The organism is Nonomuraea aridisoli (genome assembly GCF_003236395.1).
GTDB classification, from domain to species: Bacteria; Actinomycetota; Actinomycetes; order Streptosporangiales; family Streptosporangiaceae; genus Nonomuraea; species Nonomuraea aridisoli.
This window is the reverse complement of sequence record NZ_POUD01000003.1, coordinates 56,854-105,436: the sequence shown is the minus strand read 5'-3', so window position 1 is coordinate 105,436 and position 48,583 is coordinate 56,854. Positions and strand designations below refer to the sequence as shown.

At 70.8% G+C, this 48,583-nt stretch carries 56 protein-coding genes and 2 pseudogenes (1 of these 58 cut by a window edge); 34 read left to right on the top strand and 24 right to left on the bottom strand.

Annotated elements, in window-relative coordinates; translation table 11 throughout:
• From C1J01_RS01680 to C1J01_RS01665, 4 genes are all read right to left on the bottom strand, one after another.
• Positions 1-1,109 (bottom strand): N-acetylglucosamine-6-phosphate deacetylase (locus tag C1J01_RS01680; RefSeq protein WP_111175251.1); only part of this gene is annotated, 1,109 nt, incomplete at its 3' end.
• A complete protein-coding gene (locus C1J01_RS01675) occupies positions 1,106-2,350 on the bottom strand; it encodes a neutral/alkaline non-lysosomal ceramidase N-terminal domain-containing protein (RefSeq protein ID WP_181448521.1) in 1,245 nt (414 codons plus the stop codon). The genes C1J01_RS01675 and C1J01_RS01680, both read right to left, overlap by 4 nt.
• Positions 2,347-3,126 (bottom strand): sugar isomerase domain-containing protein, encoded by a 780-nt coding sequence (locus C1J01_RS01670; RefSeq protein WP_220039688.1) that lies wholly within the window; start codon positions 3,124-3,126, stop codon positions 2,347-2,349. The genes C1J01_RS01675 and C1J01_RS01670 overlap by 4 nt, the downstream gene beginning before the upstream one ends.
• Before the next feature lie 63 nt (positions 3,127-3,189).
• The gene (locus C1J01_RS01665) at positions 3,190-4,179 is read right to left on the bottom strand and encodes a LacI family DNA-binding transcriptional regulator (RefSeq protein ID WP_111175248.1); all 990 of its coding nucleotides are present in this window, start codon (positions 4,177-4,179) and stop codon (positions 3,190-3,192) included.
• 99 nt (positions 4,180-4,278) lie between these two features.
• Between C1J01_RS01665 and C1J01_RS01660 the strand changes: the two genes are divergently transcribed.
• Genes C1J01_RS01660 through C1J01_RS01645 form a run of 4 tightly spaced genes read left to right on the top strand, consistent with a single transcriptional unit; the run spans position 4,279 to position 8,769 of the window.
• Positions 4,279-5,487 (top strand): AGE family epimerase/isomerase, encoded by a 1,209-nt coding sequence (locus tag C1J01_RS01660; protein ID WP_181448520.1) that lies wholly within the window; start codon positions 4,279-4,281, stop codon positions 5,485-5,487.
• On the top strand, positions 5,484-6,248 hold the full coding sequence (locus C1J01_RS01655) for a 6-phosphogluconolactonase (RefSeq protein ID WP_111175246.1): 765 nt from the start codon (positions 5,484-5,486) through the stop codon (positions 6,246-6,248). The genes C1J01_RS01660 and C1J01_RS01655 overlap by 4 nt, the downstream gene beginning before the upstream one ends.
• Positions 6,245-7,453, top strand: a complete 1,209-nt coding sequence (gene manD, locus C1J01_RS01650) for a D-mannonate dehydratase ManD (protein ID WP_111175245.1) — start codon at positions 6,245-6,247, stop codon at positions 7,451-7,453. The genes C1J01_RS01655 and manD overlap by 4 nt, the downstream gene beginning before the upstream one ends.
• The gene (locus C1J01_RS01645; protein WP_220039687.1) at positions 7,450-8,769 is read left to right on the top strand and encodes a mannitol dehydrogenase family protein; all 1,320 of its coding nucleotides are present in this window, start codon (positions 7,450-7,452) and stop codon (positions 8,767-8,769) included. The genes manD and C1J01_RS01645 overlap by 4 nt, the downstream gene beginning before the upstream one ends.
• Here the strand turns inward: C1J01_RS01645 and C1J01_RS49515 are convergent.
• The 4 genes from C1J01_RS49515 to C1J01_RS01635 all read right to left on the bottom strand — a co-directional run bounded on the left by C1J01_RS49515 (position 8,764) and on the right by C1J01_RS01635 (position 11,057).
• Positions 8,764-8,916, bottom strand: coding sequence for a hypothetical protein (locus tag C1J01_RS49515; protein ID WP_181448519.1), 153 nt, complete (start codon positions 8,914-8,916; stop codon positions 8,764-8,766). The genes C1J01_RS01645 and C1J01_RS49515 overlap by 6 nt on opposite strands.
• Before the next feature lie 112 nt (positions 8,917-9,028).
• Positions 9,029-9,163, bottom strand: coding sequence for a hypothetical protein (locus C1J01_RS52945; RefSeq protein ID WP_268958554.1), 135 nt, complete (start codon positions 9,161-9,163; stop codon positions 9,029-9,031).
• 93 nt (positions 9,164-9,256) lie between these two features.
• Complete coding sequence (locus C1J01_RS01640; RefSeq protein WP_235854175.1) at positions 9,257-10,285, bottom strand: TerC family protein; 1,029 nt, start codon at positions 10,283-10,285, stop codon at positions 9,257-9,259.
• 313 nt (positions 10,286-10,598) lie between these two features.
• Positions 10,599-11,057, bottom strand: a complete 459-nt coding sequence (locus C1J01_RS01635) for an Lrp/AsnC family transcriptional regulator (protein ID WP_111175242.1) — start codon at positions 11,055-11,057, stop codon at positions 10,599-10,601.
• A gap of 111 nt (positions 11,058-11,168) precedes the next feature.
• Here C1J01_RS01635 and C1J01_RS01630 point away from each other — a divergent pair, with 111 nt between their 5' ends.
• Complete coding sequence (locus C1J01_RS01630; protein WP_111175241.1) at positions 11,169-11,654, top strand: DUF2000 domain-containing protein; 486 nt, start codon at positions 11,169-11,171, stop codon at positions 11,652-11,654.
• Between the two features lie 4 nt (positions 11,655-11,658).
• Here C1J01_RS01630 and C1J01_RS51830 read toward each other — a convergent pair whose 3' ends face one another.
• From C1J01_RS51830 to C1J01_RS51060, 3 genes are all read right to left on the bottom strand, one after another.
• Positions 11,659-11,832 (bottom strand): hypothetical protein, encoded by a 174-nt coding sequence (locus tag C1J01_RS51830; protein ID WP_235854174.1) that lies wholly within the window; start codon positions 11,830-11,832, stop codon positions 11,659-11,661.
• Positions 11,829-12,098, bottom strand: a complete 270-nt coding sequence (locus C1J01_RS51825; RefSeq protein ID WP_235854173.1) for a VOC family protein — start codon at positions 12,096-12,098, stop codon at positions 11,829-11,831. Before C1J01_RS51825 ends, C1J01_RS51830 begins: the two co-directional genes overlap by 4 nt.
• 105 nt (positions 12,099-12,203) lie before the next feature.
• Positions 12,204-12,587 (bottom strand): helix-turn-helix domain-containing protein, encoded by a 384-nt coding sequence (locus tag C1J01_RS51060; RefSeq protein WP_220039686.1) that lies wholly within the window; start codon positions 12,585-12,587, stop codon positions 12,204-12,206.
• A gap of 753 nt (positions 12,588-13,340) precedes the next feature.
• Here C1J01_RS51060 and C1J01_RS01615 point away from each other — a divergent pair.
• On the top strand, positions 13,341-13,985 hold the full coding sequence (locus tag C1J01_RS01615) for an alpha/beta hydrolase (protein WP_220039685.1): 645 nt from the start codon (positions 13,341-13,343) through the stop codon (positions 13,983-13,985).
• A 16-nt stretch (positions 13,986-14,001) separates the two neighbouring features.
• Here the strand turns inward: C1J01_RS01615 and C1J01_RS01610 are convergent, their stop codons facing one another.
• On the bottom strand, positions 14,002-16,029 hold the full coding sequence (locus tag C1J01_RS01610; RefSeq protein ID WP_146615435.1) for a SpoIIE family protein phosphatase: 2,028 nt from the start codon (positions 16,027-16,029) through the stop codon (positions 14,002-14,004).
• A gap of 537 nt (positions 16,030-16,566) precedes the next feature.
• Between C1J01_RS01610 and C1J01_RS01605 the strand changes: the two genes are divergently transcribed.
• The gene (locus tag C1J01_RS01605) at positions 16,567-17,187 is read left to right on the top strand and encodes an HNH endonuclease family protein (RefSeq protein WP_235854172.1); all 621 of its coding nucleotides are present in this window, start codon (positions 16,567-16,569) and stop codon (positions 17,185-17,187) included.
• Positions 17,188-17,211: 24 nt separating this feature from the next.
• Here C1J01_RS01605 and C1J01_RS01600 read toward each other — a convergent pair whose 3' ends face one another.
• A complete protein-coding gene (locus C1J01_RS01600; RefSeq protein WP_181448518.1) occupies positions 17,212-17,439 on the bottom strand; it encodes a hypothetical protein in 228 nt (75 codons plus the stop codon).
• A gap of 32 nt (positions 17,440-17,471) precedes the next feature.
• On the opposite strand from C1J01_RS01600, the gene C1J01_RS01595 reads away from it, so the two are divergent.
• The gene (locus C1J01_RS01595) at positions 17,472-17,609 is read left to right on the top strand and encodes a hypothetical protein (protein WP_220039684.1); all 138 of its coding nucleotides are present in this window, start codon (positions 17,472-17,474) and stop codon (positions 17,607-17,609) included.
• 351 nt (positions 17,610-17,960) lie between these two features.
• A complete protein-coding gene (locus tag C1J01_RS01590; RefSeq protein ID WP_111175238.1) occupies positions 17,961-18,641 on the top strand; it encodes a molybdopterin cofactor-binding domain-containing protein in 681 nt (226 codons plus the stop codon).
• Here the strand turns inward: C1J01_RS01590 and C1J01_RS01585 are convergent.
• The 3 genes from C1J01_RS01585 to C1J01_RS01575 all read right to left on the bottom strand — a co-directional run bounded on the left by C1J01_RS01585 (position 18,568) and on the right by C1J01_RS01575 (position 20,025).
• A complete protein-coding gene (locus C1J01_RS01585; RefSeq protein WP_111175237.1) occupies positions 18,568-18,936 on the bottom strand; it encodes an Atu4866 domain-containing protein in 369 nt (122 codons plus the stop codon). The two genes, C1J01_RS01590 and C1J01_RS01585, sit on opposite strands and share 74 nt — an antisense overlap.
• The gene (locus C1J01_RS01580; protein WP_111175236.1) at positions 18,933-19,775 is read right to left on the bottom strand and encodes a helix-turn-helix transcriptional regulator; all 843 of its coding nucleotides are present in this window, start codon (positions 19,773-19,775) and stop codon (positions 18,933-18,935) included. The genes C1J01_RS01585 and C1J01_RS01580 overlap by 4 nt, the downstream gene beginning before the upstream one ends.
• Positions 19,776-19,875: 100 nt before the next feature.
• Positions 19,876-20,025 carry a hypothetical protein gene (locus C1J01_RS01575; protein ID WP_220039683.1) on the bottom strand — a complete coding sequence of 50 codons (150 nt, stop codon included), beginning with the start codon at positions 20,023-20,025 and terminating at the stop codon, positions 19,876-19,878.
• Here C1J01_RS01575 and C1J01_RS53635 point away from each other — a divergent pair.
• The 4 genes and pseudogenes from C1J01_RS53635 to C1J01_RS01560 all read left to right on the top strand — a co-directional run.
• Positions 19,983-20,144 (top strand): annotated as a pseudogene (locus C1J01_RS53635) (amidohydrolase family protein); the annotation flags it as partial. The gene C1J01_RS01575 and the pseudogene C1J01_RS53635 sit on opposite strands and share 43 nt — an antisense overlap.
• Before the next feature lie 37 nt (positions 20,145-20,181).
• Complete coding sequence (locus C1J01_RS51820) at positions 20,182-20,385, top strand: hypothetical protein (protein WP_235854171.1); 204 nt, start codon at positions 20,182-20,184, stop codon at positions 20,383-20,385.
• 26 nt (positions 20,386-20,411) lie between these two features.
• Positions 20,412-20,816 (top strand): RidA family protein, encoded by a 405-nt coding sequence (locus C1J01_RS01565; RefSeq protein WP_111175235.1) that lies wholly within the window; start codon positions 20,412-20,414, stop codon positions 20,814-20,816.
• Between the two features lie 80 nt (positions 20,817-20,896).
• Positions 20,897-21,271, top strand: coding sequence for an SDR family NAD(P)-dependent oxidoreductase (locus tag C1J01_RS01560; RefSeq protein ID WP_235854170.1), 375 nt, complete (start codon positions 20,897-20,899; stop codon positions 21,269-21,271).
• A gap of 20 nt (positions 21,272-21,291) precedes the next feature.
• Here C1J01_RS01560 and C1J01_RS01555 read toward each other — a convergent pair whose 3' ends face one another.
• Entirely contained in the window at positions 21,292-22,140 is an 849-nt protein-coding gene (locus C1J01_RS01555; protein WP_111175234.1) for a helix-turn-helix domain-containing protein, read from the bottom strand.
• Between the two features lie 121 nt (positions 22,141-22,261).
• Between C1J01_RS01555 and C1J01_RS01550 the strand changes: the two genes are divergently transcribed.
• The 3 genes from C1J01_RS01550 to C1J01_RS01540 all read left to right on the top strand — a co-directional run bounded on the left by C1J01_RS01550 (position 22,262) and on the right by C1J01_RS01540 (position 24,357).
• Positions 22,262-23,170 carry an alpha/beta hydrolase gene (locus C1J01_RS01550; RefSeq protein ID WP_111175233.1) on the top strand — a complete coding sequence of 303 codons (909 nt, stop codon included), beginning with the start codon at positions 22,262-22,264 and terminating at the stop codon, positions 23,168-23,170.
• Between the two features lie 62 nt (positions 23,171-23,232).
• Positions 23,233-23,937, top strand: coding sequence for an SDR family oxidoreductase (locus C1J01_RS01545; RefSeq protein WP_111175232.1), 705 nt, complete (start codon positions 23,233-23,235; stop codon positions 23,935-23,937).
• Between the two features lie 72 nt (positions 23,938-24,009).
• The gene (locus C1J01_RS01540) at positions 24,010-24,357 is read left to right on the top strand and encodes a MerR family transcriptional regulator (protein WP_438943084.1); all 348 of its coding nucleotides are present in this window, start codon (positions 24,010-24,012) and stop codon (positions 24,355-24,357) included.
• Here C1J01_RS01540 and C1J01_RS01535 read toward each other — a convergent pair.
• Positions 24,329-24,748 (bottom strand): winged helix-turn-helix transcriptional regulator, encoded by a 420-nt coding sequence (locus C1J01_RS01535; RefSeq protein WP_111175231.1) that lies wholly within the window; start codon positions 24,746-24,748, stop codon positions 24,329-24,331. The two genes, C1J01_RS01540 and C1J01_RS01535, sit on opposite strands and share 29 nt — an antisense overlap.
• A gap of 97 nt (positions 24,749-24,845) precedes the next feature.
• Between C1J01_RS01535 and C1J01_RS01530 the strand changes: the two genes are divergently transcribed.
• The 3 genes from C1J01_RS01530 to C1J01_RS01520 all read left to right on the top strand — a co-directional run bounded on the left by C1J01_RS01530 (position 24,846) and on the right by C1J01_RS01520 (position 27,342).
• Complete coding sequence (locus C1J01_RS01530) at positions 24,846-25,253, top strand: RidA family protein (RefSeq protein ID WP_111175230.1); 408 nt, start codon at positions 24,846-24,848, stop codon at positions 25,251-25,253.
• 167 nt (positions 25,254-25,420) lie between these two features.
• On the top strand, positions 25,421-26,632 hold the full coding sequence (locus C1J01_RS01525; RefSeq protein WP_220039681.1) for an MFS transporter: 1,212 nt from the start codon (positions 25,421-25,423) through the stop codon (positions 26,630-26,632).
• 50 nt (positions 26,633-26,682) lie between these two features.
• Positions 26,683-27,342: a CGNR zinc finger domain-containing protein gene (locus C1J01_RS01520; protein WP_111175229.1), complete on the top strand. Its 660-nt coding sequence runs from the start codon at positions 26,683-26,685 to the stop codon at positions 27,340-27,342.
• A gap of 169 nt (positions 27,343-27,511) precedes the next feature.
• Here the strand turns inward: C1J01_RS01520 and C1J01_RS01515 are convergent, their stop codons facing one another.
• A complete protein-coding gene (locus tag C1J01_RS01515) occupies positions 27,512-28,567 on the bottom strand; it encodes a hypothetical protein (protein ID WP_146615434.1) in 1,056 nt (351 codons plus the stop codon).
• A gap of 124 nt (positions 28,568-28,691) precedes the next feature.
• Here C1J01_RS01515 and C1J01_RS01510 point away from each other — a divergent pair, with 124 nt between their 5' ends.
• Positions 28,692-31,166: a transglycosylase domain-containing protein gene (locus C1J01_RS01510; RefSeq protein WP_146615433.1), complete on the top strand. Its 2,475-nt coding sequence runs from the start codon at positions 28,692-28,694 to the stop codon at positions 31,164-31,166.
• An 88-nt stretch (positions 31,167-31,254) separates the two neighbouring features.
• A complete protein-coding gene (locus C1J01_RS48955) occupies positions 31,255-31,476 on the top strand; it encodes a hypothetical protein (RefSeq protein ID WP_146615432.1) in 222 nt (73 codons plus the stop codon).
• Between the two features lie 59 nt (positions 31,477-31,535).
• On the opposite strand, the gene C1J01_RS01505 is transcribed toward C1J01_RS48955, so the two are convergent.
• Together C1J01_RS01505 and C1J01_RS01500 are read right to left on the bottom strand one after the other, a co-directional pair.
• Positions 31,536-31,907, bottom strand: a complete 372-nt coding sequence (locus C1J01_RS01505) for a TraR/DksA family transcriptional regulator (RefSeq protein ID WP_111175226.1) — start codon at positions 31,905-31,907, stop codon at positions 31,536-31,538.
• A 79-nt stretch (positions 31,908-31,986) separates the two neighbouring features.
• Positions 31,987-32,460 carry a hemerythrin domain-containing protein gene (locus C1J01_RS01500; RefSeq protein ID WP_111175225.1) on the bottom strand — a complete coding sequence of 158 codons (474 nt, stop codon included), beginning with the start codon at positions 32,458-32,460 and terminating at the stop codon, positions 31,987-31,989.
• Positions 32,461-32,641: 181 nt separating this feature from the next.
• On the opposite strand from C1J01_RS01500, the gene C1J01_RS01495 reads away from it, so the two are divergent.
• Positions 32,642-33,076: a cupin domain-containing protein gene (locus tag C1J01_RS01495; protein ID WP_111175224.1), complete on the top strand. Its 435-nt coding sequence runs from the start codon at positions 32,642-32,644 to the stop codon at positions 33,074-33,076.
• Between the two features lie 64 nt (positions 33,077-33,140).
• On the opposite strand, the gene C1J01_RS01490 is transcribed toward C1J01_RS01495, so the two are convergent.
• From C1J01_RS01490 to C1J01_RS01480, 3 genes are all read right to left on the bottom strand, one after another.
• Positions 33,141-34,358, bottom strand: coding sequence for a low temperature requirement protein A (locus C1J01_RS01490; protein WP_111175223.1), 1,218 nt, complete (start codon positions 34,356-34,358; stop codon positions 33,141-33,143).
• A 196-nt stretch (positions 34,359-34,554) separates the two neighbouring features.
• Entirely contained in the window at positions 34,555-34,782 is a 228-nt protein-coding gene (locus C1J01_RS01485) for a hypothetical protein (RefSeq protein WP_111175222.1), read from the bottom strand.
• Positions 34,783-34,835: 53 nt separating this feature from the next.
• A complete protein-coding gene (locus C1J01_RS01480; RefSeq protein WP_111175221.1) occupies positions 34,836-35,591 on the bottom strand; it encodes an SDR family oxidoreductase in 756 nt (251 codons plus the stop codon).
• Positions 35,592-35,874: 283 nt separating this feature from the next.
• Between C1J01_RS01480 and C1J01_RS01475 the strand changes: the two genes are divergently transcribed.
• From C1J01_RS01475 to C1J01_RS53630, 12 genes and pseudogenes are all read left to right on the top strand, one after another.
• Positions 35,875-36,459: a CHRD domain-containing protein gene (locus C1J01_RS01475; protein WP_111175220.1), complete on the top strand. Its 585-nt coding sequence runs from the start codon at positions 35,875-35,877 to the stop codon at positions 36,457-36,459.
• A 194-nt stretch (positions 36,460-36,653) separates the two neighbouring features.
• Complete coding sequence (locus C1J01_RS01470) at positions 36,654-37,163, top strand: 2Fe-2S iron-sulfur cluster-binding protein (protein ID WP_111175219.1); 510 nt, start codon at positions 36,654-36,656, stop codon at positions 37,161-37,163.
• Positions 37,160-38,146 (top strand): FAD binding domain-containing protein, encoded by a 987-nt coding sequence (locus C1J01_RS01465; RefSeq protein ID WP_111175218.1) that lies wholly within the window; start codon positions 37,160-37,162, stop codon positions 38,144-38,146. Before C1J01_RS01470 ends, C1J01_RS01465 begins: the two co-directional genes overlap by 4 nt.
• On the top strand, positions 38,143-40,395 hold the full coding sequence (locus C1J01_RS01460; RefSeq protein ID WP_235854169.1) for a xanthine dehydrogenase family protein molybdopterin-binding subunit: 2,253 nt from the start codon (positions 38,143-38,145) through the stop codon (positions 40,393-40,395). The genes C1J01_RS01465 and C1J01_RS01460 overlap by 4 nt, the downstream gene beginning before the upstream one ends.
• 139 nt (positions 40,396-40,534) lie before the next feature.
• A complete protein-coding gene (locus C1J01_RS01455) occupies positions 40,535-41,644 on the top strand; it encodes a DUF7986 domain-containing protein (RefSeq protein WP_111175216.1) in 1,110 nt (369 codons plus the stop codon).
• Between the two features lie 163 nt (positions 41,645-41,807).
• Positions 41,808-44,405: a rifamycin-inactivating phosphotransferase gene (rph, locus tag C1J01_RS01450; protein ID WP_235854182.1), complete on the top strand. Its 2,598-nt coding sequence runs from the start codon at positions 41,808-41,810 to the stop codon at positions 44,403-44,405.
• Between the two features lie 520 nt (positions 44,406-44,925).
• On the top strand, positions 44,926-45,255 hold the full coding sequence (locus C1J01_RS01445) for a PadR family transcriptional regulator (RefSeq protein ID WP_111175214.1): 330 nt from the start codon (positions 44,926-44,928) through the stop codon (positions 45,253-45,255).
• A gap of 2 nt (positions 45,256-45,257) precedes the next feature.
• Positions 45,258-45,674, top strand: a complete 417-nt coding sequence (locus C1J01_RS01440) for a DUF1048 domain-containing protein (RefSeq protein ID WP_111175213.1) — start codon at positions 45,258-45,260, stop codon at positions 45,672-45,674.
• Positions 45,671-46,477 (top strand): ABC transporter ATP-binding protein, encoded by an 807-nt coding sequence (locus C1J01_RS01435; protein WP_111175212.1) that lies wholly within the window; start codon positions 45,671-45,673, stop codon positions 46,475-46,477. Before C1J01_RS01440 ends, C1J01_RS01435 begins: the two co-directional genes overlap by 4 nt.
• Positions 46,478-46,486: 9 nt before the next feature.
• Positions 46,487-47,248, top strand: a complete 762-nt coding sequence (locus C1J01_RS01430) for an ABC transporter permease (RefSeq protein ID WP_111175211.1) — start codon at positions 46,487-46,489, stop codon at positions 47,246-47,248.
• A gap of 12 nt (positions 47,249-47,260) precedes the next feature.
• The gene (locus tag C1J01_RS01425) at positions 47,261-48,460 is read left to right on the top strand and encodes a cytochrome P450 (RefSeq protein WP_111175210.1); all 1,200 of its coding nucleotides are present in this window, start codon (positions 47,261-47,263) and stop codon (positions 48,458-48,460) included.
• Between the two features lie 69 nt (positions 48,461-48,529).
• A pseudogene (locus tag C1J01_RS53630) lies at positions 48,530-48,583 on the top strand (hypothetical protein); its annotated part runs 60 nt beyond the window's last position; the annotation flags it as partial.

Here is a 48,583-nt window from a genome sequence, read left to right as displayed (position 1 = left end):
GGGGTGCCGTTCACGTACGTGTGCAGGACCGACAGGGCGGGGGTGGTGACGATCAGGTCGGCGGGGGCGCCGGGCGCGAGACGGCCGCGATCGATCCCGAGCAGCCGCGCCGGGTTCGCGGTGGCGAGAACGACCGCCGTGCCGAGCCCGACCTCGGTACGGGCGACCGCCCAGGCCAGGCACTCGATCAGCGAGCTGCCCGACCCGGCGAGCAGCTCACCGCCGGGCAGTGTCACCCGGCCGTCCTCGCGCACCGTGATCCGCCCGCCGACGGGCGTCGTGTAGTCGCCCGGCGCGCACCCGGCCAGCGCCACGGAGTCGCTGACCAGGAGCGCCCGGCCGGCTCCCTTGGCGCGCAGCATCACGGTGAACGTGTCGGCGGGCAGGTGGTGCCCGTCCGCGATGAACGTCGCGGCGAGCCGGTCCTCGGCGAGCTGCGTCCAGATGTAGTTGGGATGCCGGCGGATCACCGCGTGCGCGCCGTTGCCCAGGTGGGTGGAGAGCCGCGCCCCGGCCCGTACGGCGGCCTCGATGTCGGCGGGCGAGGCGGCGGTGTGCCCGATGGCCGCGACGACGCCGCGCCGGGAGAGCTCGGCGATGTAGCCGGCGGCGCCGGCCCGTTCGGGCGCCAGGGTGACGATCTTCACCAGGCCGCCGCTCGCCTCCTGCCACCGCCCGAACTCGGCGATGTCGGGATCGCGGAGGTGGCCGGCGTCGTGCGCGCCTCTCGGCCCGTCGTCGGCCGCCAGGTAGGGCCCCTCCACGTGCACGCCGGGGACGGCGTGCCGGACCAGCGGGTCGGCCTCCCGCGCCGCCGCGATCACGCGCAGGTTCCGCAGGATCTTGTCCTCGGGCGCCGTGATGATCGTGGGGCACACCGTCGTGGTGCCGCGCCGCCACAGCTCCCGTACGAGCTCCGCCACGTCGCCGGTCGACAGGTCGTCGGCGTTGAAGTCGTGCCCGCCGTACCCGTTGACCTGGATGTCCACCAGCCCCGGGAGGACGAGCACGTCGGGCGCGTCACGGACCTCGGTGACCGCGGCGATCCGCGGGCCGTCCAGCTCGACGCGCACGGGACGCCCGTCGGCGAGCCTGCCCTCGATCGTCATCCGGCCTCCCCGGCGAGCGTCAGGGCGGCGGCCATGACCCGCCGGCCGGCGTCGGGGGTGAACGCGGCCCGCAGCCCGTAGGCGCGATGGGCCTCACGGATCTCGTAGCCGCCCTCGGCGTAGTGGGTCTCGGGGTAGGGCAGGTAGCCGGGCACCCCGCCGGTGTATCCGGCGACGAGCAGCCCGGGATCGCCGAGCGCCTCCCGCAGCTCCACGGCGAACTCGACGAACGGCTCGCAGGGCAGGAAGACCAGCGGCACGCCGCCCCACCGGTGCACGGCGACCCGAACCTCGACGGCCGCCGGGCCGGGGTCGGCGAGCTGGGCGAGCGCCCACCGCGTCCACAACCCGTCGGGCTCGTCGGCGAGCGCGCGCAGCTCGGCGGGCGTGAGCGGGTCGCCCAGCGGCAGCTCGACGCGGGTGGCGGCGACCGACACCGGGCCCTCGGCCGGTTCGGTGGCGGTGGCGAGCGCGGCCTCGCCCACCAGGGTGCCGAAGCGTTCCGCGGCCTCGAACGTCCGGCCCGGCCGCGGCTCGGCGCCGCGCAGGCTGTCGACCGCGGTGTGCCCGGTGTTGAGCTGGCCGCAGCAGCCCTGCAGGAACAGGGCCACGCCGCCGATCCTCGACTCCAGGTGCCGCCGCGCGTAGCCGGGCCAGTCCGCGGTGATCCGCAGGTTGTCGGGGCCGAGGGTCACCGGGTGGCAGGCGTGCGAGAACACGGTGGCGATCGGCTCGCCGTCCAGGCGTTCCAGCCGGACGACGGGGACCGCGGGGTCGGTGAGGGTCCCGCCGCGCCGGTTGTGGGCGACGCCGTGGAGCGTGCCGTGGCCGCGGCGGAGCACGGCGGGCGTCAGCGCGGCGATCGCCGCCTCGCCGGCGCCGGCGATCCGGGAGCAGGCGTCCTCGACGTAAGAGGGGTCGGCGACGCCGCCGATGCCGCCGCTCGTCACCGCGGGCCCGGCGTGCGTGTGGGTGACCGCCACCGCCACGGCCTCCTCGGGGACGCCGGTGCGCTCGTGCAGGTCTCGGGCGATCCGCCGGGTGGTGTCCGGGTCGAGCGCGATGAGGTCGGCGCAGATCACGACGGACGTGGCCGCGCCGTCGGAGACCGCCACGGCGGTGGCCAGCAGCGGGTCGTGCACCGCGGTGGAGGCGGAGGCGCGGGCGGCGTAGCCGGCGAGGGAGCCGCCGACCGGCGGCGTGATGTCGGCGACCGCGGCTCCGGCGAGCAACCGGTTCACAACCATCGGACCCGCCCACGGAAACGGTCGAGGAACAGCCCGTTGCGCTCGTCGCCGCCCGGCGCGTTCCCGCTGCGCCAGATCTCGGGGACCGTGCCGCGCGCGGCCAGCTCGTCGATCGCCGCGGCCATGACGCAGTTGAGCGTGTACGCGTTGGCGAAGGTCGAGATCGCGCCGACCCGCTCGGGAACCCCCTCGATGTCGAGTACGGCGTCTCCGATCGGCACCTTGGTGTCGATGTGGAGGTCGACGAGGTCGTGCAGGTTCTGCTTGGTGGGGTGCCGGGCCGGGTGGCCGGGCGCGGTGCGGTCGGCGTGTTCTCTGGAGGAGACGCCGATCACGGTGACGCCGCGCTCGCGGGCGGTCAGCGCGGCGTCGATGAGCGCCGCGTTGATGCCGTAGGCGTTGACCAGGATGAGCAGGTCGCCGTCGCCGAGCCGGTTGTCCTCGATGACGATCCGGCCGTAGCCGGGGGTGCGTTCGATGGCCATCGAACGCAGCGCGCCGCCGGACAGCAGCGTGCCCTCGTCGAGGATCGCGCTGACGTTGACCAGGCCGCCGGCGCGGAAGAAGACCTCCTGCGCGGCGAGGTTCGAGTGGCCGCCGGGACCGTAGACGTAGATCAGCCGGTCGGTCCCGTGCCGGGTGATGTGGTCGGCGATGAGGGTGGCCGCCGCCCCGACGGCGTCGGCCTCCTCGGTTTCGATCCGGCCGATCAGGCCGACGACCTGCTCGGCGTACGTCCGCATGAGCGACGTGTGCCGTCCGTTTCGCACCTGCAGGCTCCTCGTGACCGATGAAAGCGATTGCAGGCATTTAAGACCATGGCCGTATCCCGGTCAAGAGCCGGATCGCGGCCCCGTGGAGTCGCGCGCGACGAAGACGCCGGGCAGCCTGACGTGCTCGGGGGCGCCGCCGGGCGCCTCGATCTGCCTGGTCAGGACCTGCACCGCGGTCTCGCCGAGGTCGTCCATCGGCGCGGTCACCGTGGTCAGGCTCGGCGTCACGGTCTTGGCGAGCAGCACGTCGTCGCAGCCGACGACGCTGCGCTCCCCCGGCACGGCGACGCCGCGACCGGCCAGCTCGGCGAGCACCCCGCACGCGGTGAGGTCGTCGAAGGCGAAGGCGGCGGTGGCGGCGGTCTCCAGCAGCGCGGCGCCGGCCTGCCTGCCGCCCTTGAACGTCGCCCGGAACGGCCCGAGCTCGGTGAGCTCGACCCCGCGCCCGCGCGCCCACCTGCGGATCGCCTGCGAGCGCCGGGCCGCGGCCCACGACGCGCTCGGGCCCGCGAGCAGCGCGAACGAGCGGTGGCCGTGCTTGTAGAGGTGGTCGCCCGCGTCGAACAGCGCGCTGGTGTTGTCGCAGATCACCGAGGACAGGTCGCGCAGCGGGCGGTTGAGCAGCACGCACGGCAGGCCCCTCGCGGCCTCGCGCAGCGCCGCCGACGACGAGCGCGGCGAGGCCACGATCACGCCGTCGACCCTGCTGCGCAGCCGGGCGACGTGGGCCACCTCGGCCGCCGCGCTCTCCTCGGCGTCGACCAGCATGAGCGCGCTGCCCATCCGCTCCGCCGTGCGCTGCACCGCGCGGACGAGCAGCGGGAAGAACGGGTTGGTGATGTCGGAGACGATCAGCCCGATCGTCTCGGCCCGGCCCGTGACGAGGCCGCGCGCGGCCGAGCTGGGCTGGTAGCCGAGCTCGCGGGCGGCGGCCATGATCTGCTCCCTGACCGGCTCGCTCACCAGCTCGGGGCGGTTGAAGGCGCGCGAGACGGTCGCCGCGGAGACGCCGCACCGCTGGGCGATGGAGTAGATCGTCGGCTTGCTCACACCGCGCTCCTCGGCTTTGTGCTCTCCCGGCTTGACCCCAGCACTCTAGCGAAGCCAGAATCCATGCAATCGCTTTCATTCCCCCGACGGAAGGACGGCATGGGTTCCGAGCAGCCCGAGCAGATCGCCCGCAGGCAACTGGAAGACGTCATCCTCCCCTTCTGGCTCGAGAACGGCATCGACACCGAGCAGGGCGGGTTCTTCACCTGCTTCGACAACCGCGGCCGGCGGCGGCTGTCGACGGACAAGTTCACCTGGTCGCAGGGCCGGTTCGTCTGGCTGCTCGCCCGCGCCGCCCGCCTCGCCGGGCGCGGCCTGCTCGCACTGGACCCGCACCCGCTCGTACGGCACGCCGAACGCGGCGCGTCCTTCCTGCTGGAGCACGCCGTCGGGCCCGACGGCCGGTGCGCGTACGTCCTGGACGAGAAGGGCGGGCCGCTGGCCGGGGAGCGCAGCGTCTTCGCCGACGCCTTCGTGGCCATGGGGCTGGCCGAGCTGACGGCGCACACCGGCGCGCCCGACCACCTGGCCACGATCGACCTGATCGTCCAGCGGATCGCGGACGACGTGGCGGCGGGCGATCCCCCGACCCCGCCGTACCCGCTGCCGCCCGGCTGCTCCGGGTTCGGCGCCCGCATGATCGTGCTCAACGCCCGGCTCGACCAGGTACGCGCGCACCTGGCGGCCTCCGGGCGGACGCCCCACCTGGAGGAGTTGCGCGCCGCGCGCGCGGCCATGCTCGCGCACCGGGAGGCGAGCGGCCTGTTCACCGAGACGTTCGTCGCCGATCCCGGCATGCGCGACACGATCCTGGCCCGCCACCGCACCCCCGGTCACGCGCTGGAGGGCACCTGGATGGCGCTGGAGGCGGGTGAGCTGCTGGGCGAGACCGGCGACGACGGCGACCTGGTCGCCGGGGTGTCCGCCCTGTGCGCGGCCGGGTGGGACGACGAGCACGGCGGGCTGTTCCGCTACGCCGGCGTCTCCGGCCGCCCGTACGGCGGACCGTACGAGGAGCTGGTCAGGCGGACCTGGTCGACCAAGCTGTGGTGGGTGCACACGGAGGCCGCCTACGCCACCCGGCTGGCCGCCGTGCGCTACGGCGACGCGGAGGCGGCCGGCTGGTTCGACCGGATCTGGGCGTACACGCTGCGCACGTTCCCCGGCGGGGCGGACGGCGAGGAGTGGGTCCAGATCAGGGACCGGACCGGCGCCCCGCTGGACGAGGTGGTCGCCCTGCCGGTGAAGGACCCGTACCACATCTCCAGGAACCTCATGCAGATCATCGAGCTCGGAGACCAGCGATGAACGTCGATCCCGTGATCACGCGGGTCGCCGGACGCCTCGACGTCCGGATATTTGCCGACAGGGCGGCGTCGGGCGCCGCCGCGGCGCGGGCCGCCGCCGCCGCGTTGCGCGCGGCGCTCGCCACGCGCGGCGAGGCCAGGGTGGTCTTCGCCGCCGCGCCCTCCCAGCGGGAGATGCTGGCCGGCCTGCGCGCCGCCGAGGGCGTCGACTGGTCGAGAGTGGTCGCCTTCCACATGGACGAGTACATCGGCCTGCCCGTGGACGCGCCCCAGCGGTTCGGCCGCTTCCTGCACGACGAGCTGTGGGACGCCGTACGGCCCGGCGCCGTCCACGTGATCGACCCCGGCGACGACCCGGAGGCGGAGAGCGCGCGTTACGCCGAGCTGCTCGGCCGCGGCCCGATCGACCTGGTCTGCCTGGGCATCGGCGACAACGGCCACCTGGCGTTCAACGATCCGCCGGTGGCCGACTTCGCCGACCCCCTCGCGGTCAAGGTCGTGGAGCTGGACGACGCCTGCCGGCGGCAGCAGGTCAGCGACGGGTGCTTCGCCGCGCTCGCCGACGTGCCCGAGCGGGCGATCACCCTGACCGTGCCCGCCCTGATGGCCGGGCGTACGCTTGTCGCCACCGTGCCCGGCCCGAACAAGAAGGCCGCGCTCGCCGCCGCGCTCGACGGGCCGATCGCGGAGAGCTGCCCCGCCTCGATCCTGCGCACCCACCCGGACTGCACGCTCTTCGCCGATCTGGAGGCCTACCAGTGAAGATCACCGACGCCAAGGTCATCGTCACCAGCCCGGGCAGGAACTTCGTCACCCTGAAGATCACCACCTCGGACGGCGTCACCGGCATCGGCGACGCCACGCTCAACGGCAGGGAGCTCGCGGTCGCGTCCTACCTGCGCGACCACGTCTGCCCGCTGCTCATCGGCCGCGACCCGGCGCGCATCGAGGACACCTGGCAGTACCTCTACCGCGGCGCGTACTGGCGGCGCGGACCCGTCACGATGACCGCGATCGCGGCCGTCGACACCGCGCTGTGGGACATCAAGGGCAAGGTCGCCGGCCTGCCGGTCTACCAGCTGCTCGGCGGGCGCTCCCGCGACGGCGTCACGGTGTACGGCCACGCCAACGGCGAGACGATCCCCGAGGTGCTCGACGAGGTCGCGCGCTACGTCGATCTCGGCTACCGCGCCGTCCGCGTGCAGTGCGGCGTGCCCGGTCTCGACGCGACCTACGGCGTCGGCAAGGACAAGATGTTCTACGAGCCCGCCGAGACGAACCGGCCGAGCGAGGCCACCTGGTCGACCGAGCGCTACCTGCGCGTCGTGCCCGAGCTGTTCGCCGCCGTACGCGACCGGTTCGGCTACGACCTGCACGTCCTGCACGACATCCACCACCGGCTCACCCCGATCGAGGCCGGGCGGCTGGGCTCGATGCTGGAGGAGTACGCGCCGTTCTGGCTGGAGGATCCGGTGCCGGCCGAGCTGCAGGAGGGGTTCCGGTTGATCAGGCAGCACACCAGGGCGCCGATCGCGGTCGGCGAGGTGTTCAACTCGATCTGGGACTGCGAGCAGCTGATCCGCGAGCAGCTCATCGACTACATCCGGGCCACGGTCGTGCACGCGGGCGGGATCACCCACCTGCGGCGGATCTTCGACCTGGCCGCGCTCCACCACGTGCGCACCGGCTCCCACGGCGCCACCGACCTGTCCCCCGTGTGCATGTCGGCCGCGCTCCACCTCGACATCGCCGTCCCGAACTTCGGCATCCAGGAGTACATGCGGCACACCGAGGCCACCGACGAGGTCTTCCCGCACGGCTACCACTACGCCGACGGCTACCTCCACCCGAGCGAGGAGCCCGGCCTCGGCGTCGACATCGACGAGAAGCTCGCCGCCCGTTACCCGTACGAGCCGGCGTACCTGCCGGTCAACCGCCTGATGGACGGGAGCATGCACCATTGGTGAGACTCAGCCGCGCGATCCTGGCCAGGGTCGCGCCCGAGGCGCGACCGCTCGCCGAGCCGCGCGTCACCGGCGTCGTGCACCTCGGCATCGGCGCCTTCCACCGCGCCCACCAGGCGGTCTACACCGAGCGCGCCATGGCCGCGACCGGTGACGACCGCTGGGGCATCTGCGGGGCCAGCCAGCGCAGCACCGACGTGGCCGACCGGCTGCGCCCCCAGGACTGCCTGTACGGCGTGCGGGCCGGGGACGAGGCCCGCGTCGTCGGGTCGGTGCGCGAGGTGCTCACCCCCGGCGACGACCTCGCCGTACGGCTGGCCGCGCCGGAGACGGCGGTCGTCACGCTGACCATCACGGAGCGGGCGTACCGCCGCGGCCCGGGGCCCGGCGCGATCGGGAGGCTCGTCACCGGGCTGCGCGCCCGCGCCGCCGCCGACGCGGGCCCGCTCACCGTCATCTCCTGCGACAACCTGCCCGGCAACGGCGCGACGCTCGCCGGGCTCGTGGCGGAGCTGTGCGAGCCGCCGCTGCTCGACTGGGTCGAACGGAACGTCACGTTCCCCGCGTCCATGGTGGACCGGATCGTGCCCGCGACCACGCAGGCCGACCTGGACGACATGGCCGCCCGGCTCGGCGTGACCGACCTCGGCGCGGTGGTCACCGAGCCGTTCACGCAGTGGGTGATCGAGGACTGCTTCGCCGGCGACCGGCCGGCCTGGGACCGGGCGGGCGCGCTCCTGGTGTCCGACGTCCGGCCGTACGAACGCATGAAGCTCCGCCTGCTCAACGGCAGCCATTCCGCCATCGCCTACCTGTCGGGCGCGACGTACGTGTCGGAGGCCGTCGGCGATCCGGCGTTCACCGGGTTCCTGCGCCGGCTGATGGACGAGGACCTCTCCCCCACCCTGGACGGCCTCGACGGGTTCGACCTCGCGGGATACAAGGAGTCGTTGCTGGCCAGGTTCGCCAACCCCGGCCTGCGGCACCGCGTCGCGCAGATCGCGGTGGACGGCTCGCAGAAACTGCCGCAACGCCTGCTCGACCCGGCCCGCGAACGGCTGGCCGCCGGGCACGAGCCCCGTTGGATCGCGCTGGCGGTGGCCGGCTGGATGCGCCACGTCACCACGGCCCCCGAGCTCGACGACCCCCTCGCCGACCGCCTGCGCGGCGACGGGCCGTCCTCGGCCGCGGCGACCGTGGACCGCCTGCTGGCCATCGAGGAGATCTTCACCCCCGACCTGCGCGAGAACGAGACGTTCCGCGCCCTCCTCACCGACTCCCTGCGACGCCTCACCACCCCGGGCGGCGACCTGTCATAGATCGCCGCACCACGCGGGCATGTCGTAGCAGACGTGGATGTGGCTGGTGACCGGGTCGATGACGCCGGGGAGGCCGATCACGCACACCTGCACCTGTGACAGGCCGACCTGTGCGGCCCGGGTGAGGTGTTCCACGATCGTGTGCACCGCTTCGGCGGGATCCGCCGCGACCTCGGTGGGACCGTCGTCTCCGCCAGCACCCGCCCGGTGATGTCGGCGAGAACGGCGGTCGTCGTGTCGAGGTGGACCTTCATCGCGATCACATGGCCGTACGACGGGTTGAGCCCTCGCTCACCTGCGCCCGGGTGAGGGTTCCCGACGAGGCCAGCAGTTCCAGCGCGGCTCGATCGTTCAGCTCACGTAACAGCCGGGGACGCCCGGGATTCGCGTTCATGTGATGAATCCTGACCCCTGGCGCCTCGCCCGTGAAGCCGGACGGCGGGGGCTCGCCGCCGGGCGGGGGCCACGGCGGCGAGCCTTTCCGCCGCTACTCGGCGGGCTCGGGCTGGGACACGGGCGGCGTGACGTTCTGGCGGGCGTCGCGCCTGGCCTTGAGCAGGCTGAGCACCGTCGTGACGGCCAGCACGGTGACGATGACGCCCAACGAGACCCAGTTGTTGATCTCGGGGACCCAGGTGACGTGCTCGCCGCCGTTGATGAACGGCAGCTCGTTCTCGTGCAGGGCGTGCAGCACGAGTTTCACGCCGATGAAGCCGAGGATGACCGCCAGGCCGTAGGACAGGTAGACGAGCTTCTCCACCAGTCCGCCGAGCAGGAAGTACAGCTGTCTCAGCCCCATCAGCGCGAACGCGTTGGCCGCGAAGACCAGGTACGCGTCCTGGGTGATGCCGAAGATGGCGGGGATCGAGTCGACCGCGAAGACCAGGTCCGCGCCGCCGATGGCGATCATGACGATGAACATGGGGGTGAGCCAGCGGCGGCCGTCCCGTTTGATGGTCAGCTTGGAGCCGTGGTACTCGTCGGTGACCGGGAACAGCTTGCGCACCAGCCGCACGACGCCGCCGTTGGGGTCGTACTCGTCGTCCTCCTTGTGGTTGAAGGCCAGCTTCCACGCGGTGTAGATGAGGATGCCGCCGAAGAGCCAGAACACCCAGCTGAAGCGCTGTACGGCCTGCGCGCCCACGCCGATGAAGATCCCGCGCATGACCAGCGCCATCAGGATGCCGATGAGCAGCACGCGGTGCTGGTGGATCACGGGCACGGCGAAGTTCGCCATGATCAGCATGAAGATGAAGAGGTTGTCGACGCTCAGCGAGTACTCGGTGATGTAACCGGTGATGTACGAGGCCGCCTGGTCGTCACCGCCGAAGACCCAGACGCCGGCGCCGAACGCGATGGCGCATCCGATGTAGAAGGCGATCCACCGCGCGGACTCGGCGATCGTGACCTTGTGGGGCTTCCTGTTGACGACGACGAGGTCGACGAGGATGAGCCCGAGCAGGGTGGCGATGGTGGCGACCCAGAGCCACCCGGGCACGGACATAGGTGGGGGCATGAACGCTCCTCCGACTAAGGCGTTGACACGTCTGTCGGAGGTCTTCTCCGCCCGCACTCTCACGGACCGACCGCGCCGGGCCCCGAGGCGGGTCCGTGATGACGACGCGGCCGCGAAGGAGTACTCCCCTCCACTTCGCTGCGATCGTACATACAGAATGCTGTATCCCAAAGCCCTAATTCCCGTGGCTTGGCTCCGGGGAGGCGACGGACATCGGCCGGCCGCCATCAGGCATGTCTGTGTGCGCCACCATTCTGCCCCGTCGGGGCGGCGGTCCGGGCGGCCGCCCGTGTGAGAACCGCCACTGGCCGGTTCAGGGCAGGACCGGGGCGATGCGGTTGTTGCGGAGGTGCTCGTAGACGATCGAGGTGCGGACGTCGGCGACCTCGGGCCGCTCGGTGAGCCTGTCGATGACGAACGCGTACAGGCTCGCGTTGTCGGGCACCGCGACGTGCACGATGAAGTCCTCGGTCCCGGTGGTCACGTAGACGCCGAGCGTGTCCGGCAGCGTGCTCACCCAGTTGCGGAAGCCCTCGATGTTGCGCCGGGACGGGGGGCGTACGCGGATGGCGATGAGGGCCTGGACCGGCCGGCCGATGGAGGGCAGGTCCACGTCGAGGATGGCCCCGCGGATGACGCCCCGACGGCGCAGGGCGCGGGTGCGGTCGAGTGCGGTGGTCGGGGAGACGCCGACCGCCTCGGCGACGTCACGGTTGGTCTTCCGTGCATCCGACTGCAGTTCTGCCAGGATCGCCGTATCAAGTTCGTCCATACTCGGTCATACCTCGCCCTGTCCGTATTAAATACGGATTGCTTGTTCATAGATTGAATGAACGCATAGTCTATCGAGATAGCTCCGTATGGACGAGTAGAGGAATCAAGAATGTCCGATCCGAACACCGCACCGGCAGCCGTCGGCTTCGCACCCGAGGAGATCGACCCCACCGCCTCGACCCGAGCGGCACGCCTCAAATGGGTCGTCGTGATCAACGACGAGCTGCCCGCGGGCCGCGCCGTCAACGCGGCCGTCTGCGTCGCGGCGGCGACCTCGGACGCGGTGACCGGCCTCCTCGGCGACGACGCGATCGACGCGGACGGCAACGCGCACCCGGGCCTGCCCTGGGCGGGCTGCTCCATCCTGAGCGCCGACGCCGCCACGTTGCGCACGATCCGCGCCAAGGCCGCCTCCGCCGGCACCTGCTTCGTGGCCGACATGCCGGCCGCCGCCCAGCACACCCGCGTCTACGCCGAATACCTCGACACGGTGAAGGAGACCGCCGCCGAGGACGTGGAGTACTACGCCGTCAGCATCGTCGGGCCCCGCAACCGCGTCGACAAGATCGTGGGCAAGCTGCCGCTGATGCGGTGAGAGCTCACCGGCCGGGAAGACGCTCGGTCACCTCCTGCAGGACGAAGCCGTTGCCGTCGGGGTCGCTGAACGAGGCGAAGGAGCCGTACGAGCGCCGCCCGGGGTAGAGGCCCGGCACCCGCTTCTCGGTCCCCGCGTGGTGGAAGACGCCGCCCTCGTCGTGGAAGATCTCGCTCACCTCGACACCGCGGCCCACCAGGTCGGCCCTGGCCTCCTCGATGTCGTCCACGATGAGGTGCAGGCGGAGCCCGGCTCGGCCGTGCTGATCCCGGCGCCGACGATGATCGAGCACTGGGAGCCCGGCGGGGTGAAGTGCACGACCCGGAAGCCGGTGCCGTCCGCGTAGTCGAGGTCCTCCCGGAAGCCGATCCTCGTGTAGAAGTCCTTGGCCCTGTCGACGTCCGCGACCGGCAGGACGATCACCTCAAGCTTGTCGTCCACCATGTCCGCTCCTCGGCGTTGTCGGATGCCGGGCGGCATCCGGCTTCCACGATCGCCGCCGAGGCGGCGGCTCGCCCCAGGGAGACACCCTGGGCCGAGCCCCGGGGGTCACTGGTCGCGCAGCGCCGCGGCGAGCTCGCGGCGTGATCCGATGCCCAGCTTGATGAAGACCTTGCGCAGATGCCATTCGACCGTTCGCGGGCTGAGGAACAGCACGGCGCCGATCTCGGGATTGGTCCGGCCCGCCATGGCCAGGCGGGCGATCTGCGCCTCCTGCGCGGTGAGCTCCTGGCGCGCGTCCGGAGTGCGTCTGCGGACGGTCTCGCCGGTGGCGGCCAGCTCCCGGCCCGCCCGTTCGGCGAAGCCCTCGGCGCCCATGGCGGTGAACGCGTCGTGGGCGGCGCGCAGCTCGGCGCGGGCGTCGGCACGGCGGTTCTCCCGGCGCAGCCACTCGCCGTAGAGCAGGCGGGCCCGGGCTAGTTGCACCCGCATCCGGGTGGCGGACAACCGTTCGACGGCCTCGCGGTAGCGCTCCTCGGCCTGTTCCGCCGGTCCTGCCAGCGCGTCGGCGACGGCCTGCGCGCCGAGGGCCCAGTCCGTGCCTGGCCAGCAGGAGCCCGGCCGTGGAGTCGCCGGCCGGGACGGCCCGGGCCGCCTCCGCCGCCCGCGGCAGGTCGTCTCCGCCGAGCCGGCCGCTGTGCACGGCCGCGCCGAGCGCCGACAGATACGTCACCCGCGCCGCGTCGGGGTCGAGTGTCTCGAGCCGGCGGGCGGCCGCGAGCAGCGGCGGGCCCGCCGTGCGTCCGGGGTTGAGCGCGAAGGCGACCTGGGCCCGCAGGCGCTCGACGTCGGCCCGCTGCAGCACGTCGAGCGGGCCCAGCTCGGCGGCGGCCAGGAGGTCGGGCACCAGGGCGGGGGCGCCGGCGGCGAACCGGGCGTGCGCGGCGGCCAGCGCCAGCGCCGCCCGTCGTCCCGGGTCCGCGGTCAGCTCGGTGGCGCGTTCGAGGAAGGCCGCCGCCGCTCGGCCGCCGCGCGCCAGCGCCCGATCGGCCGAGCGCTCGAGTTCGTTCGCGACGTCCTCGTCCGGTCCGACCGCGGCGTGCGCGCGGTGCCAGGCGCGACGGTCGGGGTCCTGGCGCGGGTCGGTCACCTCGGCGAGCGCGCGGTGCACCTCGCGCAGCTCGGGCCGCCTCGGCCGACCGCCACGCGGCCGAGCGCACCAGCGGATGCCGGAACCGCACGCGCGTGCCGATCTCGACGAGCCCGACGGCCTCCGCGGGCGCGACGGCGTCCGGCTCCACCCCCAGCCGCTCGATCGCAGCCGACATCGTGGCCGCCCTCTGGCCCGAGCGCTGCAAGGCCCTCGTCTCGGTGAGCGGCTATCTGATCACCGACCTGGAGGCCAGCAGGGAGCCGCTGCCGCCGGCGGCCGAGCACGCCTGGTGGTACCAGTACTACTTCGCCACCGAAAGGGGCCGGCTCGGCCTCGAACGGCACCGCGACGCGTTCGTCCGGCTCCTGTGGAAGAACGTCTCGCCGACGTGGGACTTCGACGACGCGACGTTCGAGCGCACCGCGGCGGCGTTCACCAACCCCGACTGGGTGCCCATCGTCATCCACAACTACCGCTGGCGGCTGAGTCTGGCGAAGGGCGAGCCCCGCTACGACGCCGTCGAGCGGCGGCTGGCCGCGGCGCCGCGGATCGCCGTTCCCACGATCACCCTCGACGCCGAGCTCGATCCGTTCACCCCCGCCGGCGGCGGCGCCTCCTACCGCGACCGTTTCACGGGGGCGTACGAGCACAGGACGCTCCAGGGAGTCGGCCACAACGTCCCGCAGGAGGCTCCGGAGGCGTTCGCCAGGGCCGTCATCGACGCCGACCGCTTGTGACCGCGCCCGGGCCCCGTCAGCGGGTCCGGGCCACCAGCAGGGCGATGTCGTCCTCGGCGGGGGTGTCGCCCACGATCGAGTCGATCAGCGAGGCGCACAGGTCGTCCAGCGGCTGTGGGGCGCGGGCGAGCGCGGCCCCGAGCCGCCGCATGCCCGCCTCCAGGTCGCTCCCGCGGGTCTCGATCAGGCCGTCGGTGTAGAGGGCCAGCACGGTGCCCCGGTCCAGCTTCAGCTCCAGGGACTCGAAGGAACCCAGTCCGACGCCGATCGGGGTGCCGCTGGGCAGGCTGGGAAAGCTCACCTCGCCCGACGGGTGCAGGAGCGCGGGCGGCGGGTGCCCGGCGGCGGCCATGACGCAGCTGCGGGTGGCCGGGTCGTAGAGCACGTACAGGCAGGTGGCGCCCATGCAGTCGGTCGGCGAGTCGCACTCGTCCTCGTCCTCGTCCTCGGCCAGCCGGACGACGTGGCGGTCGAGGTGCGCCAGCAGCTCGTGCGGGGGCAGCCCCTCGTACGTCAGCATGCGCACGGCCGTCCGCATGCGGCCCATGCTGGCGGCGGCGTAGATGCCGTGCCCGGTCACGTCGCCCACGACCAGCACGATCCGGCCGTCAGGCATCGGGATCGTGTCGAACCAGTCGCCGCCGACCCCCTCGTACAGGTCGGAGGGCAGGTAGCGGGAGGCCACGTCGACCGCGCCGCCCCCGGTCAGCCGGCGCGGCAGCAGGTTGCGCTGCAGGGCGAGCGCGGCGTTGCGCTCGCGGGTGTACTGGCGGGCGTTGTCCAGCCGCAGCGCCGCCCTGGCGACCAGCTCCTCGGCGAGCACCAGGTCGTCCCTGCCGAACGGCACCAGGTTGACGTGACGGTAGAACACCGTGACGCCCAGGATGTCGCCGTGTGCCTTGATCGGGACGACGAGCAGCGAGTGCATGCCCGTCGTGCGGATCACCGCGGCCCGGGCGGGGTCCTCGTCCAGCCACGTGCCGGGCGAGGTGTCGAGCCTGGCCTCGAAATGCGGCTCGCCCGAGGCCAGGACCTTCGAGTACGGCGACGACGGTGACACGAACACCGCCTCGTCCAGCGCGAAGACGGACTCCGGGGTCCCTTCGTGCACCGACGCCACCCCGGCCCGGCGGAAGACGGGGATCCCCGTCTGCGTGGTGGCCGGTCGCTGCAGCGGCTCGGTGTCGGGCAGCACCGCCTCGCCCAGGTCCACGGCGACGAAGTCGGCCAGCACCGGCACGGCCAGGTCCGCCAGCTCCTGCGCGGTCTTGCGCACGTCGAGCGTGCTGCCGATCCTGAGGCTGGCCTCGCGCAGCAGGGCCAGGCGGTCGTGGGCGCGGCTGTTGCTGAGGTCGAGCACCAGCGTGCACACGCCCAGCGGCCGGCCGTCCACACCTTCCAGCCGGTACATGGAGGACGACAGCGGACGTTCCTCGCTCTGGTCGGCCGCGGTCCAGCGCGACTCGCGGTCGATGACGGGCTCGCCGTCGGCGAGCACCCTGCGCATGACGTCCTGGAGACCCCCGGTGTCCACCCCCGGGACGGGGTCGGCCAGCGAGCGGCCGATGCGGTAGTAGGGCCAGCCCTCGCTGAGCTTCTCGGCCTCGGCGTTGTGCCAGACGCAGCGCAGGTCGCGGTCCCAGATGGCCATCGCCACGGGGAAGTGGTCGATGAGCGACTCCAGCAGCGAGCCCGTCCTGCCGGACAGGTCCTCGGCGGCCGGCGTGGCCGACAGCAGCCACGCGTCCCGCGTGGTCTCCAGCCGGGCGCCCTCGACGCGGACGAGCAGCCGGCTGCCGTCGCGGTGCCGCAGCTCCGCCAGGCCGTGCCAGCGCTCCTGGTCACCGAGCCGGCCCGTCCACAGGCGGGTGTCGCCGGGCAGCAGCAGCACCCGCCCCGACCGGCCCAGGATGTCGGCGGCGGCGTAACCGGTGAGCTCCTCCGCGGATCGCGTCCACCCGATCACGGTGCCCTCGAGGTCGATCACGACGATCGCCGGGGGGCTCTTCGTCGCCGAGCCCAGGATGGTGCCCATTGCGGCCATGACCTCCACCCATCTCGTGTGCGAATGACCCCAATTTCGCCAGCATAGTCACGCATGACCTGCGATGACGCTTCCTAGACCGAGCCTTTGTGCCCAGGCTGCTCAACCGGCCGGCGCCCGACCGAGGGCAAACGTTCATGTGGTGATGTATCCCATTTCGTCCCATCGGCACCCCTGGCAATGATCGTTGACGGGTTCCGCACCCTCACGATGGGAGCCCGACACCGATGCGACGTCTCATCCCCCCTGGGCGCGCGAGTCGGAGAACCTCGAGAAGGTCGACGGCCACACCGGCGGCGCCGAGGCCTTCACCGGGTCGACGTCGGGGCGCGGACCGCCCTCGGCCCTCCTGCACCGGCTTTCGGGTGGCACTTTTTCCCGACATTTACGCCTTACAAGAGGTAAACGTGATCTTCACTAGATCGCCAGAAAGCTCGGCGAACATCCCCTTTGGCCGTTTCCTCGCCCCGACCAGGATCACCCCTCCCTGGCCGAGGACACCGGCCAGAAAGGGACTCGCAGGCCATGCGCCGAGTCGTGTCTGTCCTCTCCGCCACCCTCTCCGCCTTCGCCCTCGCCGCGATCACCACCGCCGGGCCGGCCTCCGCCGCCCCGCCCGGCATCCCCTCGGCGAGCACCGCCGCCTCGCGGCTGGCCGCCCTGACCGTCGCCGCCGAGTCGCACGCCTCCACCTACAACCGCGACCTGTTCCCGCACTGGATCACCATCACCGGCGCCTGTGACACGCGCGAGCAGGTGCTCAAGCGGGACGGCAGCAACGTCGTGACCAACTCCTCCTGCGCCGCCACCTCCGGCCGCTGGCACTCCCCGTACGACGGCGCCACCTGGACCGCCGCCTCCGACGTCGACATCGACCACATGGTGCCGCTCGCCGAGGCCTGGGCCTCCGGCGCGTGGAACTGGTCCACCTCCCGCCGGCAGTCCTTCGCCAACGACCTCAACGGCCCGCAGCTGTGGGCCGTCACCGACAACGTCAACCAGTCCAAGGGCGACCAGGACCCCGCCCAGTGGAAGCCTCCCGTGACGTCCTTCCGCTGCACCTACGCCCGCGCGTGGATCCAGGTCAAGTACACCTGGGGCCTCACCGTGGACAGCGCCGAGAAGTCGGCGCTGAACAGCATGCTCGGCTCCTGCTGACCGACGACCGAGCCGCCCTGCCCGTCACCGCACCGGCAGGGCGGCCCCCTTGCGCACCTGGCTGAGCCGAAGCAGGCTCATGCCGAACATCAGCACGCCCAACGGCACGTGCAGCACCGTCAGGTGCGCGATGCCGAGGGCGATCTGCGCCAGCGTGAGCCCCATGAACACGGCCGCGTACCGGATGGGCGCGGGCGAGCCGCCGCCCGGGCGCCACACCAGGACCGCGGTGACCAGGTGCAACACCGCCACGGTGAAGACCCCGTACGCCGCGGCGCTGTGCAGTGTCCGTCCGGCGGGACGGCGTCACCGTGATGGTGGTGGCGTTCGACGTCGCGGACGACCGGATCAAGCACGTCTGGGCGGTTCGCAACCCCGACAAACTCCGGCCCTGGGCATCGCCGGGCACGAACCCCTCGTAGCGGACGGCTCAGGCGGGTGATGCCGGGCAGTTTCTCCTCCATCTCGCGCAGCCCCGCCTCGACGTCGACGTCACCGGACGCGCTGTGATCGCCGGGCGGCTCGGTCATGACGAAGAATCGGTAACCGCCCAGCGGCGGGAAGAACATGGTCCTGGGGCCGTTGGCGCCCTCATCGGGAAACGCCGGTGGAGCGTCGGCCCGCCATAACTCGTGATAGCTCGAGGTGAACAGCTGGACGGTGGTCGGCTCGACCTGATCGTCAGAGACGAACACCGCCTGCCCTTTCTGGTCGTGGCCCGACACGCCTGATGCCAACGATCGGACTCCGTTCTTTCAGCAGGTCGCTCTGAGGTGCGTTTCGGCGGCGGCCGGATCGGCGTCGGGGACGGTCACCTGTTCGACACCGAGCGGCGCGCGCGGCGGATCAGCTTCCGCGAGGTGATGCGCCGCCACGGCGAGCCGATCGAGGTCACCGTCCAGCCGCCGGAGCAGACGCCGATGCGCTACTCGGTCGGCGCCTTCTTCGTCGAGGTCCACGTCCACCCCGGCGTCGGGCGGGTCACCGTACGCCGGGTCGTCGGGGTCTTCGACCCCGGCCGGGTGCTCAACCCCAAGACCGCGCGCAGCCAGGCAATCGGCGGGGCCATCTGGTGCATGGGGATCGCGCTCACCGAGCACGCCCTGGTCGATCCTCATCTGGGGCGGATCGTCACGCCGAACCTGTCGGGCTACCTGCTGCCGGCCAACGCCGACGTGCCGGACATGGACTTCTCCATCATCGACCGTCCGGACCCCTCCAGCGACGCGCTGGGGGCGCGCGGATTCGGCGAGGTGCCCTCGACCCGGCTGACCGCGGCCATCGGGAACGCCGTCCACCACGCCATCGGCCGGCGCATCCGCGACCTGCCGATCACCCAGGACAAGATCCTCGCGGCGCTGTCCGGGCGGCCCGGGTTAGTCAGCGCTCGCGGTAGAAGATCATGCCGCCGTGGTGCAGCGTGTCGGCGTCGACGAAGACGCCGTCGGCGGTGAAACCGGTGTCGTCCACGTAGTCGATCTTGTTGCCGGTGACGGTGTACCGGCCGGTGTAGGCGCTCTGGCGGGAGCCGCGCGCCTCGTCGTAGCGGCCGTCGGCGGTCAGCTCCTGGCGGATGTGGCCGTCGGCGGTGACCCACATGCCCACGTACGGGTGGGCGGTCCGGCTGGTGGGCGTCATGGAAGGCTCCTGAACGGTGATGGCGGTACGGGGTGCCTCCTGCTGGGCGGCGCAGGCGGCGAGGACGAGGGCTGAAGCGGCGGCCAGCGTGGCCGAGAGGACGGCCCTCATCCCTGCCGCTCTTCCGCGGTGCGGGCGGCGGGGAGCCGGTAGCTGCCCAGCATGGCCAGGGCGTCGGCCGAGGGGCTGCCCGGCTCGGCCTGGTAGACGAGCAGTTGCTGGCCGGGGCTGGAGTTGACGGTCAGCGACTGGTAGCTCAGCTCCAGGTCACCGACGAGATGGTGGTGGAAGCGCTTGATCTCCGTGGTCTTGCCGCGCACGTCGTGGCGCGCCCACAGGCGGGCGAAGTCCGCGCTCTTCAGCGACAGCTCGCCGACCAGGGCGCGCAGGGCGGGGTCGTCCAGATCATCGCCGGCGGTGGCGCGCAGCGCGGCCACGCAGTTCTCGGCGGTGAGCTCCCAGTCGCGGTAGAAGGTCCGGGCCGCGGGCAGCAGGAAGACCGAGGTGATCACGTTCGTCTCCTCGCCCATCCAGTCGAACAACGCCTCGCCCAGGGGGTTGGCGGCCAGCTGGTTGAGATAGCGGTCGAAGATGAGCGCCGGGGTGGTGTGCCAGCCGTCCATGAGGCGGATCAGGCCGGCGTCGGCGTACTCCGTGCGCGTGGCCCGTCGGCGCGGCTGCACCGGGCCGGCCAGCGTACGGAGGTGGTCGGTGGCGTCCGCGCTCAGGCGGAGCGCCCCGGCGAGGGCTTCGACGACCTGCGGCGAGGGGTGCTTGTCACGACCCTGCTCCAGCCGGATGTAGTAGTCGGTGGACACGCCGGCCAGCATGGCCACCTCTTCGCGGCGCAGCCCAGGTGTGCGGCGCTGACCCGTGGGCAGCCCGTGGTCCGCGGGGTCGGCCGCGGCGCGGCGTGCGCGGAGGAATTCCCCGAGCCTGTTGGCGGTCATGAGTAAGTCCTTCCGGTTTCGACAGGACCTGATGACTCAACCGTACGAACGGCCGACACCGGCCGGGTAGCCCTGGCACTCCCACCCTCGTCCCGACGCGTCAGGTGGCCGGCTGCTCCGCCTGGAGGCCATCGAGGATCTTGGTGGCGATGTCGGCGAACCGGTCGAGCTCTTCGGGGGTGAGACGGTCGACGAACAGGCGCCGCCCTGGAACAGGGCGACTTCTCCCCGCCCGACGAATGGCCGACACCGGCCAAGGGCACGCCGGAGCTCCTCACCGTCCGCGACGTGCTGCGCTTCGCCACCGTCAACGGCGCCGAGCATCTCGGGCTCGGCGGCAGGACCGGCACGCTCACCCCCGGCAAGGAGGCCGACATCGTGTCTCCTCGACGCCACCGCGCTCAACGTGACCCCGCTCAACAGCGTGCCGGGGGCGGTCGTCGCGCTGATGGACCGCGGCAACGTCGAGACGGTGATCGTCGCCGGCAAGGTCCGCAAATGCAAGGGACGGCTGCTCGACGTGAATCTGGACCGGCTGCGCCGGGAACTTGAAGCCTCACGCGACCACCTCTTCCGGGCGGCGAACGTTCCTCAAGACCTCTTCGCCTGAAGTTGACCACCGATCAGGAGATTTCCATGGCTGTCACGCTCATCAACCCCGAGGGACACGTCCGCGTCCCGATCTACCACCACGTCGCGGTGGCGACGGGAAGCGAACAGGTCCACATCGCCGGACAGGTCGCCTGGGACGAGAACGGCGAACTCGTGGCGCCGGGTGACCTCGCCGGACAGGTCGCCCAGGTCTACCGCAACGTCGCCAAAGCGCTCGACGCGGCAGGGGCGACGTTCCACGACGTCGTCCGTTTCACCTGGTACGCCGCCGGGTGGAAGCGGGAGATGTACGACGCCTTCAATGCGGGCATCGAGCAGGCCGCCCGCGAGTTCGACCTCGCCACGCCGCCGCTCGCGCTGATCGGGGTCGACATCCTCTTCGAGCCCGGCATCCTCGTGGAGGCCGAGGTCACCGCGATCATCGATTGAACGCCGAGGGAGCCGTCTCGGCGGCCCTCCGGCCGGGTCAGGCCGGGACGGGTCGCCGGGCGAGGGCGTTCTCGGCGCAGGTGAGGAAGGTCGCCGCGACGGGATCGTGGTCGTCGGCGCGGGTCGCGAACGTGCTGGGCCTGCCGATGCTCAGCGCCTACGCCGCGAGCAAGGCGGCGGTGCGTTCGATGGTGCGCAGCCTCGCCCGCGAGCTGCTGCCGCGCGGCATCCGGGTCAACGCCGTCAGCCCCGGCCCGATCGACTCGGGCATCCTGGAGAAGTCGATGCCGAAGGAGGCGGCGGAGCAGACGAAGGCGCAGATGGCGGCGGAGAGCCCGATGCGGCGGCTGGGCACGACCGGCGAGATCGCGAAGGCGGTCGCGTTCCCGCTCTTCGACGCCACCTACACCAACGGCGCCGAGCTGGCCGTCGACGGGGGCGGCTCGCAGCTCTGACCCACGCGCGGGAGAGCCGGCTAGCGGTCCGCGGTGGCGGCCCAGGAGGCGAGGATGCGCAGGCCGTCGTGGGAGGGTGAGCCGGGCTCGGCGGTCAAGGTGACGAGCTGCTGGTCGGGGTCGGGCGCGAAGGTGAGGGTGGACCAGTCGAGGGTGAGGTCGCCGGCGACCGGGTGGCGCAGCACCTTCGTGCCCATCTCCCGGACCGCGACGGTGTGGGAGCCCCACCAGCGGCGGAAGTCCTCGTCCTGCACCGACAGCTCGCCCACCAGCTCCATCAGCCGCGGATCCCTCGGATCGCGGGCGGCCTCCATGCGGAGTTGCGCCACCCCGGCCTGGGCCATGTACTCCCATTCCGGGTACAGCGCCCGCAGGGCCGGGTCGGTGAATACCAGCCGTACGAAATTGCGTTTCTTCTCCGGGATCCGCGAGAAATCGGTGAACAGCGCGGCGGCCATGGGATTCCACGCGAGAATGTCGGTGCGCCGACCCAGGACCACGGCCGGGGTGGTGGTGAGGTCGTCCAGCAGCCGCCGCAGCTGCGGCTGGACCTTCTGGGCGACCCGCCGGCGCGGCCGCGCGGCGTCCTTGCCGGACAGCTCGAACATGTAGGCGCGTTCGTCGTCGCTGAGCCGCAGGACCCGCGCGATCGTGTCGAGCACCGGCTCAGAGGCCCGGCGACGCCCCTGCTCCAGGCGGGTGTAGTAGTCGGTGCTGATCGACGCGAGCATGGCCACCTCCTCGCGGCGCAGGCCCTTGACCCGGCGCCTGCCGCCGGCGTCGGGCAGCCCGACCGTTTCGGGGCTCAGCTCCGTCCGCCGTGCTTTGAGGAAATCGCCCAACTCGCTGGGGTGCGCGTTGTTGCTCATATGCCCCAGTATCCCCCGGACGAGCTTCCGCGAGGGGGCCCTGTCTGTCCCAGGACAATGGTGTCGGAGGACGAAAGTCTCCCCTTTTTCCAGCGTGCGGCACGTGCGAGCGTCGGATGCCATGAAGACGAACGTCACCTTCCCCAGCAACGGCCTGGCCATCGCCGGGATCCTGTTCACTCCGGACGACCACACCGGCGATCGGCTGCCGGCCGTCGTGGTCTCCCACCCGGGAGGCGGGGTGAAGGAGCAGACCGCGAGCGTCTACGCCGAGCGGCTGGCCCGTGCCGGTTTCGCCGCGCTCGTGTTCGACGCCGCGTACCAGGGAGAGAGCGAGGGAGAGCCGCGCGGTCTGGAGAACCCCTTCCAGCGCGCCGAGGACGTCAAGTCCGCGGTGACGTACCTGACCGTGCGCGACGACATCGACCCGGCCCGCATCGGCGCTCTCGGCATCTGCGCCTCCGGCGGGTACGTCCCGTACGCGGCGCAGACCGACCACCGCATCAGGTCCGTGGCCACCGTCAGCGCCGTGGACCTGGGCGGGGTGTTCCGTGACGGGCTCGGCCGCACGCAGGGGCCGGAGGTTCTCCAGGCCATGCTCGAGCAGGCCGGCGCCCTGCGCACGGCGGAGGCCCGCGGCGAGACCCCGCACCTGGTGCCCTGGATCCCCGAGAGCACGGAAGGCGTGCTGAACACCCAGCTCCGGGAGACGCAGGAGTACTACCTCACCCCGCGTGGGCGGCATCCCCGTGCGGACAACGCCTGGTTGCTGCGCGGCATCGACCTGATCGCCCAGTACGACTCGTACGCGTTGATCCGGCTCATCGCTCCCCGGCCGCTGTTGATGATCATCGGCTCGGAGGCGGAGACCGCGTACTTCAGCCGGGAGGCGGTCGAGAAGGCCGGTGAGCCGAGCGAGTTGTTCGTCATCGACGGCGCCACGCACGTGGACCTGTACGACAAGGACGAATACGTCACCCCGGCCGTCGCCCGGCTCGCGGCCTTCTTCGGCGAGCACCTGGCGGGCTGATCGGACTGTGCCCCACGTCACACTTGCCTCTGACGTTAGCGTCAGGTTTTAGCTTGACGGGCATGAGGATTCAGAACCAGATCGCCCTGGTGACCGGGGCCAACCGTGGGATCGGCCGGAGCCTGGTGGCGGAGTTGCAGCGCCGGGGAGTGGCGAAGGTCTACGCGACCGCCCGCCGTCCCGAGACCGTCGACCTGCCGGGCGCCGTCCCGCTCCGACTTGACGTCACGGACGACGCGTCGGTCGCCGAGGCCGCCGCGGAGGCCCAGGACGTGACCCTGCTGATCAACAACGCGGGCGTGTCGACACTCGCCAAGCTCGTCGACGGCCCCGAGTCCGACATCCGGCTGGAGATGGAGACCAATTACTTCGGCACCTTGCGGATGGTGCGCGCCTTCGTGCCGATCCTCAAGGCGAACGGGGGCGGGGCCGTCCTCAACGTGTTGTCGGTGCTGGCGTGGAGGGCGTACGAGCACTCCAACGGCTACGCGGCGTCCAAGGCCGCGGCGTGGGCGCTCACCAACGGGATCCGGCTGGAGCTCGCCGGGCAGGGCACGCAGGTCACCGGGCTCGCCATGGGCAGCGTCGACACCGACATGATGGCCTGGGCCGACATCGAGAAGACGGATCCGGCGCAGATCGCACGGATGGCGGTGGACGGCATCGAGGCGGGCGCCATGGAGGTGCTCGGCGACGAGCCGACGCGGCAGTGGAAGGCGCGCCTCGGCGAGGACCCGGCGCTCCTGTACCCGCAGCTGCGGCGCTGATCCGCTGTAGACTCGAATCTGACGTTGACGTCAGAGGCAGGCGATGGCGCCCCGCTGCGGGAGGACTCGACAGTGCTGAAGATCGGCCGACTCGCGGAGCTGTCCGGAGTGAGCGTGCGCGCGTTGCGCTACTACGAGGAGCAGGGGCTGCTGGAGTCCGAGCGGACACCGGCCGGCCAGCGGGTCTACCAGGAGTCGGCCGTCGAGCGGGTCCGCTTCTACCAGCAGCTCTACGCAGCGGGGCTGACCAGCCGCCACATCGCCCGGTTGCTGCCGTGCATCGACTCGGGTCACACGGACGCCGACCAGCGCAGGATGCTCCGCGAGCAGCGCGACCGCATCCAGGCGAAGATGGACGAGCTGGCGTCCGTGCTCCGTCGTCTCGACGAGCTCATCGACCTGACCCGTACACACCCCTGACGTCCGGAACACTCCCACCGTCGAACCGGTGGCGCGAGGCCTCGATGTGGCCGAGGTACTGCTGCGTCCAGCCGCACATCAGGTCGACGGTGGCGCGCAGGGCGCGGCCGGGCTCGGTCAGCGTGTACTCCACCCGCGGCGGCACCGTGGCGTGCACCTTCCGCTCGACGAGGCCGTTGCGTTCCATCATCCGGAGATTCTGGGTGAGCATCTTGTGGCTGATGCCCTCGAGCCCCTTGCGCAGTTCGCTGAACCGCAGGGTGCGGTCGCCCAGCGTCTCGATGATCAGGAGCGCCCACTTGTTGGCGACGTCCGAGAAGATCTCCCGCGCCAGGGAGTCGGCGCGGGAGATGTCGGCGTCCTCGGCCGTACCGCTGAACTGGGTGGTCACTTGGAGGTTCCTCCGTCACCAGAAAGTGCGTTCTTCCACGTCAGCGCTCACTCTCCTACGGTTTCCGAGTAACCGCAAGAAACCGTAGGAGACCCCCATGGCCATCACCCTGATCAACCCCGACGGCCTCCCCCAGGTGGACGTCTACCGGCAGGTCGCCGTCGCGAGCGGCAGCAGGCTCGTCTTCGTCGCCGGTCAGGTCGCCTGGGACGCCGACGGCGTCACCGTCGGCGCCGGCGATCTCGCCGCCCAGGTGGAGCAGTGCTACCTCAACGTCGCCACGGCCCTGGCGGGGGCGGGAGCCACCTTCGACGACGTCGTACGTCTGACCGTCTACGTCGTCGACTGGACCCCGGACAAGATGACCGCGTTCCTCGACGGCATCGCCCGAGCGGCGACCCGCCTGGGCACCACGCCGGTGCCGCCCGCGACACTCATCGGCGTCGCCGCGTTGCACGCCCCCGAGCACCTGATCGAGGTGGAGGCGACCGCCGTCACCGGCTGAGCGAGCACCGGCCCTCTTCGACCGCTAGCCATAGCTACCATCTAAACCTTATTGACCGGTAGCACAAGTGCGGCTACGTTCGTGCCACCGAGGGAATTCCACGACGGCGGGCGTGACGGAGCTACTCGCATCACGCTCTACGGTGGTGGCTCAGCCGAGGAGGCAGCGTGCGAGATCGGTTCGGAGGCAAGTCGGCGATCGTCGCTCTGATCGCCATGACCCTGGCGGTGTTCCTCTACGTGACCACGGAGGCGCTGCCGATCGGCCTGCTCCCCTTGATCGCGACGGATCTGGGAGTCGGCGCGTCGGCGGTCGGGCTACTGGTCACCGGGTACGGCCTGGTCATCGTGGTGGTGACCGTGCCCCTCACGCGGCTGACCCGCAGGCTGCCCCGGCGGCCGCTGCTGTGCGTCCTGTTGGCCGTCTTCGTCGTGGCGACCTGCCTGTCAGCGGTGGCCTGGGACTACTGGCTGCTCATGGCCGCCCGGATGGTGACCGCGCTGAGCCAGGCGCTGTTCTGGGCCGTCGTGACGCCGGCCGCCGCCGGCCTGTTCCGGGCCGAGGTGCGCGGGCGGGCCCTGTCGATCCTGTACGCCGGCGCCTCCACCGCCACGCTGGCCGGCATCCCGGCCGGCACCTGGCTCGGCCGGCTGACCGACTGGCGGGTGGCGTTCGCGGTGCTCAGCGGCCTGGGTCTGCTCGCCCTCGTCACGGTGGCCGCCGTACTGCCCGGCACACCGGCGGGGCAGGGCGCGGCCGACCGGGGCAGCGCACCCGACCGCGGCCGCTATCTGTCGATCGTGGCCACCACGGCGATGGCGGTCACCGGCGCGTTCACGGCGTTCACCTACATCAGCCCGTTCCTGACCGGCGTCAGCGGCTTCGCCGAGTCGTCGATCGGCCCGCTCCTGCTGGCACGCGGGATCGCGGGCCTGGCCGGCGTGTTCGTGGTCGGCTACCTCATCGACCGCCACGGCTGGCTCACCATGACGGGCCTCGTAGGTCTGCAGGCGCTCGCGCTCGCCGGGCAGTACGCGTTCGGCGCCTCCCAGGTCGCGACCGTCGTCATGATCTCGCTGTCCGGCTTCACGCTGGCGGGCCTGACCGCGGCTCTCGGTTCGCGGGTGCTCGTGTACGCGCCGGGCGAGTCCGTCATGGCGAGCGCCGGCACGTCCACGGCGTTCAATACGGGCATCACGGCGGGCGCGCTCTTCGGCGGCGTGCTGCTGACCGGCCCGGGCGTGCACAGCACGGCACTCGCCGGGGCGCTGCTCAGCCTGGCGGCGTTCGCCGTCGCGCTGGCCGAACCGCTCCTCTCCAGCCGTCGGAACGTCGCGTCGGCGACCACCTCGGAGCCCTTGACCGAGCACGTCATGTGACCCATTGCTCGGCAACCCCCGTCAACGCGTTAGGTGGTAGCGTCCCGGATATGCCACTCGACGTGTCCCGGCTGCCGCTGGTCGGCGGGCACCCCGCCCTCGACCTGGTCAACACGCTCGAACGAGGAGCACCGCCCGGCGGCGACCCGCCCCACGACTTCCTGTCCGGCTCCTCCGCCCTGCTGCGCTGGACGCTCAGAGTCGGCCTGATGAGCGACGCGGAGGCCGAGCGAGTCGATCGGGCATGGCGCGACGATCCCGCGGCCGCCCACGCGGGTCTGACCGCCGTACGAGAGATCCGCGAGCAGTTGCATCTCGCGCTGCTCGCGGCCGTCCATCCCACCGACGGCGACCCGATCGCCGCGGGCGCCGCGCTCGTCGCACTGCACGAACGCTGGTCCGGGGCGGCCGCCCGAGCGACGCTGGTGCTCGACAGAGGCGACCCGCCGCGGATTCGGCTCACCTACGGCACCGTGCCCGCCATGCTGATCCCCGACCGGATCGCCGAAGCCGCACTCGACGTGCTGCGGACGGCCGACCTGACCCGGGTGCGCCGCTGCCCCGTGGCCGAAGGCGGCTGCGGGTGGTTGTTCCTCGACCAGAGCCGCAACGGCTCCCGCCGCTGGTGCCGCATGGCCGACTGCGGCACCACGGCCAAGGCCCGCCGCCTCACCGAACGCCGCCGCGCCGCCCGAACGGCCACCCCGTAAATTTTCCCGATCCAGGATCACCGGCCGACCGCACACAGCCACGAAACATCGCCGTATCGACGATCACACAGGACGATCATGACGCTCGTGGCAGAGCAGGTACGCGGTACGGAGAAGTCGTGGCGATCGCGCCTCCACGTAGGCGACGAAGCGCGCGGCCTCGTTCCTCTCAAGGAAGGTTGCGGAAGACCCCTGAGGCTCTGCCGATCCTCCCGGTGGCCAGGAGCGGACCGCCTGGGACGGCGGACAACGACGTGAGCTGGCCACCGGCCGGAATTTTCGTCCAGTGGCCGACGAGGTCGCGATGGGCGAGGGCGGAGTCAAGCCCGTTGACATCGGTGGAGCCGACGAACCAGTGGCCACCCCTGCCGTCGGGAACGGGCGGGATCTCACGGGGCAGGCGCCCGGCCTTCACGGAGGTGTCCTCGGTCTGCCAGCCGGAACCGGTCCAGAAGAGCAGGAACGACGACATCCCGATCTCCCCGGTGATCCAGACGCCCGACGGATCGGCGGTGATGGCGCTCAGCCGAGCATGGAGCGGGCCGGGCGGGACGTCGGCGAACGGGGGCGGGGCCTTCGGCAGGTGCGCGCTCAGGTCGACTCGGGTCCAGGTCCTGCCGTCGAAGTGATGCACCGAGGGACCGTCGTCGTCGAGGGCCCAGACGTCGGAGGCCGAACGGGCGCTGACGTGGCGGGTGCGGAAGGAGACGCGCGACATCGACCAGGTCGTGCCGTCGTGGTGCCACACCTCGCGGTCACCCAGGAGCCACACGTCGTCACCGGCGGCGGCGAGGGTCCAGGCCGTGGCGGGTATCTTCCGTACGGTCGTCCACGCACGCCCGTCCCAGCGCAGGACGGAGCCACCGGCCAGGGCCCACACACGGGACGGGCCGGACGCGGCGACCGGGCCGACGTCTCCCCGCTCTACGGGGAAGTCGCTCTTCTTCCAGCGGTCGCCGTCCCAGTGGAATGCCGTGGGGCGGTGCGGGCCGTCGGCCACCGGCACCCAGGCGGCGATGCCGAGGATCTTCCAGCCGAAGGCCCAGGCGTCGTGCTCACCGGTGGCGATCACCTGCCCGTACGTGACCGACGGCTGGTCGGCCACCAGTTTCCACCGGTCGTTCCCGTCCGCCCAGGGAGCGGCCCACCACAACCACAGGCCGGCGACGACCACGACCGCGCCGGCCGTCCACCAGAGCCACGAGCCGGCAGCAACCAGAGACATGATCCGCAGCGTACGAAAGCCGCCGGAACAACACCTGAGTATCCGTACTCAGCCGGACCTGAGCGGTTTTGACACCTTTCACGGATAACCGCTATCTATGGGCTAACCGTAAGGGGAGGGTGGAGTGCAGGACGCAGGGATGCCCGCCGAAGAGCCGTCGCACGGGGGCCACCGGCGCGCTCGGCCGCGGATTCGTAGCCCGCTGAGCGAGCCGGACCGTAACGGCGCCGGAGAAAGCCCGCGCGGGCGGCGGCGCCGCGCCGCGTCCGACGACGCCCAGGCGAAGCGCCCGCAGCCAGGTCGCGACCGGTTACGGAGATCCGGCGACCGGGGACGAGACGGCGGGGGTGACGACGGCCCCAGGGACCCTCAGGGGCGGTCGGACGAGGGCGGGGAGCGCCCGCGCCGTACCGGCTGGAAACGGTTCGTCCCCAGCTGGAAGGTCGTGGTGCTCGCCTGCACGGTGCTGGCGACGGGGCTGTTCGGCATGATCATGGTGGCGTACGCCAGCGTGTCGTTGCCCGAGGAGACCCAGGCCCACGCGGTCGAGCAAGGCAGCATCATCTACTACCGGGACGGCAAGACCGAGCTCGCCCGGCTCGGCACCAAACGCGAGATCGTCCCGCTCTCCAAGATCCCGCTGCACGTCCAGGACGCCTTCATCGCCGCGGAGAACCGCACGTTCCGCACCGACCCGGGCATCTCGGTGTCCGGCATCGGGCGGGCGGTGTGGAGCACCGTGACCGGCCGGCAGGTGCAGGGCGGTTCGACGATCACCCAGGAGATGGTGCGCGGCTACTACGACGGCCTCAGCCAGGAGCGCACACTGCAGCGCAAGGTCAAGGAGATCTTCGTCGCGATCCGCGCCGGTAAGGAGATGTCGAAGGACGAGATCCTTTCCATCTACCTCAACACCATCTATTTCGGCCGCGGCGCGAACGGCATCCAGGCCGCCGCCCAGGCGTTCTTCGACAAGGACGTCGAGAAGCTGACCCCCGCCGAAGGCGCCTACCTGGCGGGCCGCATCCAGAGCCCGGTCGCGTTCGACAAGGCCGAGGCGGCCAAGAACTGGGCGCCGACCCGCGAGCGGTTCGCGTACGTCATCGACGGCATGGCGATCGTGGACCCGGCGAAGTACGGGCAGCTGCGAGAAACGGCGAAGTTCCCCGAGCTCGCCAAGCCGGACAGGAAAGAGATCTTCCACGGCATCAACGGCTACATGGTCGACATCGTGCAGCGTGAGCTGGAGGGGCGAGGGATCAGCAGGGAGAAGCTGCGCAGCGGCGGCTACCGGGTCACGACGACGTTCGACAAGAAGCTCATGCAGGCCGCGAAGAAGGCGGTCGAGGGCAATCTCGCCACCCTCGGCGACAAGCACATCCGCGCGAACATGGCCGCCGTGGACCCGCGCAACGGTCAGGTGATCGCGTTCTACAGCGGCCGCGACTACCTGAAGAGCTTCACCAACAACGCCTTCGACGCCTACAAGCAGGCCGCGTCGGCGTTCAAGCCGTACGTGCTGGCCGCCTGGCTCGAGAACGGCTACAGCCTCAGGAGTCACGTGTCCGGCGACGGACCGGTCACGCTGCCGGGCACGAAGCCGATCGGCAACTCGCACGACGTGGGCGCGGCCGTGCAGGTCGACCGGGCCACCGCCGAATCGGTGAACACGGCGTTCGCCACGATGGCGCAGGAGGTCGGGCTGAAGGCGGTCGAGAGGATCGCCGAGGGCGCCGGGATCGACAAGGACAATCTGGAGCAGGCCGTCGAGGACCACGCGTACGGCATGTCCATCGGCGCCGGCCTGGTCACCCCGGTCGAGCAGGCCACCGGGTACGGCATCTTCGCCAACGGCGGCGTCCACCACGACGCGCACGTCGTCATCTCGGTGAAGACGTTCCAGGGGATGGCCGTCATGAAGGAGGCCGGCCTGCCGAAAACGGTCATCAGCCCGGACACCGCCGCCGACGCCACCTACGCGATGCAGCAGGTCGTCAAGTCCGGCACCGCCGCGGGCACCGCGCTGCCGGGCGGGCGTCCGATCGCCGGCAAGACCGGCACCAACAACGAGAACAAGGAGGCCTGGTTCGTCGGCTACACCCCGCAAGTGTCCGCCGCCGTCGGGATGTACAAGGAGGTCCGGCGGACCGACCCGAAGACCGGGAAGGTCGTCAAGGACGCCAACGGCCATCCCCTGTCCAAGGAGGTCTCCCTCGGCGCCATCGAGGGCGCCGGTACGCCCACCGAGATCTGGCGCGACTTCATGACGATCGCGATGAACGGCAAGCCCGTCGTGCCGTTCCCGGCGCCCGTCTTCGGCGGGCAGGCGAACGACCTGGTGCAGAAGCCGGAGCCCAAGCCCGAGCCGGCCGAGGACCCGCTCGACGCGAACGACGAGCGCGACGATCCGTCCTGCTCCGCCGACCCCGCCTGCGGCGGCGAGGTGGGCGATGACGGCACAGGCGACAGCGACCTCGGCACGGACGACGACCCGTTCGCGGACGACGGGGACGACACGCTGAACGACAACGACGATCCCGGCGACATCACCACCTCCGACGACGCCGATATCTCCGCAGGTGGTCAGGGCCTCCCGTAGTGGGAGGGCATTGCCGGTTTCGAGGGTGTCTTTTGGGAAAGGACAGGGCCACCTATCCGCTTGGGAAGCCTTTCGCCTGGGAGATGCCATGCTTTCGCCTGCCGTCCCTAATCCTGCCGAGCCTCATGTCACGTCCGCGGGCCGCCGGGCCGGGACGGTGCGCCGGGGCGCCCGGAGATACTGCTCGGGCGACCCGCTCGACCTGGCGGGCGACGCTCATCTGTGGAGCGAGTTCGGCGAGGACAACCAGGGCACGCTCTACCGGTGCGACATCTGCGGCGTGACGGACGTGGGTGAGTCATTCGGGTGAGCGCTCACGGGCCAGGGATGGCTCCAGACGGGCGAGCCGGCGAGCCGGCCGGGTAGGCATCAGCATCGGACGCAGGTCGTGGCCACTGGTCGCGCGCGCAGGCGTTCGATGGGGATGGGGCCGCCGCAGCGGTCGCAGATGCCGTACGCGCCCCGGCTCAGCCGTTCGAGCGCGTGGTCCAGGTCGTCCAGGTGGGTTCTGGCCTGGTCGAGCAGGGCCTGCACATGGGCCCGCTCGAAGGCGATGGTGGCGCCGTCCGGGTCGTGCTCGTCGTCCGTGGCCACGAGTGCGGCGGAGGCGACGATGTCGTCCCAGGCACGCGTCAACGTCTCGATCCTCGCGAGGGTGCTCGCGCGTTCATCGGTGAGCAGGCCCCGCAGGGCCGCCTGCTGGGAGGCGGAGAGCGTGCGGGACTCTCGTCCGGCCGTCATTCCGCCAGGCTACCCGGCGGCGTCTCCCCCGCTCTCCGCCTGCCGAAGAGCCAGGCGCCGCCGGGTAACCGGGGCCGGGCTATGACCTGGCGCTCTTGACCGCGAGGGGGTCGGAGGGCGCGTCGGCCTTGGCCGCGGCCATGCGCTCGCCGAGTTCCTGCAGCTCCTTGCGTCCCATCGCGGCGCGGACCTGCGGGAACCAGTCCTTCTCCTCCTCCTCGACGTGGTGCCGGACGTTCTCCATGAGCACCGTCACCTTCGCGGTGAAGCGCTCGTCGGCCGGGTCGAGGTCCTTCAGCTCCGACAACATCCACACCACGACGTGATGCTCTTCGACGCTCTCCAGCACGTGGTCGCTCGTCTCGGGGACCTTGGCGCGGGCCGCCGGGTAGAAGATCTCCTCTTCGATGTACGCGTGCGTGACAAGCTCCTTCGTGATCGTGTCCACGATCTTGCGCTTCTCGGCGTGAGCTCGTTCGCCGGCCTGTTCGAAGCGCTTGAACAGGGCCTCGACGGTCTTGTGGTCTTCCTTGAGCAACACGATGGCGTCCATGTCTTCCTTCCTGCGCGCGAAGCCTGCTGCCGCTGTGATGGGGCCACGGCCGCCTGCCCCGCCGCGTGGCCGTGAAACGGATGGCCACGGAGCGCCACGCGTTGTCACACATCCGGGCGCTGCGTTGTCTGAGCTGGTGCACGGCCGGAGGGAGCCGGCCACCGTCCGACGAAGGAACCCCATGAGCATCGATCACTCTCACCACCTCGACAACCCGGACAAGAGCGGGCCGCCGCCGAAGATCGACGTCGTCGCCACCGTGCCGGGGGCGCCGCCCGCGCCGGAGGGGGCCGAGGCCATGACGATCCTGGTCACGTTGCCGCCGAACAGCCCCGGCGCGCCGCCGCACCGGCACTCCGGGCCCGCGTACGGGTTCGTCGTCAAGGGGGCCGTCAACTTCGAGCTGGAAGGCGAACCCGTGCGGGTCGTCCGGGCCGGGGAGGCGTTCTGGGAGCCCGGCGGCGACGTGATCCACTACCAGGACGGCAACCACTTGGCGGACGAGGAGTCGGCGTTCGTGGTGACGATGTTCTGCGCGCCTGGGCAGCCGATGCTGACCGTGGTCAGCCCGGAGGAGCTGGAAGCCCGGCGAGACCGCCGGGCGCCACGGTCATGACCGAGGTGACCCTGCCGGTACGGCCTGCCGCCCGGCGCGACTCGTAGCACGGGCTGCTGCTCGCCTACCGGGCGGACGGACGAGGGTCTCGCCGACCGCGACGTGCTCCGGCACGCGAGCCAGGACGGCGCGTCGCCGTCCGGATCGTGACGGCGAGCAGCAGCACACAGACGGCCGCGATGGCCGCGACCACCGCGGCCACACCGGTCCAGGGCGTCGCGACCGGCAGCGACAACACGGCGACGACGCACCCCAGCACCGTGGCCGGACGGAGGACGGGCTCCGCGCTGACCAGCGCGTGAACCGCCCACAGCAGGGCGAGACACACGCCGACCGGGACGGCGACCGCGTAGCCGGCTGCCAGGGGCGACGCCGCGACGTCGTGCCCGCTCCGCTCCACCGCCACCTCGAGCCCGGCGCCGAGGGCCGCCAGGGCCGCGAAGATGCCGTAGTGGCCGTATCCCCACAGGTACGACCGGTCACGGCGGCTGCTCAGCCCTTCCCCCGCCGGCCCGAGGAAGTACAGCCACCACAGAGCGAACAGCAGGACGAGCCCGGAGCCGGCGACGACCACGAAGGGACCGCTGACCCGGCCCGCTTCGAGCGCCCCCTCGACTCCCCTGCTCGCGGCCAGCACACTCTCACCGAGCAGGATGATCGTGAACAGCCCGTAGCGCTCGGCGATGTGGTGCGGATGCCAGTGGGTGGCTCTGGCCCGCTCCGCCCACCGTGGCACCGCGAGTTCCAGGACGGCCAGGCAGACGAAGGACGGCAGGCCGAGCGACGGGGGCAGGACCTCCGTGCCCACGAGGACGAGCCGGAGCAGCCAGCCCACCTGCAGCACGGCGATGCCGACGGCGTAGCGCAGCGCGGTGCGGCGGCGCGCCGGGTCTTCGCGGCCGGCCCGCAGCCATTGGGCGACGAGCCCGATCCTCATGACGAGGTAGCCCAGCGTGATGATCCCGTAGTCGGAGTGATCGGCCGCGGCGGCGACTCCGGCCGCGAGGACCAGCACGCCGGCCATCTGCACCATGGTCAGCAGCCGGTAGGCGACATCGTCGGTGTCGTAGGACGAGGCGAACCACGTGAAGTTCATCCACGCCCACCAGATCGCGAAGAACACCTGGAGGAACGGGATCAGCCCGGCGAGGCCGTGACCGTCCGCGATGTCGTGCGCGAACTGCGCGGTGACGGCCGCGACCGCCACCACGAAGGTCAGGTCGAACAGCAGCTCCAGCTGGCTCGACGCGCGGTGCGGCTCATCGATGGCACGAGCGCTCATCCGGACCCGGGTCCGGATCGTGGTGCCTGCTGATGGCAAGGTCGTTCTCCTGTCTACGCGACGTACGTTCCGTCGCGAAGACCGGACGACGTGCCGATTTGTGACAACGCGCCGACGATGCCGCCCGCCGGGCGTGGCCCGGCGGGCGGCATCTCGGCGTGACGCCCGCTCCCGCACGGCGGCGCAGGAAGCGCGTCTACCGTGGATCGCCGGCTTGTGAGCCGTCCTCCAGCACCTCGACCGCGTCGAGCAGCCCCCGCAGGCCGATCTCCTCGCGTTCGACGTCCGTCGGGTCGAACAGCCAGTCGCTGATCGGCAGGTCCGCAACCTCCTCCGGGTGGCCGGCCTCGGCCAGGGCCACCTCCGCCTCGATCTCGATCTCCAGCTCGTGCAGGAAGTCGTTCTCGCCGCTCTGGGCGCTCATCAGTCCTCCGTACGTGACGTGAATGGACGTCCGGCCGACCGGCCGGTGACGGGCTACTTTCCGGTGGCCTCTCGGCCGGGCCAGTCCTGGTAACGGATCTTGCCGAGGGTGGCTCCGTCACCCGGGACGAGCGACCGCTCGCTCAGCTCGCTGCCGAAGTAGCGCGCGTGCGGGTCGGTGACCACCTCGCGCGGGTCGCCCCAGGCGGCCAGCGCCTGGCGGAAGAACTCGTCCATCCGGTACTGCTCGGGCCCGGCGATCTCGATCCTGCCGTTCAGCGGCGCGCCCACCGCTGCTCGGCCGACCGCCTGGGCGACGTCGTCACCGGCGATCGGCTGGAAGAGCACAGGTGCCATGTGCACCCGGCCGTCCACCGTGGCGTCGTCGGCGATGCCGCGGGTGAACTCGAAGAACTGGGTCGCGTGCACGAGCGAGAACGGGATCCCCGACTTCTCGATGAGCTGCTCCTGAGCGATCTTCGCCGCGAAGTAGCCGTTCTCCGGCAAGCGCTCCGTTCCGACGATCGACAACGCGACGTGGTGACCCACCCCCGCCGCCGCCTCGGCCGCGAGCAGGTTGCCCGTGGAGGTCTCGAAGAACTTCAGCACCGCGGCCCGCTCGAACGACGGCGAGTTGGACACGTCCACCACCACCTGCGCACCGGCCAGCACCTCGGCCAGCCCCTCGCCGGTCAGCGTGTTGACGCCGGTGTTCGGCGACGCGGCCACCGCCTCGTGACCGTGCTCTCGCAGCTTCGTCACCAGCTTCGACCCGATCAGGCCGGTCCCGCCGATTACCACGATCTTCATCGCGTACCTTTCCGTCCGCCGGGCGACCTCGTCGCCGCCCGGTCGCCAGCTAAGACCGGACAGCCTTGAGGGCTGTGACAGCTGCCGCGAAATTCCTCAGCCGCGGTCAACCACGGGTCTTCCGGTAGGCGTCCTTCAGGCAGATCCTGCGCCGAAGGTTCTGTGTGGCTTTGTACGCACTCGGGGTCATGTGTGGATTTCGACGTACAGCGCGGCGGCGGCCCGCTCTAACGTCCTGGATGTCCGAACGACACAGACACCAGAACGTGAGAGTGAGACTCCGATGAACACCATTGAGCAGAAGGTCGGCAACGGCACCTCGTGGCAGCGCGTGATGGCCCGCGGAGTGATGGGCATGGCCGCCGCGGCCCTGGCCGTCGGCGTGATGTCGGTTCCGGCCGGAGCCACCACCACCACCGCCGCCGCCACCACCGGCTCCACCGCGTCCGCTGCTTCCACGGCCGCGACGAGCCAGGCCAGGAGCTACTACTTCGCCTCTGTGCTCCTCGGCAAGAACGAGGTTCGCGAGAAGGGCAAGAAGGTGAACGACCGCGACGGGCTGGCGGTCGCCAAGTTCCGCATCCAGGGCAACCGCCTGTACTACCTCGTCCAGTGGAAGAACGTCGCCAGGCCCACCGCGTTCCACATTCACCGCGGCAAGGCCGGCGTGAACGGCCCCGTCGTCATCGACCTGCTGTCCAACGGCAAGACCCGGGGCAACACGAGCGTCGGCTCCGTCGTCGTCAAGGACCTGAGCGTGCTCAACGGGATCAAGACCAACCCGAAGAACTGGTACGCCAACCTGCACACCAAGCAGTTCGCCGACGGCGCGGTCCGCGGCCAGCTCGTCAAGGGCGGGCGCTGGTAGATCCGGCGCGTACGTGTACTCGATGGCGAGCTCGTTATCCACGGGTTGACGGCACGACAGTAAGCCGCAATTTGGGCGAGACGCCGAGATTTCCGCCAACTAGGCTTCGGGATCGAGCTTTGCCGGCATCCGAATAGCTCGGGGCTGCCCGAATGACCGTTCTTGCGTATCGAGAAAAGAGCAAGAAACCCATTATGGAGCGGAAAATCACGCTGCGGGTGGACGGAAAAGAGCGCACACTCACCGTCGACACACGTACCACCTTGTTGGACGCGCTGCGCGAGCGGCTCGGCGTCACCAGTGCGAAGAAGGGATGCGACCACGGGCAGTGCGGAGCGTGCACGGTCATGGTCGACGGCCTGCGGGTCAACAGTTGTCTCACGCTCGCGGTGGCCAGAGAAGGCGCCGAGGTCGTCACCGCCGACGGGCTGGCCGAGGGTGACGAGCTGCACCCGGTGCAGCGTTCGTTCATCTCCCATGACGCCTTCCAGTGCGGCTACTGCACGCCCGGCCAGATCATCTCGGCGGTGGCCATGATGCGCGAGGCCGAGGAGGGATGGCCGAGCGTGGTGAGCGAGGACCTGGACGCCGACGAGTTCCCGCTCAGCCGCGAGGAGATCGCCGAACGGATGAGCGGCAACCTGTGCCGGTGCGCCGCGTACGTCAACATCGTGGAGGCGATCGAAGAGGTGGCGCGGTCATGAAGCCGTTCGTCTACGAGCGCGCCACGGACGTCTCGTCCGCCGTCGCCGCCGTGGCCGGCCGTCCGGATGCCAGTTTCCTCGCGGGCGGCTCGAACCTGGTCGACCTGATGAAGATGGAAGTGGTCAAACCGGAGCTGCTGGTCGACATCCGGCATCTCATCTCGCACACGATCGAGGAGCTGCCCGGAGGCGGGCTCCGGATCGGTGCGGGCGTGTCGAACAACGAGCTGGCCGCCGACCGGCGGGTCCGGCGGCGCTACCCGATGGTGTCGCAGGCCGTGCTCGCGGGGGCGTCGTTCCAGCTGCGCAACCTGGCCACGGTCGGGGGGAACTTCCTGCAGCGCACCCGCTGCCCGTACTTCCGCGACGTCTCCATGCCGTGCAACAAGCGTGAGCCGGGCACGGCCTGCTCCGCCCTGGAGGGGCACCAGCGCGACATGGCGATCCTCGGCGCCTCCGAGAGCTGCGTCGCCATGCACCCGTCCGACATGGGGGTGGCCATGGCCGCGCTCGACGCGGTCATCCGCACCGTCGGCCCCGACGGCGAGCGGACGATCCCGGTCAACGAGCTGTACCGGTCGCCGGCCGACGGGCCCGAGCGCGACACCGTGCTGAAGCACGGCGAGCTCATCACCGCCGTCGACCTGCCCGACGTGCCGGTGGCCGCCACCTCGCGCTACCGCAAGGTACGCGACCGCGCCTCGTACGCGTTCGCCCTGGTCTCCGTGGCGGCGGCGCTCAGAGTGCGGGGCGGCGCCGTGCGGGAGGTGCGCATCGCCCTCGGAGGCGTGGCGCACAAGCCCTGGCGGGCGCGCACGGCCGAGCGGCACCTGATCGGCCGCCCCGCGACGGAGGCGAACTTCCGCGCCGCCGCCGAGGCCGAGCTGGCCGCGGCCGAGCCGCTGAAGGGCAACGCGTTCAAGGTGCCGCTCGCCCGCAACACCATCGTCAGCATGCTGCGCACCCTGGCCGAGGAGGCATGACGCGCATGAACGACCAGCCTTCTCGCCGTACCGTCATCAAGGCCGGTGTGGGCGCTCTCGGCGCGGCCGTGCTGCCCGTCGGGGCGGATCCGGCCCGTGCCTCCACCGCCGTGACGGCGGTGGAGGCGGCCGGCAGACCCGTCCGAGGGGGCATCGGCGCGGCGCTCAAGCGCGTCGAAGGCCCGCTGAAGGTGCGCGGTGCGGCCACCTACGCCTACGAGTGGCCGGTCGAGAACCCGGCCTACCTGTATCCGCTGCTCTCCACGATCGCCACCGGCCGGATCACCGGGGTCGGCACGGAGGCCGCGCTGGCCGAGCCCGGCGTGCTGGGCGTGCTCACCCACCTGAACGCCCCCAAGCTCGCCTCGGCCGAGCCGGAGGTCGTGATCCTGCAGTCCGACAGGGTGCTCCACCACGGGCAGATCGTCGGCGCGGTCATCGCGGAGAGCATCGAGACCGCCCGGTACGCGGCCGGCCTGGTCACGTTCGAGTACGCCGCGGAGCCGGTCGACGTCGACCTGCGGGCCGACCGTGACGACCTGCGCAAGCCCCAGCACGCCCAGGGGTTCGGCCAGCTCCCCGGTGACCTCATGAACGGCTCGCCCGCCGACACGGCCGTGGGGGACTTCGAGGCCGGGATGGCGTCGGCGGTGCACCAGCTGGACGAGACGTACACCACGCCGATCCAGCAGCACAACCCGATGGAGCCGCACGCCGCCGTCGCCACCTGGACCGATGACGAGATCACCCTCTACTGCGGCTCGCAGGGCGTCACCACCCCGCAGGGGCTGCTGGCCACCGCGTTCGGCGTCGAACCGGCGCGCCTGCGTCTCGTCTCCCCCTACGTCGGCGGCGCGTTCGGCTCGAAGGACTTCTCCGCTCTGTGGGGCACGCTGGCCCTGATGGGCGCGCGGCTCGTCCCCGGCAGGCCGGTGAAGCTGATGTTCACCCGTCAGCAGATGTTCACGCTCGTCGGCCACCGCCCCGCATCCGTCCAGCGTGTCCGGCTCGGCGCGGACGCCCGCGGCAGGCTCGTCGCGATCGCGCACGACACCGTGCAGGAGACCGCCAAGGCCAAGCAGTACGCCGAGCAGACGGTCCAGGGAAGCCGGACCATGTACGCCGCGCCCCACCGGCGGACGACCACGCGGATCGCCCTCCTGGACCTGCCCGTCCCGACGATCATGCGCGGGCCGGGCGAGTCCACCGGCATGTTCGCGCTGGAGTCGGCGATGGACGAGCTCGCCCTCAAGATGGGCATGGACCCGATCGAGTTCCGCCTCCGCAACGAGCCGGAGACCCATCCCGAGTCCGGGCAGCCGTTCTCCAGCCGCCACCTGGTCAGGTGTTTCGAGGAGGGCGCCCGCCGGTTCGGCTGGAAACACCGCGACAAGAAGCCGCGGGCACGGCGAAAGGACGGCTGGCTGATCGGCACGGGTGTGGCCGCCGCGACCTACCCGTCGCCGCGCCTGCCGGGAAGCACCGCCTCCGCGAGCGTGGACAAGGACGGCCGCTACACCGTGCGGATCGCCGCCTCCGACATCGGCACCGGTTCCTGGACGACGCTCGCCCAGATCGCCGCCGAGGCGCTGGGCGTCCCTCTGGACCGCGTGACCCTGCACATCGGCGACACGAGGTATCCCCGCGCGTCGAGTGGCGGCTTCTCGTCGGGCATCAACAGCTGGGGCACGACGATCTACGCCGCCGCCCGGGAGCTGCGCGCGGCCCTGGACAAGAACGGCGGCACGATCCCCGCGGAGGGCCTGGAGGTCACCACCGCCATGCCCGACGACCCCAACCTCGCGAAGTACGAGTTCAACAGCTTCGGCGCCCAGTTCGCCGAGGTCCGCGTGCACGAGGACACCGGCGAGGTACGGGTGCCGCGGCTGCTCGGCGTGTTCGACATCGGCCGGGTCATCAACCCGCTGACGGCCCGTTCGCAGCTGCTCGGCGGCATGACGTGGGGCCTGTCCATGGCGCTGTTCGAGGAGACCGTGGTGGACCACCGCTACGGCAACTTCGTCAACAACGACCTCGCCGGGTACCACGTGGCGGCCAACGCCGACGTGGGCTCCATCGAGGTGCACATGCTGGACGAGCGCGACCCGTACATCAACCCGATGGGCTCCAAGGGCGCGGGCGAGGTCGGCATCATCGGCACGGCCGCCGCCATCGCCAACGCGGTCCACAACGCCACCGGCGTCCGCGTCCGCGACCTGCCGATCACCCTGGACAAACTCTTCCGCTAGGACGCTCGACGTCGCCGTGCCCAGACTCTCGTCGAGGTCTGGGCACGCTTTCTTGTCGAACCGCCTCGATCGTCAGGTAGTCTCAGCCGCCCGGCACAGGTTCCCTGCCCGCGATCTCAAGGAGGAGACGGCGCCGCTGATGGACATGATGGAGCAGGCCGCGGCCCTCAAGGAACGTCTGGTGGCGTTCGCCCTGTCGCCGCGGTTCGCCCGCGAGCTGGACCGAGCCTTCCAGTTGAGCGACCCCGACGGCCTCGTCGAGGACGAGGCGACCGCAAGCATGATCGTCGACCATTTCGCCCTGCAGCACCGGCTCGCCTCCGGCGACACGGTGATCGACGCCTTCCTGCGAACCCACCCCGATCTGAGCCCGCAGGAGCAGGCGCTGCTCCTCAGCTGGAAGGACGTGGTCGAAGGCATCTTCGAAGTCCGGGGAAAGGACCAGGAGGCGCTGACCCTCTTCAACCTCGTGGACGAGCTCGTCTACCGCGCCCGGTCCAATATGGGCATGTCCGCCCTGCACACGATCGACGAGGGCATGTTCCTCATCTGCCGCCTGGTGCCGCTCGGCGACGGCTGGATGATCAGCGCGGACATCTCCGTCCTTCCCGCCGACGCGCGCGACGAGATGTTCTCCCAGGCCGCGGAGGTCGGCCTGCGCAAGCCCGCACTGGTCTTCCGCAACCAGGAGAAACTCGCCACCGCCCGCCGTCTCCTCGCCAAGCAGCGAGAGGTCTTCATCGACCTGTACGGCGCCGAGTACGTCGTGGTTCCGACAGACCAGCTGCGCTCCCGGCTCGACGCCTTCTGGCGGGCCCTCATGGATCGGGCACAGCCCGGCGCCCCACCCCGTGACGCCGAGCCTGATGAGCCGACGGACGCCGAGACGGTGGCGATCCACTTCGATCCGGAAACAGGCATCAGCCTCTACTTCGATTTCGGCCTGCTCCAAGAGCTCTTCGCGAACCCGAGCCTGATCGGCCGGCGCCGCTACCGCGAGACGCTGAGCTCCTACCTGCGCAGCGACGACATCTCCCCTGCGGCGATCAGACTTTTGACGGGCCCCGACCCGGACAACGCGAGCGTGGTCTTCGGCAAGCTGCTCAAGAAGAAGAACTTCTCCTGGCCCGAGCACGGGGAGTCACTGCTGCGCCGGTACAAGGCCCGCTACTTCGAGACGCCCCCACTGCCCACCACCGTCCCGGTCAGCGACACGATGGCCAGGCACCTGCGTGAACGGCCCGCCTGACGCGTCGAAGGGGGATGTGCGCTGGTGGTCACGCGATGCGCACCACCTGCCGTCATTTTCACCTTATATCAGATTTGCGCACCTCATGAGGCGCCGGAAAGTGCTCCATACTTGCCCGTTGCGAACCGACCCGACGAACGATGGAGCAACGCAATTGGGCTACGTGCTGGGTTTCGCGCACATCGACTCGACGAATTTCGCGGACGTCGGCGGAAAGGGGGTGCACCTGGGCGAGCTCTCGCGCATCGAGGGCATCAGCGTGCCGGACGGCTTCTGCGTCACGACAGACGCGTTCCAGCGGGCCGTGGCCGCGGTGCCGTCGATCGACGCCCAGCTCGACCTGCTGTCGCGGGTGGAACCGGATGACCGCGCGGCGATCCGCACGCTGAGCGAGGACATCCGCCGCGGCATCGAAGGCGTCGCGGTCCCCGACGAGCTGGTGGCGGAGATCGGCGAATCGCTCGCCCGGCTCGGGGAGCAGGCCGCGTACGCGGTGCGTTCCAGCGCGACGGCCGAGGACCTGCCGACCGCGTCCTTCGCCGGCCAGCAGGACTCGTACCTGAACATCGTGGGTCTGCCGGCGATCCTTCGGCACGTCCGACGGTGCTGGGCCTCGCTGTTCACCGAGCGGGCGGTGACCTACCGGAGCCGTAACGGCTTCGACCACCGGAAGGTACGGATGGCCGTGGTCGTACAGAAGATGGTGTTCCCGGACGCGGCCGGGATCCTCTTCACCGCGGACCCCGTGACCTCGAACCGGAAGGTCGCCACCGTCGAGGCCGGTTGGGGGCTCGGCGAGGCGCTCGTCTCCGGCCTGGTCTCCGGCGACGTCTACACGGTGCGCGACGACGAGGTCGTCACCGCGGCGGTCGCCACCAAGTCGATGTCCGTCCAGGCGTCGCCGGGAGGCGGCACCCAGGACGCTCCCGTCGAACCGCGGCGGCGGACGCAGCCGGCTCTGACGGATGCGCAGGTCGTGCGCCTGGTGCGGCTCGGCCGGCGGATCGAGGCGCACTACGGCCGGCCCCAGGACATCGAATGGTGCCTGGTCGGCGACGACTTCCACATCGTCCAGAGCCGGCCGATCACCACCCTGTTCCCCGTCCCCGCGAGCGACGACCAGGAGAACCACGTCTACGTGTCGGTCGGTCACCAGCAGATGATGACCGACGCGATGAAGCCGCTGGGGCTCTCCGTGTGGCAGCTGACGACCCCACGGCAGATGCACGAGGCGGGCGGACGGTTGTTCGTCGACGTGGCGCCCATCCTGGCGACGCCCGCCGGTCGCGCGAACCTCATCGGGACCCTGGGGAAGAACGACCCGCTCATCCGGGACGCGCTGCAGACCGTCGTCGACCGCGGCGACTTCCTCGCCTCGCTTCCTGACGAGGCCTCCGCCGCCGCGCCCGCCGGTGACCCGCCCGCCCCGATCGAGACCGATCCGGCCATCGTCACCGAGCTGATCCGGCGCGGTCAGGAGTCCGTCGCCACCCTGCGGCGCGAGATCCAGGGTCTCTCCGGCCCGGCGCTGCTCGACTTCATCCTGGCCGACATCGCGGAGCTGAAGCGCATCCTGTTCGATCCGCGCGGCCACCAGGTGATCATGGCGGGGATGGAGGCGGCCTGGTGGCTCAACGACCACCTCGAGGAGTGGCTGGGCGAGAAGAACGCGGCCGACGTGCTCACGCAGTCCGTCCCGCACAACGTCACGTCGGAGATGGGGCTGGCGCTCCTCGACGTCGCCGACGCCATCCGGCCGCACGCGGACGTCGTGGCGTTCCTGCAACGCGTCGTGGACGAGGGCCGGGAGGGCGACGGCTTCCTGGACGAGCTGGCCGGGCTGGCCGGCGGGCGGGAAGCACGTGACGCCGTCCGGGGCTTCCTCGACGAGTACGGCATGCGCTGCGCGGGCGAGATCGACATCACCAGAACGCGCTGGAGCGAGCATCCCGCCACGCTCGTGCCCGTCATCCTGGCGAACATCAAGAACTTCGAGCCGGGCGCCGGCAAGCGACACTTCGAGCAAGGGCTCCAGGAGTCACGACGGAAGGAACAAGACCTGCTGACGCGGTTGCGCGCCCTCCCCCGCGGTGAGCGGAAGGCCGAGGAGACCAAGCGGATGATCGACCGCGTCCGCGCCTTCGCCGGATACCGGGAGTACCCCAAGTACGGCATGGTCAGCCGCTACTTCGCCTACAAGCAGGCGTTGCTGCGGGAAGCCGATCGCCTCGTCCGGTCCGGCGTCCTGGGCGAGAAGGACGACATCTTCTTCCTCCGGTTCCAGGAGTTGCAGGAAGTCGTGCGCACCCACGACGTGGACGCCGAGCTCATCCGGGAAAGGCGGGAGGCGTTCCGGTCGTACGAGGCGCTCACCCCGCCCCGCGTCATCACCTCGGACGGCGAGGCCGTCACCGGCCGGTATCGGCGTGACGACGCCCCGCCCGGCGCGCTGGCCGGCCTCCCCGTCTCGGCCGGGACCGTCGAGGGCCGTGCCCGGGTCGTCATGGACCTGGCGCGGGCCGACCTCGAGCCGGGCGACATCCTGGTCACCGCCTACACCGACCCCAGCTGGACCCCGCTGTTCGTCACCGTGGCCGGGCTGGTGACGGAGGTGGGCGGCCTCATGACGCACGGGGCGGTGATCGCGCGGGAGTACGGCCTGCCGGCCGTCGTGGGGGTGGAGCAGGCCACCCGGCTGATCCGCGACGGTCAGCGCATCCGCGTGCACGGAACCGACGGGTACGTCCAGATCCTCTCCTGAACCGTCGCGCCGGCCACCGGCGAGAGCAACCTACGGGTGCCGCGGCGACTTCCGAGCCCCGGCCGCGGCACCCCTGCCGATCAGCCGTCAGCGGGAACGGCTGACCCACGCCATCGATCGCGTCACGGACGACGAGCCGTGACGACGGGCCCGCGATCCACGGGCAGGCGCCGATCAGGCAAGACGCCGCAGGTGATGCGCGCTGCCGCGCCGCGAGGCGGGCCAGGCATGCGGATGTCAGACCCGCTGCCATGGCCGTATCAGCACGGCGACGGCTCGATATCAGCGCGACCGGCGACAGTGGACGCCATGAACACCTCACCGATCGCACTCCCGCCGCGTCCGCGACGGCGAAGCCGAGAACCGACGGCTCCGCCGCGCTGACGCGGCGGCGGGCTCGCTCACGACCGACGCTCAGACCGCCCCCATCACACCCCTACTAATCGGTGTTGCTCAGTACTGGTAGTCAGTGTTACTTTGTACCAGTAGCTAGCGTTGCTGAGTAGCGAAGGGGGTGACGATGGGCAAGCAGCTGACGGAGATGCTGAAGGGAACGCTGGAGGGCCTCGTCCTGGCGATCCTGTCCGGCCGGCCCGCGTACGGCTACGAGATCACGGCGTGGCTGCGGGATCAGGGCTTCTCCGACATCGCCGAGGGCACCGTCTACGCGTTGCTGGTCCGGGTCGAGCGGCGCGGCCTGGTCGACGTGGAGAAGGTCCCGTCCGAGAAGGGGCCGCCGCGCAAGGTGTACTCCCTCAACGCCCAGGGACGGGCGTATCTCGAAGAGTTCTGGACGACCTGGAGCTTCCTGGCCGAGAGGCTCGAACGGCTCCGCGAAGGAGGTAAGTAGACATGGCCACAGGGTCGAACGAGCCGAAGAGCCGCTACCTGCAGTACCTGGAGATGGTCACCGGGTCGCTGGAGGACAAACGGCGCTACCGGCAGTACAAGGCGCGCATCAAGCAGCTCCCCGAGGACTACCGCACGGCGGTCGAAGCGATGGAGCGGTACCTGATGCACTTCGGGCCGGCGGACGGCGCCGGCGCGATGGCGATGTACGAGGACCTCGCCGATCTGTTCGAGCGGAGCGCGGCGGACGGCACCCCGATCCGCGACATCTTCGGGGAGGACCCCGTGGAGTTCGTCGAGGCGTTCATGGCCAACTACCCAATCGGACAGTACAGAGCCCGCGAGCGCAACCGCTTCACCAGTGCCATCTCCCGCGCAGCCGGCGAAGACACCGCACGAGACGACAGGACGGACCGATGACGACACAGCAGGCCCACGCGATCCAGGTGCGAGGCGTGGAGAAGGCGTACAAGGAGCTGCAGGTGCTCCGCGGCGTGGACTTCACCGTGACGCGGGGCAGCATCTTCGCGCTGCTCGGCTCCAACGGGGCGGGCAAGACCACGCTCGTGAAGATCCTGTCCACGCTGCTCAAGGCCGACGCGGGCACGGTCCGCGTCAACGGCTTCGACGTCGCCACGCAAGCGGCGGACGTACGGGAGTCCATCAGCCTCACCGGGCAGTTCGCCGCCGTCGACGAGATCCTCAGCGGGCGGGAGAACCTCGTGCTGGTCGCCCGCTTGCGGCACCTCAAGGACCCCGGCAGGATCGCCGACGACCTGCTCGCCCGGTTCTCGCTGACCGACGCGGGCGCGCGGAAGGTGGCGACGTACTCCGGTGGCATGCGCCGCCGCCTCGACATCGCGATGAGCCTCATCGGCAACCCGCCGATCGTCTTCCTCGACGAGCCGACGACCGGGCTCGACCCCCAGGCGCGCATCGAGGTGTGGCAGGCCGTCAAGGAACTCGCCGCTCAGGGCACGACGGTGCTGCTCACGACGCAGTACCTCGACGAGGCCGAACAACTCGCCGATCGGATCGCGATCCTCCACGAGGGCCGGATCCTGGTGAACGGCACCCTCGACGAGCTCAAGCAGCTGCTCCCGCCGGCGAAGGTCGAATACGTCGAGAAGCAGCCGACCCTCGAGGACATCTTCCTCACGCTCGTCGGCGCCGACGGCAAGAACGGCGACGCCGGCAAAGACCCCATCTCGGCACGCAAGTAAGGGACGACAATGAACAAGCACTTCTTCGGTGACACCACCGTCCTGCTGGGAAGATCCCTGCGCCACATCACGCGCAGCGTGGACACCATCGTCACGACCGCGGTCATGCCGATCGCCATGATGCTGATGTTCGTCTACGTGTTCGGCGGCGCGATCGACACCGGGTCGGACTCGTACGTGAACTACCTGCTGCCCGGCATTCTGCTGATCACCGTCGCCTCGGGCATCGCCTACACCGCGTTCCGGCTCTTCACCGACATGCAGGGCGGCATCTTCGAGCGCTTCCAGTCCATGCCGATCGCGCGGTCGTCGGTGTTGTGGGCGCACGTGCTGACCTCGCTGGTGGCCAATCTGATCTCGCTCGTGGTGGTCGTGCTCGTCGCCCTGCTCATGGGCTTCCGCTCAGGGGCGGGAGTGCTGGCGTGGTTGTCCGTCGCCGGCATCCTGATCCTGTTCACGCTGGCGCTGACGTGGATCGCCGTCATCCCCGGTCTGACCGCGAAGTCCGTGGACGGCGCGAGCGCGTTCTCCTACCCGCTCATCTTCCTGCCGTTCCTCAGCTCGGCGTTCGTGCCCACCGACACCATGCCCGGCCCGCTGCGCGTCTTCGCCGAGCACCAGCCGGTCACCTCCATCGTCAACGCGGTCCGCAACCTGTTCGCCGAGCAGCCGGTCGGCACCGACATCTGGATCGCCCTCGCCTGGTGCGTCGGCATCCTCGTCGTCGCGTACGTCTTCGCCATGAACACCTACCGCCGCAAGATCTCCTAGAGAGGAACGACCATGGAACACACCCTCACGACGATGCCGACCGCGCGTCAGGCCGGCTGCCCCTTCGACCCGCCCAAGGAGCTGACCCAGGCCCGCGAGCAGAGCCCGATCAGCCGCTTCACCTTCGCCGACGGGCACCAGGGCTGGGTGGTCACCGGCTACGACCTGGTCCGGTCGATCCTGGCCGACCAGCGGTTCAGCTCCCGCAGGGAGCTCATGCTCCACCACCCGTTCATCGACTACGGCGACATCGAGGTGCCCCCGGCGCCGCCCGGCGAGTTCCTGCTCATGGACGAGCCGCAGCACAGCCGCTACCGCAAGCCACTGGTGGGCAAGTTCACCGTCCGCCGGATGCGGCTGCTCACCGAGCGCGTCGAGCAGATCACCGCCGACCACCTGGACGCCATGGAGCAGGCCGGCCCGTCGGCGGACCTGGTGACCGCGTTCGCCAAGCCCATCCCCGGCATCGTGATCTGTGAGCTGCTGGGGGTGCCGTACGAGGACCGGGAGTTCTTCCAGGAGAACATCGACAAGTTCCTCGGCGGAGAGGTCGACGACGAGGAGCTGATCGCGGCCTACACCGCGACCCAGCAGTACCTCGCCCAGCTGGTGGCCGCCAAGCGCGCCAACCCCACCGACGACGTGCTCAGCGACCTGCTCGACAGCGACCTGACCGACGAGGAGCTGCAGGGGATGGCCCTGATCCTGCTGACGGCCGGTTTCGACACCACCGCGAACATGCTGGCCCTCGGCACCTTCGCCCTGCTGCGGAACCCGGACCAGCTCGCCGCGCTGCGCGCCGACCCCGCGCTCGCCGACCAGGCCGTGGAGGAGCTGCTGCGGTACCTGAGCGTCGCCAAGCAGTTCCACCGGGTCGCGCTGGAGGACGTCGAACTGGGCGGCCACACCATCAAGGCCGGCACGACGCTCATCCTGTCCTACAACACCGCCAACCGCGACCCCGAGCGTTTCCCCGACCCCCACGTGCTCGACCTGCGCAGGCAGGACGGCGGCCACCTGGCCTTCGGCCACGGCATCCACCAGTGCCTCGGTCAGCAGCTCGCCCGCGTCGAGATGCGCGTCGCCTTCCCCGCCCTCCTCGGCCGCTTCCCCACGCTGCGCCTGGCCGTGCCGGCCGACGAGGTCGCCCTGCGCCCGGAGATCGCCGACATCTACGGCGTCAAGAGCCTCCCGGTCACCTGGGACGCGTGACCCCGAGCCGACGACAGGGGCGGGCGCGTACGGGCCGCCGCCCGCCACGGCCGACAGGGGGAGACCCCGATGACGACACAGGAGATCCACATGCAGGATCTGGAGAAGTCCTCCTCACCTGAG

Coding starts and splice junctions, on each gene's coding strand:
- C1J01_RS01660 (WP_181448520.1), top strand. CDS start 4,279: ATGGGTTCCGAGCAGCCCGAGCAGATCGCCCGCAGGCAACTGGAAGAC.
- C1J01_RS01655 (WP_111175246.1), top strand. CDS start 5,484: ATGAACGTCGATCCCGTGATCACGCGGGTCGCCGGACGCCTCGACGTC.
- C1J01_RS52945 (WP_268958554.1), bottom strand. CDS start 9,163: ATGAACGCGAATCCCGGGCGTCCCCGGCTGTTACGTGAGCTGAACGAT.
- C1J01_RS01640 (WP_235854175.1), bottom strand. CDS start 10,285: ATGCCCCCACCTATGTCCGTGCCCGGGTGGCTCTGGGTCGCCACCATC.
- C1J01_RS01635 (WP_111175242.1), bottom strand. CDS start 11,057: ATGGACGAACTTGATACGGCGATCCTGGCAGAACTGCAGTCGGATGCA.
- C1J01_RS01630 (WP_111175241.1), top strand. CDS start 11,169: ATGTCCGATCCGAACACCGCACCGGCAGCCGTCGGCTTCGCACCCGAG.
- C1J01_RS51825 (WP_235854173.1), bottom strand. CDS start 12,098: ATGGTGGACGACAAGCTTGAGGTGATCGTCCTGCCGGTCGCGGACGTC.
- C1J01_RS51060 (WP_220039686.1), bottom strand. CDS start 12,587: ATGCGGGTGCAACTAGCCCGGGCCCGCCTGCTCTACGGCGAGTGGCTG.
- C1J01_RS01610 (WP_146615435.1), bottom strand. CDS start 16,029: ATGGCCGCAATGGGCACCATCCTGGGCTCGGCGACGAAGAGCCCCCCG.
- C1J01_RS01585 (WP_111175237.1), bottom strand. CDS start 18,936: ATGAGGGCCGTCCTCTCGGCCACGCTGGCCGCCGCTTCAGCCCTCGTC.
- C1J01_RS01580 (WP_111175236.1), bottom strand. CDS start 19,775: ATGACCGCCAACAGGCTCGGGGAATTCCTCCGCGCACGCCGCGCCGCG.
- C1J01_RS01565 (WP_111175235.1), top strand. CDS start 20,412: ATGGCTGTCACGCTCATCAACCCCGAGGGACACGTCCGCGTCCCGATC.
- C1J01_RS01555 (WP_111175234.1), bottom strand. CDS start 22,140: ATGAGCAACAACGCGCACCCCAGCGAGTTGGGCGATTTCCTCAAAGCA.
- C1J01_RS01550 (WP_111175233.1), top strand. CDS start 22,262: ATGAAGACGAACGTCACCTTCCCCAGCAACGGCCTGGCCATCGCCGGG.
- C1J01_RS01545 (WP_111175232.1), top strand. CDS start 23,233: ATGAGGATTCAGAACCAGATCGCCCTGGTGACCGGGGCCAACCGTGGG.
- C1J01_RS01530 (WP_111175230.1), top strand. CDS start 24,846: ATGGCCATCACCCTGATCAACCCCGACGGCCTCCCCCAGGTGGACGTC.
- C1J01_RS01520 (WP_111175229.1), top strand. CDS start 26,683: ATGCCACTCGACGTGTCCCGGCTGCCGCTGGTCGGCGGGCACCCCGCC.
- C1J01_RS01515 (WP_146615434.1), bottom strand. CDS start 28,567: ATGTCTCTGGTTGCTGCCGGCTCGTGGCTCTGGTGGACGGCCGGCGCG.
- C1J01_RS48955 (WP_146615432.1), top strand. CDS start 31,255: ATGCTTTCGCCTGCCGTCCCTAATCCTGCCGAGCCTCATGTCACGTCC.
- C1J01_RS01505 (WP_111175226.1), bottom strand. CDS start 31,907: ATGACGGCCGGACGAGAGTCCCGCACGCTCTCCGCCTCCCAGCAGGCG.
- C1J01_RS01500 (WP_111175225.1), bottom strand. CDS start 32,460: ATGGACGCCATCGTGTTGCTCAAGGAAGACCACAAGACCGTCGAGGCC.
- C1J01_RS01495 (WP_111175224.1), top strand. CDS start 32,642: ATGAGCATCGATCACTCTCACCACCTCGACAACCCGGACAAGAGCGGG.
- C1J01_RS01490 (WP_111175223.1), bottom strand. CDS start 34,358: ATGAGCGCTCGTGCCATCGATGAGCCGCACCGCGCGTCGAGCCAGCTG.
- C1J01_RS01485 (WP_111175222.1), bottom strand. CDS start 34,782: ATGAGCGCCCAGAGCGGCGAGAACGACTTCCTGCACGAGCTGGAGATC.
- C1J01_RS01480 (WP_111175221.1), bottom strand. CDS start 35,591: ATGAAGATCGTGGTAATCGGCGGGACCGGCCTGATCGGGTCGAAGCTG.
- C1J01_RS01475 (WP_111175220.1), top strand. CDS start 35,875: ATGAACACCATTGAGCAGAAGGTCGGCAACGGCACCTCGTGGCAGCGC.
- C1J01_RS01470 (WP_111175219.1), top strand. CDS start 36,654: ATGGAGCGGAAAATCACGCTGCGGGTGGACGGAAAAGAGCGCACACTC.
- C1J01_RS01465 (WP_111175218.1), top strand. CDS start 37,160: ATGAAGCCGTTCGTCTACGAGCGCGCCACGGACGTCTCGTCCGCCGTC.
- C1J01_RS01460 (WP_235854169.1), top strand. CDS start 38,143: ATGACGCGCATGAACGACCAGCCTTCTCGCCGTACCGTCATCAAGGCC.
- C1J01_RS01455 (WP_111175216.1), top strand. CDS start 40,535: ATGGACATGATGGAGCAGGCCGCGGCCCTCAAGGAACGTCTGGTGGCG.
- C1J01_RS01445 (WP_111175214.1), top strand. CDS start 44,926: ATGGGCAAGCAGCTGACGGAGATGCTGAAGGGAACGCTGGAGGGCCTC.
- C1J01_RS01440 (WP_111175213.1), top strand. CDS start 45,258: ATGGCCACAGGGTCGAACGAGCCGAAGAGCCGCTACCTGCAGTACCTG.
- C1J01_RS01435 (WP_111175212.1), top strand. CDS start 45,671: ATGACGACACAGCAGGCCCACGCGATCCAGGTGCGAGGCGTGGAGAAG.
- C1J01_RS01430 (WP_111175211.1), top strand. CDS start 46,487: ATGAACAAGCACTTCTTCGGTGACACCACCGTCCTGCTGGGAAGATCC.
- C1J01_RS01425 (WP_111175210.1), top strand. CDS start 47,261: ATGGAACACACCCTCACGACGATGCCGACCGCGCGTCAGGCCGGCTGC.